Source organism: Niastella populi (assembly GCF_002078015.1).
Lineage (GTDB): Bacteria > Bacteroidota > Bacteroidia > Chitinophagales > Chitinophagaceae > Niastella > Niastella populi.
Genome location: NZ_LWBP01000089.1, coordinates 1 through 57,671 on the forward strand (window position 1 = coordinate 1; position 57,671 = coordinate 57,671).

General features: G+C 46.2%; 39 protein-coding genes (1 of these 39 running past the window's edge). 17 read left to right on the top strand and 22 right to left on the bottom strand.

Annotated elements, in window-relative coordinates; translation table 11 throughout:
• A partial coding sequence (locus tag A4R26_RS09200; protein ID WP_081163490.1) for a hypothetical protein occupies nt 1-272 on the top strand: 272 nt, incomplete at its 5' end.
• 175 nt (nt 273-447) lie between these two features.
• Here A4R26_RS09200 and A4R26_RS09205 read toward each other — a convergent pair.
• The 4 genes from A4R26_RS09205 to A4R26_RS09220 form a co-directional block, all read right to left on the bottom strand.
• Complete coding sequence (locus A4R26_RS09205; protein ID WP_081163491.1) at nt 448-1,749, bottom strand: radical SAM family protein; 1,302 nt, start codon at nt 1,747-1,749, stop codon at nt 448-450.
• A gap of 176 nt (nt 1,750-1,925) precedes the next feature.
• Nucleotides 1,926-2,528, bottom strand: a complete 603-nt coding sequence (locus A4R26_RS09210; RefSeq protein ID WP_133054605.1) for a hypothetical protein — start codon at nt 2,526-2,528, stop codon at nt 1,926-1,928.
• A gap of 284 nt (nt 2,529-2,812) precedes the next feature.
• On the bottom strand, nt 2,813-3,286 hold the full coding sequence (locus A4R26_RS09215; RefSeq protein WP_081163493.1) for a hypothetical protein: 474 nt from the start codon (nt 3,284-3,286) through the stop codon (nt 2,813-2,815).
• On the bottom strand, nt 3,283-4,254 hold the full coding sequence (locus A4R26_RS09220; RefSeq protein WP_081163494.1) for a cytochrome P460 family protein: 972 nt from the start codon (nt 4,252-4,254) through the stop codon (nt 3,283-3,285). Before A4R26_RS09220 ends, A4R26_RS09215 begins: the two co-directional genes overlap by 4 nt.
• A 197-nt stretch (nt 4,255-4,451) precedes the next feature.
• Between A4R26_RS09220 and A4R26_RS09225 the strand changes: the two genes are divergently transcribed.
• From A4R26_RS09225 to A4R26_RS09240, 4 genes are all read left to right on the top strand, one after another.
• On the top strand, nt 4,452-5,576 hold the full coding sequence (locus A4R26_RS09225) for a LytTR family transcriptional regulator (protein WP_242674869.1): 1,125 nt from the start codon (nt 4,452-4,454) through the stop codon (nt 5,574-5,576).
• A gap of 252 nt (nt 5,577-5,828) precedes the next feature.
• Nucleotides 5,829-9,038 carry a golvesin C-terminal-like domain-containing protein gene (locus A4R26_RS09230; protein WP_081163496.1) on the top strand — a complete coding sequence of 1,070 codons (3,210 nt, stop codon included), beginning with the start codon at nt 5,829-5,831 and terminating at the stop codon, nt 9,036-9,038.
• A gap of 86 nt (nt 9,039-9,124) precedes the next feature.
• Nucleotides 9,125-9,817 (top strand): sulfite oxidase-like oxidoreductase, encoded by a 693-nt coding sequence (locus tag A4R26_RS09235; RefSeq protein ID WP_081163497.1) that lies wholly within the window; start codon nt 9,125-9,127, stop codon nt 9,815-9,817.
• A gap of 266 nt (nt 9,818-10,083) precedes the next feature.
• A complete protein-coding gene (locus A4R26_RS09240) occupies nt 10,084-11,472 on the top strand; it encodes a Gfo/Idh/MocA family protein (RefSeq protein WP_207625720.1) in 1,389 nt (462 codons plus the stop codon).
• 188 nt (nt 11,473-11,660) lie between these two features.
• Here A4R26_RS09240 and A4R26_RS09245 read toward each other — a convergent pair whose 3' ends face one another.
• Nucleotides 11,661-14,606: a DUF4982 domain-containing protein gene (locus A4R26_RS09245; RefSeq protein ID WP_081163633.1), complete on the bottom strand. Its 2,946-nt coding sequence runs from the start codon at nt 14,604-14,606 to the stop codon at nt 11,661-11,663.
• Nucleotides 14,607-14,661: 55 nt separating this feature from the next.
• Nucleotides 14,662-15,915 (bottom strand): glucuronyl esterase domain-containing protein, encoded by a 1,254-nt coding sequence (locus A4R26_RS09250; protein ID WP_081163634.1) that lies wholly within the window; start codon nt 15,913-15,915, stop codon nt 14,662-14,664.
• Nucleotides 15,916-16,058: 143 nt separating this feature from the next.
• Between A4R26_RS09250 and A4R26_RS09255 the strand changes: the two genes are divergently transcribed.
• Nucleotides 16,059-16,781 (top strand): YqjF family protein, encoded by a 723-nt coding sequence (locus A4R26_RS09255; RefSeq protein ID WP_081163499.1) that lies wholly within the window; start codon nt 16,059-16,061, stop codon nt 16,779-16,781.
• Between the two features lie 245 nt (nt 16,782-17,026).
• Here A4R26_RS09255 and A4R26_RS09260 read toward each other — a convergent pair whose 3' ends face one another.
• Nucleotides 17,027-17,533, bottom strand: a complete 507-nt coding sequence (locus tag A4R26_RS09260) for a HEAT-like fold family protein (RefSeq protein WP_081163500.1) — start codon at nt 17,531-17,533, stop codon at nt 17,027-17,029.
• A gap of 54 nt (nt 17,534-17,587) precedes the next feature.
• Here A4R26_RS09260 and A4R26_RS09265 point away from each other — a divergent pair, with 54 nt between their 5' ends.
• Nucleotides 17,588-18,493 carry an SAM hydrolase/SAM-dependent halogenase family protein gene (locus A4R26_RS09265; RefSeq protein WP_081163501.1) on the top strand — a complete coding sequence of 302 codons (906 nt, stop codon included), beginning with the start codon at nt 17,588-17,590 and terminating at the stop codon, nt 18,491-18,493.
• 765 nt (nt 18,494-19,258) lie between these two features.
• On the opposite strand, the gene A4R26_RS09270 is transcribed toward A4R26_RS09265, so the two are convergent.
• Complete coding sequence (locus A4R26_RS09270) at nt 19,259-19,450, bottom strand: hypothetical protein (RefSeq protein ID WP_081163502.1); 192 nt, start codon at nt 19,448-19,450, stop codon at nt 19,259-19,261.
• Nucleotides 19,451-19,578: 128 nt separating this feature from the next.
• Between A4R26_RS09270 and glk the strand changes: the two genes are divergently transcribed.
• A complete protein-coding gene (gene glk, locus A4R26_RS09275; protein WP_081163503.1) occupies nt 19,579-20,619 on the top strand; it encodes a glucokinase in 1,041 nt (346 codons plus the stop codon).
• Between the two features lie 72 nt (nt 20,620-20,691).
• On the opposite strand, the gene A4R26_RS09280 is transcribed toward glk, so the two are convergent.
• Complete coding sequence (locus A4R26_RS09280; protein WP_081163504.1) at nt 20,692-20,892, bottom strand: hypothetical protein; 201 nt, start codon at nt 20,890-20,892, stop codon at nt 20,692-20,694.
• Nucleotides 20,893-21,295: 403 nt separating this feature from the next.
• Here A4R26_RS09280 and A4R26_RS09285 point away from each other — a divergent pair, with 403 nt between their 5' ends.
• Nucleotides 21,296-23,131: an ABC transporter ATP-binding protein gene (locus A4R26_RS09285; protein ID WP_081163505.1), complete on the top strand. Its 1,836-nt coding sequence runs from the start codon at nt 21,296-21,298 to the stop codon at nt 23,129-23,131.
• A 104-nt stretch (nt 23,132-23,235) separates the two neighbouring features.
• Here A4R26_RS09285 and A4R26_RS09290 read toward each other — a convergent pair whose 3' ends face one another.
• Complete coding sequence (locus tag A4R26_RS09290; RefSeq protein WP_081163506.1) at nt 23,236-23,418, bottom strand: GNAT family N-acetyltransferase; 183 nt, start codon at nt 23,416-23,418, stop codon at nt 23,236-23,238.
• 302 nt (nt 23,419-23,720) lie between these two features.
• On the opposite strand from A4R26_RS09290, the gene A4R26_RS09295 reads away from it, so the two are divergent.
• A complete protein-coding gene (locus A4R26_RS09295) occupies nt 23,721-26,252 on the top strand; it encodes a TonB-dependent receptor (RefSeq protein WP_081163507.1) in 2,532 nt (843 codons plus the stop codon).
• Nucleotides 26,253-26,334: 82 nt separating this feature from the next.
• Here the strand turns inward: A4R26_RS09295 and A4R26_RS09300 are convergent, their stop codons facing one another.
• Nucleotides 26,335-27,603: a retropepsin-like aspartic protease gene (locus A4R26_RS09300; RefSeq protein WP_081163508.1), complete on the bottom strand. Its 1,269-nt coding sequence runs from the start codon at nt 27,601-27,603 to the stop codon at nt 26,335-26,337.
• A gap of 95 nt (nt 27,604-27,698) precedes the next feature.
• On the opposite strand from A4R26_RS09300, the gene A4R26_RS09305 reads away from it, so the two are divergent.
• On the top strand, nt 27,699-28,280 hold the full coding sequence (locus A4R26_RS09305; protein ID WP_081163509.1) for a nitroreductase family protein: 582 nt from the start codon (nt 27,699-27,701) through the stop codon (nt 28,278-28,280).
• A 510-nt stretch (nt 28,281-28,790) separates the two neighbouring features.
• On the opposite strand, the gene A4R26_RS09310 is transcribed toward A4R26_RS09305, so the two are convergent.
• From A4R26_RS09310 to A4R26_RS09325, 4 genes are all read right to left on the bottom strand, one after another.
• Nucleotides 28,791-30,086: a 2-oxo acid dehydrogenase subunit E2 gene (locus A4R26_RS09310; protein ID WP_081163510.1), complete on the bottom strand. Its 1,296-nt coding sequence runs from the start codon at nt 30,084-30,086 to the stop codon at nt 28,791-28,793.
• A 37-nt stretch (nt 30,087-30,123) separates the two neighbouring features.
• Nucleotides 30,124-32,808 (bottom strand): pyruvate dehydrogenase (acetyl-transferring), homodimeric type, encoded by a 2,685-nt coding sequence (aceE, locus tag A4R26_RS09315; protein ID WP_081163511.1) that lies wholly within the window; start codon nt 32,806-32,808, stop codon nt 30,124-30,126.
• A gap of 346 nt (nt 32,809-33,154) precedes the next feature.
• Nucleotides 33,155-34,834, bottom strand: coding sequence for a hypothetical protein (locus tag A4R26_RS09320; RefSeq protein WP_133054606.1), 1,680 nt, complete (start codon nt 34,832-34,834; stop codon nt 33,155-33,157).
• A 101-nt stretch (nt 34,835-34,935) separates the two neighbouring features.
• Nucleotides 34,936-35,403, bottom strand: coding sequence for a hypothetical protein (locus A4R26_RS09325; protein WP_081163513.1), 468 nt, complete (start codon nt 35,401-35,403; stop codon nt 34,936-34,938).
• Between the two features lie 1,137 nt (nt 35,404-36,540).
• On the opposite strand from A4R26_RS09325, the gene A4R26_RS09330 reads away from it, so the two are divergent.
• Complete coding sequence (locus A4R26_RS09330; RefSeq protein ID WP_081163514.1) at nt 36,541-37,731, top strand: autotransporter outer membrane beta-barrel domain-containing protein; 1,191 nt, start codon at nt 36,541-36,543, stop codon at nt 37,729-37,731.
• Nucleotides 37,673-43,231 (top strand): T9SS type A sorting domain-containing protein, encoded by a 5,559-nt coding sequence (locus A4R26_RS09335; protein WP_081163515.1) that lies wholly within the window; start codon nt 37,673-37,675, stop codon nt 43,229-43,231. Before A4R26_RS09330 ends, A4R26_RS09335 begins: the two co-directional genes overlap by 59 nt.
• 501 nt (nt 43,232-43,732) lie before the next feature.
• On the opposite strand, the gene A4R26_RS09345 is transcribed toward A4R26_RS09335, so the two are convergent.
• Together A4R26_RS09345 and gyrA are read right to left on the bottom strand one after the other, a co-directional pair.
• Entirely contained in the window at nt 43,733-45,112 is a 1,380-nt protein-coding gene (locus A4R26_RS09345; protein ID WP_081163517.1) for a hypothetical protein, read from the bottom strand.
• 50 nt (nt 45,113-45,162) lie between these two features.
• The gene (gene gyrA / locus A4R26_RS09350; protein ID WP_081163518.1) at nt 45,163-47,814 is read right to left on the bottom strand and encodes a DNA gyrase subunit A; all 2,652 of its coding nucleotides are present in this window, start codon (nt 47,812-47,814) and stop codon (nt 45,163-45,165) included.
• 123 nt (nt 47,815-47,937) lie between these two features.
• Here gyrA and A4R26_RS34845 point away from each other — a divergent pair, with 123 nt between their 5' ends.
• Nucleotides 47,938-48,075: a hypothetical protein gene (locus tag A4R26_RS34845; protein ID WP_165760208.1), complete on the top strand. Its 138-nt coding sequence runs from the start codon at nt 47,938-47,940 to the stop codon at nt 48,073-48,075.
• Between the two features lie 17 nt (nt 48,076-48,092).
• Here A4R26_RS34845 and A4R26_RS09355 read toward each other — a convergent pair whose 3' ends face one another.
• Nucleotides 48,093-49,271, bottom strand: a complete 1,179-nt coding sequence (locus tag A4R26_RS09355; RefSeq protein WP_165760209.1) for a GAF domain-containing sensor histidine kinase — start codon at nt 49,269-49,271, stop codon at nt 48,093-48,095.
• A gap of 388 nt (nt 49,272-49,659) precedes the next feature.
• Here A4R26_RS09355 and A4R26_RS09360 point away from each other — a divergent pair, with 388 nt between their 5' ends.
• From A4R26_RS09360 to A4R26_RS09370, 3 genes are all read left to right on the top strand, one after another.
• Complete coding sequence (locus A4R26_RS09360) at nt 49,660-51,186, top strand: DUF4339 domain-containing protein (protein WP_081163520.1); 1,527 nt, start codon at nt 49,660-49,662, stop codon at nt 51,184-51,186.
• Nucleotides 51,187-51,330: 144 nt separating this feature from the next.
• The gene (locus A4R26_RS09365) at nt 51,331-51,636 is read left to right on the top strand and encodes a hypothetical protein (RefSeq protein ID WP_081163521.1); all 306 of its coding nucleotides are present in this window, start codon (nt 51,331-51,333) and stop codon (nt 51,634-51,636) included.
• A 221-nt stretch (nt 51,637-51,857) separates the two neighbouring features.
• Entirely contained in the window at nt 51,858-53,363 is a 1,506-nt protein-coding gene (locus A4R26_RS09370; RefSeq protein ID WP_081163522.1) for a saccharopine dehydrogenase C-terminal domain-containing protein, read from the top strand.
• A gap of 93 nt (nt 53,364-53,456) precedes the next feature.
• Here A4R26_RS09370 and A4R26_RS09375 read toward each other — a convergent pair whose 3' ends face one another.
• The 4 genes from A4R26_RS09375 to A4R26_RS09390 all read right to left on the bottom strand — a co-directional run.
• Entirely contained in the window at nt 53,457-54,737 is a 1,281-nt protein-coding gene (locus A4R26_RS09375; protein ID WP_081163523.1) for a DUF1501 domain-containing protein, read from the bottom strand.
• Nucleotides 54,738-54,746: 9 nt separating this feature from the next.
• A complete protein-coding gene (locus tag A4R26_RS09380; protein ID WP_081163524.1) occupies nt 54,747-56,363 on the bottom strand; it encodes a DUF1800 domain-containing protein in 1,617 nt (538 codons plus the stop codon).
• Between the two features lie 189 nt (nt 56,364-56,552).
• Nucleotides 56,553-57,251 carry an SIR2 family NAD-dependent protein deacylase gene (locus tag A4R26_RS09385; protein ID WP_081163525.1) on the bottom strand — a complete coding sequence of 233 codons (699 nt, stop codon included), beginning with the start codon at nt 57,249-57,251 and terminating at the stop codon, nt 56,553-56,555.
• Nucleotides 57,252-57,435: 184 nt separating this feature from the next.
• Nucleotides 57,436-57,671 carry the final stretch of a YfbK domain-containing protein gene (locus A4R26_RS09390; protein WP_081163526.1) on the bottom strand. Its footprint extends 448 nt past the window's final position, so the window shows 236 of its 684 coding nt (coding positions 449-684); the start codon falls outside the window, past its right edge; it ends in the stop codon at nt 57,436-57,438.

The window sequence follows — 57,671 nt, forward strand, 5'->3', positions numbered from 1 at the left end:
TGGAAAACCAACCGGTGTTCGAACTGAACCTCGCAAACAACGAAGAAGACGAGTATACCGTAACTTTCCGCGATGAATTCGGTAACGTACTATATAGCGATAAATTCAAAGGCGCCGGCTTAACCAAAAAATTCATGTTGAAATCTGATGATTTCGGTGATACAGCCCTGAACGTAACGGTAAAATCTAAGAAAGGCAACACTACTGAAGTGTATTCGATCAACAGAAGCCACAGCTATGTTGAACAAACACAAGTGAACAAGATCAAATAATTCGCAGTTCAGTCAACTATCATAGAGTGTTTTATAAGAGCGTCGTACCGTTATAAACCGGGACGGCGCTTTTTTATTGGGGAATGGTCAATGGTGAATAGCTCGCGATTTTCGGGATTTCAGAACCATGGAAACTCCGCATTGCGAAACTTCATTGACCATTGACCATTCACCATCAATGCGCGAAATCTTCTTCGTAATTTCCCGTAATACGTTCCATCGACGGGTTGAAGTAACCGAATTTCACCTGTGGAAATTCTTCATGGATCAGTTCCTGCAATTGTTTTACGCCCAGCATGTCGCCGGTTTCATAGGCGCCGATCCTGCCCATATACCAGTCGGGATCGATATTGAAATTACGCCACTGGATCATGTTCAGCCCGGTATCGATGATCAGCTTCCGCAATGCCTCGTATTCTTCCTCACAGTCTGTCATACCCGGAAATACAAAATAGTTGATGCTCGTCCACCCGTTAAAACTGCGCACCACTTTCAGACTTTCCACAATATCTTCAAACTGGTAGTTATTGGGGCGGTAATATGCTTCGTAAATATGTTTGCGGGCCGAGTTCATGCTCACGCGAATAGAGTTCAGTCCTGCTTCACACAAGGCTTGTACCGCGGCGGGTTTTGAACCGTTGGTATTGATATTGATGCTTCCCTTACTGGTATGCCTGCGCATTTCAATGATCGACTCGCGAATGGTTTCCCACATCAGCAGCGGTTCGCCTTCGCAACCCTGGCCAAAACTCACAATGGGGTAGGGCGCGGTTTCGAGGTGCGGAACGGTAAACTCCACGATCTCTTCGGCTGTAGGTTTGAAAGTGAGGCGGTCCTGCGTTGAAACGATCTCTTCTTCCTGGGGTTGAAATGATATACAGCCGATACAATTGGCATTACAGGCCGGCGATGAAGGCACCGGGCACTCCCAGCGGCCCATGAAATAGTTGCGGGCGGCCGGACAATTATACGTGAGACAGCAATTTTCGGCGAGGTGTTTTACCAGCCGGTTATGCGGATATGCTTTCAGGTAGGTGCTTACGCCCGATTCAATTTTTTCGGTATCGAAACCAGCGCATTCCTGGCGAATGTCCTGCTCAATGCGAACTGCCGGAACATAGAACTGGTCGTTATGCCAGCCAACAGCGGTATAACAGAACAGTGGCAGGGTAGGCGCATCAGGCGCGGTTTCGTAGGCGGCCAGAAATAAACCGGTGTGTGCAGGCGGAATAAAAGCGGCCACCGCCCAGCCTTTATCGCACAGACGCATTTCACCGGTGTTTACATCGATACCGATGCCCCGGCGGCCAGGTAATTCGTACAAAGAACCACCTTCGGGTAAAGCGATCCAATCCTCAACCGGCACTTCAAAAGCATCCCAACCGGCGCGGCCGGTGGCATACAGCGTCATATCTTCAAAAATGTTCCCTTTCCCGTCGGAATACAACAAATACGGAGAGCTCCTCAATACAGACATCTTTACTCTTTTTTTGCTAAACGCTTAACGCTCAATGCAAAACGCCTATTCTGGAACAAGCGTTCAGCTTTTGGCGTCCGGTGCTAAGCCTGATTTATTTGCTAAAAGCTTAACGCCGAAGGCTTAACGTAAACTCCTTTTTGGGGTGTTAAGCGTTCAGCGTTTTGCGTTCAGCTTTAAGCTTGTTTCAAATAATGTCTGCAAAATTCGTGAATTTGATCGAGTTCTTCGAATTGAAGATTGTTCCGCAGGTCAAAATGATATGATTTTTCGCCGGAAGCTGCAATTGTTATGCAATCATATTGAGCCTCAATACGATCTACGTTCGCCCAGATAAGAAAATAACTGTCGGGCAGGGCAGGGATGGTAATGCCGGTATGATGCAGCGCCACATATTCGGTGGTAAGCATTCTTTTCTCGCAGCGGAACAGATAAGCGTATGCCAGCGCCACCAGGATATGACCAACACCTGTATACCACTCACTGCTCAAACAGCAGGCAGTTCCGATCCCGAGAAAAAAAATGATCTCTACCAGGCGGAAGAACAGGTTTACCATTGGCAGTTCGGCGGCGATATTTTTTCCGGCAACGACAAGAATAAAGATGTCGACCGCCATAAATAATAAACAACCCAGGTAAACCGGACTGCTATGCGGTTGGTTGAGGTGCGACAAGGCATGAACAAGGATTAAACCACCGGCGGCCAGATGCAAAAAACGTCCGGCACGTTTCAGTTTCTGAAACGCCGGATGAACGACAGGCAGGGCTAGTGAATCCATATAACAGTAGTTTGTATGTAGATGCATCGGGAGGAAGATTCCATACTGTTGAATAGAAATTTCCTGTAACGGAAGGGAAAAAACATTTGATAATTTATTTTCATATGCATCAAAAGGAGATATAATAAATGCACCAGACAGCATAGAGCAAAGAATACCTGCAGCTTACCGGTAGTGTTTAATTGTGCATTTTGTTCGATTCTACTTTTTTACATTGTTTGATGACTAAAGTAGACGGATGATACCAGTTATGTTCTCATAAAAATTGTAAAGCATCGGTTTTCTCAGGGACTTACAGCCATTTTTTGTCCTAAAATAAAAGCGACTCTCTCCACTTTATTGAGGGGGGCGTACTCCTGATGTGCATCGCCGTGAAAAAGTGTATATCGAGGTGGGTTATCCGCAGAAAATTCAATCCGTTCTATGGTTTTTATGATTTTTGGAATGTTGGCTCCAAACCATTGTTCATCGGTTTGCAGTTGCCAGGCCACCTCATAAAGTACTGCTCCGGCCGGATAATGGCCATCAGCATTTGCAGCAGCATAATTGTAAGCCAAATCATTTCCATACAATACAGCTATTGTGCTGTCTTTGGGATATATTGAGCTCGTTATCGCGTTAAGGAGTAATGGATTTTCAGGTAAAGCACCGGGATTTTGCAACGAAGCCTCTTCGTTTAACCCTAATGTCTTTTTGGAGTGACATGCGCCGCTCAAAAAAACTAATGCGAGGCAGAAGACGTATACAGTATGTCTCATTTTTTATTGTTATTTGGTAAGTGACCCATTAAATACAGGGGTTTGGTAAAGACATAATCATTGTCTTTCATTGGTTTGTGGCAAGAGGTACATTCAGTAATAAAAGCTGCGGTTCCTCCGTAAGGCTTCAGGTCACTGCCCCGCCACCGTGCCCAGCCCCAGCCTTTGGTAGAAGCATATTTACGAGAATCCCTGATCATAAATTCTACCTGCCAAAATTGACCTGTCGAGATGCTTCCGTCTGCATTTGCCTGTTCTTTCCAGGCGGCTTTGGCTAAAATAGCGCCATCTGGCCAGGGGTTGATTTTACGCTCCTTAATTGCTTTAACCGCTACATCATTGGCATAAATTATCCGCATGGTACCGTTATCAAAGCGGTCTGAAATACTGACCGCTTTCCATTTCCGGTAATCCGGAATATATTCAATGCCATTGGGTGAAGGTTGCACCGCTTGTTTGGAAAGAGCCATTTTACCACTGATAAAATTCGAAAATTGCTGATTGACATTACTGATCTGTGCGCTTTCGGCAGATTTACGGGGAGTTCGGGTAAGCAGGAAATTTTTTAGTGTTTGGATGGCGTTATCCGTCAATTTCGCATCCGGATGCACAGCATTATAGGAAGCTAAAGGCATTTCTCCTTCCAAAATTTTATTCAGCGAATAGTAAAGTATGCCATTCTGTGCCTGGGGGGTCAATGAATCCCATTTTGAAAAATCCAATGCTTTACGACCTTTCAACACGTGGTCATAAACCAGGTAATTTGCCGGTGTCAATTTATCATACCATCGCAAATTGATTTGTGTGGAATGGCAATTGAAACAAGAATTACGAATAATGCTATTGACCTCCCCGGGGAGCCCGGCCAGGTCATTGACCGGTGCATATTCTGGTTCTTCCGGACCGAAAAATTGTAATAGTCCCAAGACAGTAGCAAGAATGACGATGACTAGGCCTGCTTTTTTCATAATGCGCTTACGATTTGTTTCTTCGACACAAAACTATTGATAAGCAAAGAGTTGTCTAGCGTATCACCTGGTAAAAGGGAGAAAATAAAAATTAAAAAGGAAAAAAGAAGGGGTGAAAGGGAATTGTGATTTGTAGTAAAACAACTCAAAAAGCATCGAAAGTTAAAAGTTTTCATACCTGCCTTAAAAAACTAATTTTGCTCACCGAATTAGACAGGATGAAGAAAACAAAACTTTATATCCTCACTTTTGCCGCAATAAGTTTGGTGACGATATTGGCAGGTTTGGGAGCGCTGCGATATTATTATTCCAATGCCCGGGAAACCCTTTGGGCTCATAAAACGCAATCCGGGCAAAGAGAAATTCGTGAATTAGGCATATTGCTCGAACAGCAACTCAGGGCCGGTATTCCTTCTGCCGATGCAATTGAACACCTGCAGCAAAGCATTCTCAATACAGATGTGCAGAGTGAATTTGTATGCATGTACAATACCGACGGAATAGAACTGTGCCATCCCGATCCTGCATTAGTGGGAACGAAAATAGTTGCAGGTAATTCCCGCTTTACAGATTCCGCCAGCTCGAAGAATTTTGACGAGATACTCAGGAATGGTAAACAGGCCTCTGGTATCCGAACATTTCCCGGGTCGGTAAGTCGCAGTTCAGAAATTGTAAGTGTCTTTCCTGTAAAGGGCACAAACTGGATGCTGGCCAGCCACGCAAATCTGGCAGTTTTACAGCTTCAGATGGACTATCTATATCAAAAATTTATGTTCGGTACCCTGCTCCTTGTCGTTGTGATTTCCGGTAGTTGCTTTTGGCTTATCAGGCTTATATACCGTAAATACGAACGGGACATGAATTTGCAGATTGCCGGGCTCAATGAAGAGATCAATGAACTGAGTATGTTTAATCGTTCATTGGAACTAAAACAGCAAAACGCTGTAGCTGATACAAATAAAACCATACCAAGCGGAGAAACCACGAGGAGACGCATAATCACCTATCAAAAAGATGAGATCAATACTATTGATGTGGGAGATATTTCGTATATCTTTCTCGCAGACAATATTGTTTCGGTTCAGACATTTCAAAAACAGATGTACACCATAAATAACAGCCTGGACGATTTGATGAAACAGTTGGACAATGACACATTTTACCGGGCCAACCGCCAATACATTGTCAATATCAACGCCATTGAAACCATATTGGTATATGGACAAAATCAATTGCAGCTAAATACAAGACCCAAAAGCCCCGAACCTGTTATCATCAGTAAAAACAAAGTTTCAGAGTTCAAAAAATGGTTAGACCGGTAAACGGGATAGTGAGTTAGTTAAAGCGTTTGGTTTTGATCAACGTATTATGAATGGCGCTTTTAAAGGGCCCTCCTCAAAATCAATGCGCAGACCGTAACCAGATTTGATGCCAGTTACAGGGGTTCCCTTATCAATTTGTTAACCCGTCAACATTTCAACTTTCCCTAATGCGTGTTTCTGCGCTATAGATTTTTTACCTCGCAATCATTTTTTCAGTAGGTTTATTTCTCACACCAAATACCAACCAACCTAATGAGAAAATTCTACCTGCTCCTGCTTTGCATGCTCAGCAGCGCATCTATTTCATTTGCGCAAAATGATACCAGCATTGTAACCCATCTGAACCAGCTCATCAGTCAGGAACCGTCTATTCATTTACGGGTCGACAGTGTTATAAAACGCAACGGCGACCTGCATGTTTTCTTCAATACCGATGCCGCATTTGCACCCGGCGACATCTCCGAAACCGAATCGGAAGTGGTGACCGAGCTCCTGCTGCACCTGATCACCGATACCGACAGCCGAAACGTCTTACCGTTCGCAAAAGACAAAACAAACGGCGAATGGAGAACGCTTGACTGGTTCGTGCTTTCGGCCCCCATAGAAAAATATGAACCGGTAAAGAATAACGATCCCTATCCCGATAAGCCCGGGGCCGCCGGAACGGAAGGAGCGCGCATTTTTCCCGGCCAGGGCCAACCCGCAGGCCCAGGTGCATTGAGCGGAAAAACTGTTTGGTTAAGTGCGGGCCATGGCTGGCAGAATACCGGCACCGGGCTGGGTTTTCTTACCCAGCGGGGCAATTCAAACCAGTTGGTAGAAGATTTCACCACCGCAGAAACGGTCGATCACTATTTGCTGAACTATCTTATCAATGCCGGGGCCAATGTATGGAGTGTACGCGAACGTGATATGAACCCGGCGGAGATCATCGTGAACAACGACGACGGCGCACCGGCCTATACTGAAACCGGTACCTGGAGCGATGGCACCATCGCCGGTTATGGCGGCACCTATCGTACCCATGTTGCCGGCGCTGCGGAAAAAGCAAAAGCTGTTTTTAGACCTGCCGTTACCACCAGCGGGCTGTACTGGGTTTCCGTCAGGTATATCAGCGGCGTCAATCGCGCCACAGACGTCAAATACGCCGTTACCCACGCCGGCGGCGCCACCACATTCACCGTTAACCAGGAAATACATGGCGATACCTGGGTATACCTGGGACAATTTTATTTTTTCGCGGGCGGCAATTATACAATCACCATCAGCAACCAGTCGGCCGACAGCACCCAGGCCATTGTTGCCGATGCCATTCGCCTTGGGGGTGGTATTGGGCAAACACCCGACTGCCTTAACGGCGGCACAGCCAGCGGCAGACCGCGGTTCGAAGAATCGGCGCGGCAGTTCGCCCGCTTCCAGGGACATCCGCCCTGCCGGGAAGATGTAACGGTTCGCCCCATATATACCGAATGGGAATTGAGCAAAGGCCTCGCCGGTGAAATAAGCAATGCCGTTTTTGTTTCCTTTCATACCAACGCCGGCGGCGGTACCGGTACCGAAAGTTACCGGTATAACGGACTGGGTTCCTCGCAACCGAACATAACGGCAGGCAGCACGCAGTTGCGCGACAGCATCCACCGCCAGTTGGTGGCCGATATTCGCGCCGGCTGGCGCAGTACCTGGACCGACAGGGGAGTTAAAACGGCTAACCTTGGCGAATTGAGGGAGTTGCGCACCATTCCCGGAACGCTGATAGAATTAGGTTTTCACGATCATACCGGCGATGCGGCCGCTATGCGGGAACCGGAATTCCGCCGCCTTGCAGCCCGCGCCATTTATAAAGGCATTCTGAAATTCTTTACGTACCGCGACAGCATTCCCGTTACCTTTTTACCCGAAGAACCGCGGCTGCTGGCTGCACGCAATACCGGTTACGGAAAGATCCGCCTGAGCTGGGCGCCGCCGGTAAGCGGTGGCATTTATGGCGATGCCGCTACCGGTTATCGCGTATATGTAAGCGATAACGGCCGCGGTTTTACCGATGCGGTTAATGTAACCGATACCAGCTTTCTCTTCAAAGCCAAACCCAATAAAACGTACTTCTTCAAAGTAACTGCCGTAAATGCCGGCGGTGAATCATTTGCTTCCGGCGTAGTGGCGGCACGTACGGCCAGGCATTCAATGTCGCACAAACATAAACCGGTGAAATACCTGCTTGTCGATGGGTTCGACCGGCTCGATGCATCGGCCATGCTGTTGAAGTTTGAAAGCAGCGCCCTTGGCAATGTACGCCGCATGGTATTGAACAGCATGAACAATTACAGTTATATGGTAGAACATGGCAACGGACTTGCCGCCTGCGATGTGGCATTCGATGGGGTGCAAAATGAAGTGATCGGTTCCTGTACCATTGACCTGTCGGCATATTTCGCCATCGACTGGTTTGCAGGTGAAGAAAGCACGGCAGGCAAATCGCTCGATTCAACCGAAAGATCACAATTGAAAAAATACCTCGATCGTGGCGGCCGCCTGCTGATCTCGGGCGCCGAAATAGGGTGGGACCTTGGCCGGGCGGCATCCGCCAATGCAGACACCGGTTTTTACAACGATTACTTAAAAGCAGTATACGTAAGCGATGGCGCTGGTACTTATAACTTTAATGGCACTACCGGTTTTTTTAATGGAGGAACCGGCTCGTATGGCAATGGGGTGAACGGGGCGTACAATGTAGATTTTCCCGATGTGCTCGATACCACCGGCGGTTCTGAACTGGTTTTGCATTATACTGGCGGCACAGGTGCAGGTATTGGTTACAAAGGCCGGTTCAGGGTACTGTATTTTGGTTTTCCGATTGAAGCAATAGTTGATGAAAACGTACGTAACAGTATTATTTGTCAGTCTGTTGACTATTTATCGAACCCCTACCGGCATTGTGGTTTCGTATTACATGGCCATCATGGCCGCCACGGCAATCATTTGCAATGGACAACCGGCCCCGAAACCAATACCGCCTATTACCGGCTGGAAAAAAGCAGGGATGGAAAACATTTTGAAACGGTAAATGGCCGCATCGATCCCATGGGCTCGGCATCGGAAGGATATGAATATGAGTTTGACGACAGCGATGATAACAGCACGGTTTATTATCGCGTGGTAACGATCGATAAGAACAATAAGCAAATAGTGTCGAACCTCGCTATTATTCAGCACGACAAACCCGCCCAGTTGTTTGTACTGAACAATCCGGCGCGCGGCGATATCCGGTTGAAAATAATTGGCAGCGGCGCGTTTAAATTAACGTTGATGAATGAGACCGGGCAAACGGTTTACCAAACCACTGTAAATGCATTCAACAGCCGCCTGGTGACGTTGCCCGCCGCCCGGCTGGCAAAAGGAATGTACTGGCTATCTGCCGCTGTTGATGGCCGGAAGGTGGAAACGGTTAAAATTTTGATGCAATAGGTAACAGGCTGGTGGTTAGTGCGAAATGGCTGGTGGGAATATTTTAGATTTTTGCAGTAACGAGCATATGCTGTAAATTCATAACAATGGAACAAAATGATAAACTCAGCAGAATAGTAGAGGCCCGCATGAAACTGAAGAACCGGTTCGGGGAAAAAATAAAACAAACCCCATCCGTGGCCGATGAACGCCCCATGGGAAAAGGCAAACCCAACCGGCATGGCATGCCTGAAATACCGGTGGGACAAACGGAAACCCGCAAATGGCCGGTGCTCGATCTGGGTATTCAACCCGAGATCCCCCTCGCAGAATGGCAACTGATCATCGATGGCGAAGTAGAACACCCGGTTACCCTGAACTGGGATGATTTTATGGCGCTGCCGCAAACAGAAGACACGTCCGATTTTCATTGTGTTACCACCTGGTCGAAATTGAATATGAACTGGAAAGGGGTGCGCCTGCTCGACCTGGCGGCCCTGGTTCAGCCCAAAGAAACTGCCACTCATATCCTTTGTTACGGGTACGATGATTATACCACCAATGTATCGCTTGAAGAAGCGTTGAAACCCGATGTGTTACTGGTGCATACATACGAAGGAGCGCCGTTACCGCCCGAACACGGCGGCCCGGTTCGCATGATAACGCCGCAGCTCTATGCCTGGAAAGGCAGTAAATGGATAAACAGAATAAAATTCCTGAAAGAAAATGTGTTGGGTTTTTGGGAAGAAAGGGGATATTCGAATACTGCATATCCGTGGAGGAATGACAGGTATAGCTGAAAGGAAATACAGCTGCAGGCTGTAAGCTACATGCGAATACAGGCGAAAGTCCGAAGCCTAAAGTCGAAAGGGAATACTGCTTAAAAGCGAGGCGTTGAGGCATAAAGGCAACGAGGCAACGAGGAATACAGCTTAAAAGCAAGGCGTTGAGGCATAAAGGCAACGAGGCAACGAGGAATACAGCATACCGGCTAAAACTGAAAGCGAGACTTGAAAATAGTCGCGAGACCCGAATTAAATGAACCATAAACAATAAACAATAAACCGTGAATAGAAGAAGTGTTTTAAAACAACTCAGTCTAAGCGTAGGAGCTACGGTATTAGGCTCAAAAACAATGGCCCGGCTTACCAATGACACGATCGAGTATGAAATTCCGGAAAACCCGTTGTACAAAAAGCTCGACAAACCCGTTACCGCCATTACCCTTGGCGCAGGTAACCGCGGTAATGTGTACGGCAATTTCGCCCTCAAATTTCCCAACCTGTTGAAGATCGTTGGCGTTGCCGAACCCGTTGCCCTTCGTAACGAACGCTATGCCACCAAACACCAGGTCGACGACAAAAACCGTTTCGATACCTGGGAGCGAGTTTTTGAACGCCCCAAATTCGCAGACGCCATCATCATCACCACGCCCGATGCATTGCATTATGCGCCCTGTATGAAAGCGCTGCAAATGGGTTACGATATTTTGCTTGAAAAACCCATTGCCCCCACTGAAAAAGAATGCCGCGATATTCTGGCCCTCGCCAAAAAGACGGGCCGCATTGTAGCCGTATGCCACGTATTGCGTTATGCACCCTATTTTGTAAAAATGAAAGAACTGCTGGCAAAGAACACCATCGGCAATATTATCAGCATCCAACACCTGGAGCCCATAGAACACCTGCACATGGCGCATTCTTACGTTCGCGGCAACTGGCATAACTCAAAAAAGACCACACCTATCATCCTGGCCAAATCGTGCCATGATCTCGATATCATAAAATGGATCATCAACCAACCGGCGAAACAAATTTCAGCCATGGGCGATCTGAAATGGTTTAGAAAAGAAAATGCACCGGAAGGCAGCACCGCACGTTGTACCGATGGCTGCAAAGTAGAACGCAGTTGTCCATACTCGGCCATCAATGCTTATTACGACAAACGGCTTCGCCTGTCGGTGTTCGATCTGCCTGAAGACAAGGCCAAACACCCTGAGGCCATCATGGAGAAATTAAAGACAACCGATTACGGCCGTTGCGTGTACCGGATGGACAATGACCAGCCCGATCATTACATTACCAACATCCGGTTTGGTGATAATATCACGGCCAGTTTTTCAATGGAAGCATTCACCTCCTATGCCGGCCGCCGTACCCGCGTAATGGGTTCGCACGGCGATATGGTAGGGGATATGACCGAACTGGTTGTCACCGATTTTCTTACCGAAAAACAAACCAAACTGGTTCCCAAGGCCGAAGATGTGGAAGGATACCGCAACAGCGGCCACGGAGGGGGCGACTGGTTGCTGGCGCATGATTTTGTGCAGGCCGTAGCTCAGCAAAATCCCAAACTGCTCACCTCAACTATCGATGAATCTATTGAAAGCCATGTAATGGGCTTCAAGGCTGAAGAAAGCCGGAAAAGCAATAAGGTGGTGTCAATAGTTATGTAGTTGCTGAAGGCTTAACGCTGAACGCTAAAGGCTGAACGCTTGCTCGCGAATTTCAGAAATTGTCAGGTAGACGGCATTCGGCATTTATCGTTCAGTGTTTTTGCTAAAGGTTCTATACCCCTGCTTTATGCGTTTTGTTTTGAACCTCAAAATTGCGGCATTAGCCTTCAGCTTTTAGCCATGGGCCTTCAGCGGTCTTCGTATATTTCAGCTTCAATTATGCTCAGCGTTCCCTTTGCTTTTGAATCGTCGCGCACCACGCCATCATCGAGCTTTTTGCCCGATACTTCAACCATTGCATTACCACCTTCATCTTTTGTTACAGTGGCCAGTTGAATTTTTACTTTTCTGCCTTTTTGCGCTTTGCAGAAAATGGTATAATAACCAAGCGTTGGCTTTGTTGTTCCGGAGAAAATTTCTTTGCCGTCAACCGAAATGATCAGCGGATAAGCGCGGCTTCTGAAGTTGTTTAACTTGAACGTTACTTCGCTAATGGTAGCTTCGCGCTCCAGCTCATATTCTATCCAGGCCGTGCCCAGGTTGCCATCGTTCACCCAATCGCTCAGTTCATTATCATCGTAACTGGCAAAAGCGCTGTCGCTATGGGCGCCGGCGGTCGCTTTTGTAATGGCAACGGGCGTGCGTGTAATAGTATAAGAAGGTGTTAACGGGGTTGGGCCTCTTTCAAGCCTCGATGGTAACGAAGCCGATGGCAGCATGGTTGATAATCCATCTTTTTCAATAAACGGGGTAGAAGTAAGCGTTATAACAGCCGGCTGCAATCCATCGGCGGCAGCCTTAATGGTTATTTTCCCCGTGGTGGTGGTTGACCGCACCAGTACGCGGTTCACGCCATTTTCAACAGGCAGGCTTTTCGCAAGAATATAATTACCGGGCCCCTGCGCCATACCGCCGCGCCATTCTGCCGGGCCATCCAAAGTAAAATTGATCATGTTCAATGCGGTTGGGCACCGGTTGCCTTTTGCATCTATCACTTCCACTTCAACAAGCGACAGGTCGTGCCCGTTTGCTATAAAGGAAGTAGGCCGCGCAACATTGGTCAACCGGAGTGCAACGGGTTCGCCCACGGTATTGATCTGTGTTGTGCAAAGCTGTTTTCCTTTTTCATCGAAGCCAATGGCGGTAATAGTTCCCGGTTGCCAGGTTACATCTTTGAATGTGAACAGGAAGCCATCGCTTTTCTGCCCATAACCCAGCGATTTATTATTTACCCGTAATTCAACTTTCGCCGCCGATGAAATAACGTAGATATCTTTTTTTACACCGGTTGCGTAGTTCCAATGGCCTATGATGTGCACGCGGTATTTTTCGGGGTTCACCCAACCATCCCACATTACCTGGTGCGCATAGAAGTTTTGCTTTTTGATGCGCATTGCATCCACTTCACCGCTGCGGCGATAATTTTCAGCGCCGCGATGGTGGGTATTGGTTTCAGAAAATACAATATTCACCCCGCCTGCACTTACGCGTTTGCCGGTACCGGGCCGTTCATTCCAGAATTCATACCAGCGTTTTACATTTTCAATGGCATGCGATTCCATATTGCGGTTGTATACTGCTGCGTTTTGCCCGTTGTGCAGCGGCCCGTCGCCATCTTTGTGATAGGGTGGGGTATAGTCGTCCCAAAACTTACGTGCGCCCTCATCGCGTGAATATTCCATGGCCCACATGGGAATGTGCGCGCTTTTGTTCGTGTACAACATTTCACCGCCATATTCGGCCACCTTGCTGTCGAGCATTTCACGCGAACCGATGGCCCTTCCCCCATGCGGATCATACTGATCGCGGATGGCTTTCATTTCCTGCATATGTTCTTCGCTGATAGACTCATTGCCCGATTCGTAAAATATGATGCTGGGATTATTCCTGTTGTAAATGATCGCGTCGCGCATAGCTGCTTTGCGCTGCTCCCACCGAACGCCGGTCACGTCTTTTTCGGCATCGCCCGCCGGCATGCTTTGCAGCAGGCCAACGCGATCGCAGCTTTCGATGTCCTGTTTCCATGGGGTAATGTGCATCCAGCGAACGAGATTGCCATTGCTTTCGACCATTAAATGATTGCTGTAATCACTGAGCCAGGCCGGAACGCTCATGCCGATGGCCGGCCATTCGTTGCTGGTACGCTGCGCATAGCCATGTACCATCATCACCCGGTCGTTCAGGTAGATCATCCCGTTTTTAAATTCCGTTTTCCGGAAACCGGTTCTGGTGCTTACCATATCAACCGGTTTGCCATTCACTTTTACCGTGGTTTGCACAGTATATAAATATCCATAACCCCAGCTCCAGAAGTTAAGGTTATTTACCATTGAAGCGGCTTTTACGATCTTCACTTCGCCCGGCGCCAGCGTTGTTTTATCGCCGGCAAATGTTTTTACCGGTTTGCCCTGCAGGTTATTGATGGTTACTTCAAACTGTATTGCCTGTGGCGTATTGTCTTCATTCTTTACTTCCGCTTCGGCATGAATGGTGGCAGTGCGGCCTTTTATATTGAACTGATCGGCGTAAACATATACGCCCGTTGTGCCCAAGGTTGTATATAAGGGAAGCGTTTGATATACCCTGTTGGTTATATGCAGGAAAACGTTCTTACAAATGCCGCCATAATTGGCGTTGAAGTTTTTGTCTTCCCACTGGTATTTTGTTTTGGTGGCGCGTTCATGGTAATCCCAGCTGTTATCGATGCGAACAGCCAGCACATTTTCGCCGTCATAATTAACAAGACCGGAAAGATCGAAACCAAAAGCGGTAACGCCATTCTCATGCAGCCCGATGTATTTTCCATTTAAATAAAAATCACCGGCCTGCCTGATGCCTTCAAACTCTACAAATACTTTTTTTCCTTTGGCGGTGGCAGGCAGTCTGAAATGTTTACGGTACCAGGCAATACCGGTAGTGAGGTCGCGGATATCTTTTTTAAACGCATCGTCTTCGTTCCAGGCCCGGGGCAGGGTCACTGTTTTCCACGAGGCATCATTGAAAGCGGTTTCCTTTGCGGTGGAATCGTCGCCCACAAACACTTTCCAGTTGCTGTTGAAGTTATAGGTTGATCGTTGGGCATGGGTAGGCAGACAAGCTATGGCAAGTAAGATCGTTAATGTTCTTTTCAGCATGCTCAAATTTATACCCGGGGGGTGTTGGAACTGTCCTGTTACATCCTGAAACGGGTTATTTCCCAAACTCCCTGGAAGCAAACTCCAGGTATTGTTGCCAGTCATATACCGTAACCGCATGCCGTCCCGTTCTGAGATGATAGCGAACGGTTTCTCCAACGGGCTGGTTGGGTTCAGGCATTTTATCTGTTTCAATACCTTGTTTGCCGAATAAGGCATAGACTTTACCGGCTTCGAAGGCGCTTAAAAATTCTCCTTTCGGATCGCTCCATTTATCGTCTTCCGCACTTGCCACATACAGCGGACGCGGCGCTATCAACGACAGCAGCATATGCGCATCGACCGGCAGGGTGTTTACGCTATCGCCATAGGTCCTATACTTCGCCCCAAACCAGTGCGGGAAATTGTTGTTGATGATCTTCACCGTTTCGCCATACCATCTTCTTGAAATGGCAGCGCCGCCTTCGCCCGATTCGTTTGAAATAACCAATGCAATGCGTTGATCGGAAGCGCCTGCCCACAGGGCAGCCTTGCCAAGGCGTGAATGGCCTATCAAAGCAATTTTACGGGCATCGACGGCTTTATCCTGTTGCAGGTAGTCGACGATGCGGCTCAACCCCCAGGCCCAGGCGCCCATAGCGCCCCATTCATTGGGTTGAATATTCAGAATATCCTTCATGGTGGTGCGGATGCCTGTCTGGTAACCGGTAACGGTATCGGTTTCCCAATCGCCGCAGTAGGCGGTGGCCAGCGCAAAGCCTTTTTGAAGCAGGGTATGCAGTTGCCAGCTGGCGGTATCGGCGCCCCGCGACGCTTCCGTGGCACGGTTATTTACCCCGCCTTTTGCTCTTGATGACACCCATCTTGTTGAAAGCGCAATATGCTTATCGGTAGAAACTGTATGGTTGCCGCTAAAGTTCAGTGCTATAAATACCGGCGGCTTTTTTACATTATTCGGGATATATAACAATACATCTGCATAAACGGTGCTGTCTGAAGGGTGCAACCAGATGCGCACCTGTTTTCGCGTGGCAATTCCATCCAATGCATTTCTATCAGACTCCATAACGCGGAAGCGAATGGCGGTTTTGGTTGCCGGGAACCGGCCAAACTGGTTTTCTTCAAATAAACGGTATATATAAGGGCGTTGCTTTAGCTGCCACTCCCTGCTGTTTGTCACCCGTTTACCATCGGGCATTTTCAGTACATCGGGCAGGGTATATGGCTGCACTTTCGATTCGTCTGTATTGCTTTGTGCAAGGCACTGGCAGGCGATAAAGGAAAACAGGAAGGCAAGGGCAATCTTCATATTACGAGACAGGTTGATAGGTAGATAAGTAAATTGGTTAACAGGCGAACCCGCGTTCTGCATTCAGCGTTTTGCGTTAAGCATTCTGCGTTAAGCGTAAGCGTTCTGCGTTCTGCGTAATTTAATTAATTTTGCCTCATCAAATGAAACAAAAGAAGTTCCTTACTGCCCAATGGCTCCGGCTCATCATGGCCAACTATGAAATTGACCCGGAAAAGTTGAGACCGTTTGTTCCTGCCCACACCGAACCGGATACCTTCAACAACCGCACTTATGTAAGCCTTGTTGGCTTTTTGTTTTATGATACCCGGGTTATGGGTATTCGTTTTCCCTTTCATGTTACTTTCCCTGAAGTGAACCTGCGTTTTTATGTGCGGTACAAAGAAAACGGGGAAATTAAAAGGGGGGTGGTGTTTATAAAGGAGATTGTGCCCAAACAGGCCATTACGTTTATTGCCAATACGCTGTTTAAAGAAAGGTATGTGACCCTGCCGATGAAGACCTTTGTTCATACTACGGAAAAAGAGCAGCATGTTGGTTATTCCTGGAAGTATAAAAATCACTGGAACAAGCTGGAGGTTAAAACGGGTTTGGAAAAATTTCCCATTCAACCCGGCAGTGAGGAGGAATTCATCACTGAACACTACTGGGGTTATACCGCGGTCAATGCAGCAAGTTGCGGCGAATACCAGGTGGCACATCCGGGCTGGGATATTTACCCGGTTGAAGAGTTTACGATCGATTGCGATTTTGAGCAGTTATATGGAAAAGCGTTTGCGGAATTGAAAGACAAAAAGCCGGCATCGGTGTTTCTGGCGGAAGGGTCGGAGATCTGTGTGTATCCGAAGAGGATAAAATACAGCTGAAAGCGGGAATATAGCTGTAAGCCGTAAGCTGTAAGCCGCAAGCAAATACAGGAATACAACTGAAGACAAAAGCCAAAAGCGAATACAGCTGCAAGCTGCAAGCCGTAAGCTGTAAGCAAATACAGGAATACAACTGAAGACAAAAGCCCAAAGCGAATACAGAATACAGCCGTAAGCCGTAAGCCGCAAGCAAAGCGAATACCGAACTGACCAACTGAATAACTGAACAACTGAATAACTATGAACTATGAACTAAGTATTCGCCTCGCCCGCATCTTAAACGCCGGACTTTCATGCTCCCACCTTTCTTCAATGATCAACTTTAGCTCGGGCCTGATATCGGGGTAAAGAGCGCACAGGTTTTCGAGAATGGTAAGCGAAGAGGCTTTTATAGCCGGGGCCGTATCCACACTGGCAATAAATTCGAAACAGGTATTCATTATCATCCCGTGATACCGCCTGGGTATGGCAACAAACTGCAGCAGGCGCACTATATTTCGCACAACGGCGCCATGCACGCCCGGCTTTTGCAACAACGGCACTATCTGTTTATAATAAGGGGCAATGAGGGCCGGGTGCTTCTCCACACAAATACTCATGGGCCAGGCCGCCCGCTGGGTAACCCGGTACCCGCCGTTCAGGAATAACTGCATCAGTTCGGCAAACCGTTCTTTATCGCCGCCCACATACCTGACTATCTTTTCACACTGTGCTTTTGAATGCTCCTTTTCGATCGCTTTTAATAAATCCATATAAATTTGAAAATTAGCCAAACTACAATTTAAACCAGACTCCATTTTCAAAAAATGAAAAAGATCTACGTAATAGCAGCATGCATAATCTTTATCGCCGCCGGGTGTACCCGTAGCAAAGGCACCGTTGTTTTTCAAACCGATTTTGGGGTAAAGGATGGCGCGGTGAGCGCCATGAAGGGGGTAGCCACCGGGGTTGACCCCGACCTGAAATTGTTCGACCTCACTCATGAGATCCCCGCCTATAATATCTGGGAGGCAGCCTACCGGCTTGAACAAACGGCGCCGTACTGGCCGGCCGGGACTGTTTTTGTATCGGTGGTTGACCCCGGCGTTGGCACGGAACGGAAATCGGTAGTGCTGAAGACCAAAACAGGGCATTACTTTGTTACGCCTGATAATGGCACGCTTACTCTGATCTCTCAATCTCTTGGCATTGAATCGGTACGCGAAATTGACGAGGAATTAAATAGAAGGAAAAACTCGCAGGCTTCCTATACCTTTCATGGCCGCGATGTATATGCCTATACCGGGGCGCGACTGGCAGCGGGAGTGATCGGCTTTGAACAGGTGGGCAGGGAATTGCCATCGAAAGTAGTGACCATTCCATACCAGAAAGCTGTGGTTCAGGGCGATTCGATCATGGGCAACATACCCATTTTAGACGTGCAATATGGCAACGTTTGGACCAATATTAACGATTCGATTTTCAAAGTGTTACACGTGGAACCTAAAGCAAAAGTTGAGGTATTTATAAACAGAAATGGCACCCCGGTGTTTCACCAGGATGTTGAATTTGTGCATACTTTCGGCGAGGTGCCGGAAGGCAGGATGTTGGCTTATATGAACAGCCTTATGAATTTTTCGCTGGCCATCAACATGGGCAATATGGCCGATTCTTTTCATATTAACAGCGGACCGGAGTGGAATATTGTAGTTCGAAAGAAAAAACCAAATTAATTTTTACACATTTTTCCACAAACAGTGGATAACCAAAGAGATAGGGTAGAAAGTTTTTTAAGGGATTCTACGATGAAACCAATATACAGGTAATGATTACCATGAACGTTGATTACCAAATCAAAACAAAGACTAAATACATTTTAAGATCAAATAATGTCACGTTTTGAGTTCTAAATCTACGCTTATTTGATACAAAACATACGTAGTAAAGGCCCATCGGGGCCTTTTACCTTTAGTTTAATTGTAGAAAAGTTATTAAAGACATTGACAAATAGATCATTACTGAATTTATGTAACATTCGGAAGTGGAGTTTGAAGGTTATTAGATAGGGATTTACAGTCGCTACCTTTATCTGAGCTGACACTGGTTATTGAACAAGCTCTTTTATAGTTTGTAGCGGTACGATTTAACGTGGAAACACCTCATTTTTACTTTAAAACGATACGCTGCAAACTTTTAAGATCCCATATATAGTTGGAAACAGTACGCCATAAAACAATTAGCACCCCATATTTAGCTACAAACTCCCCCTAAAACATATAAACACCCCATTTACTCATTAAAATGGTACGTTTTAAACTTTTACTGCCCATTTTAGCGTAAAAACGGTACGCCAAAAACTATCAGTACCGCGCCAAAACTCCTGGAGGCCCGTTAAGAACTATTAACAGCACGCCAAAAACTCATAGCGCCCTGTTTATACCTATTACTGATACGCTCCAAACGCTTAACCCCCTTTTTCAGCCACAAAACACCAACCGCTATTTCGAAATGCCGGTGCATAACACCTTCTCGATCAGCAAGTTCATCGAATTACGCTCGATCCCACCGGGCAATGAGGCCTCAATCTCCGGGTCACCATATACAATATTGGAACCGGCGCCGTTATGCGCAAAGGCGGTTGCGGGAGCGCTGGCGTAAAATTTCCTGTATTTACTCCGGTAAAAGGTCATAACGGCCCTTGCGAACCCCGACTAAATCGAGGCAAACTCTGTCAACCCGTTAACTTGTCAACTTACGATCATATCCTTATTATTGCAAAAGGAAGGAATTATACACGTAAAAATCAGAACCATTAATTATGAGTATAAAAAATCTGTATATCCCACGACGTTCAAAACCCGGAGAAAAAGGGATAACGGTGCTTGCCGGCGATATAGGGGGAACCAAAACCAACCTGGCGATATACCACGCTACAGAAAACGGGTTGAAGGTATTGCAAACCGGAAAATATGCCTCAGCGGAATACGATTCATGCGTTGCCATTTTGCAGCAATTTTTAACAGACACGAACAGTCCCCGGCCCGACAGGATCTGCCTCGGTGTTGCAGGCCCGGTATTGAATGGAAAAGTAAACCTTACCAACCTGAGCTGGGACATCGACATCAATGTAGTGAAAAATGCAATGGGGGTAGAAGCGGTGTTCCTGCTGAACGATCTTGAATCGATGGCGTACGGCCTGGCAGGTTTATCGGAAGAAGATTTCATTACCATTCATAAAGGCAATGAGAACAGCACCGGCAATATGGCCATCAATGCACCGGGCACTGGTTTGGGCCAGGCAGGTTTATACTGGAATGGCCATAACCATTTTCCCTTCCCAACGGAAGGCGGCCATGCAGATTTTGCACCACGTACCGATGTGGATTTTGCATTGTTGAAATTCCTGCAAAAAGAATATGGTGTTGTAAGCTGGGAAAAAGTAGTGGCAGGACCGGCCATAACAGATATCTATCGATTTTTACGCGATGAGCAGCATATGGAAGAGCCAGCCTGGCTGAAAGATGCGCTGGAACAATCGAATCTCGATTCGGCGGTGATCAGTGGCGCAGCCATAGATAAAAAATCGGCGATCTGTGTAGAGACCATGGCGCTGTTTGTAAGATACCTGGCGCGTGAATCATGCAACCTGGTATTGAAAATGAAAGCAACCGGTGGTTTGTTCCTCGGTGGCGGCATTCCGCCAAAGATCGCACCTTTGTTATTACAGAAGGAATTTATGGAACACTTTATGGATTGCGATCGCATGCAACACCTGCTGGAGCATATTCCTATAAGAATAATTAAAAATGATAAAACCGGGTTGATAGGCGCAGCAAACTATGGCGCATATTTAATATGATCATCTCCGTTATACGATACTATAAAAATAAAACGTGCCACACTTTCAAGGTGTGGCACGTTTCATATAAATTTAGTTTTGTGATGTAGAAGTAGACACGTTCAATTGCATCGTATCAGGCTTCTTCGTCGTGGTATCTTTTTTCTTTGGCGTAGTATCCTGCTCAATGTAATTACCATTATACACTTCTGCCTGAACCGGATGGTTAGATACTACCATTGTAACTGCGAAAATGCAAAGACCAATGCCTGCCGCTAAAAAGCTTCTTTTCATAACTTTGAGTTTTTAATATGTAAAAAATGTAAATAACTACTCGAGGGGGCGGTCGGTCTACAAAATCAGGTTAAGCAATCGTAGTTTAGAATTGTTAGGATACCAATACTTTAATAAGAATCATGCCAAAAAATTATATTGCATGGAAAGAAGAAAGAAGATTTGTATACTTAACACTTGAAAAATCATAACCTTTGCTTTAATAAAACGCTATTATTTATTGATACTCCAAATGATATATTTCAACAAACAATATTCGTCCCGTCAATCCGTCTACCAATAAAAAATACCTTATCTCCCGTACGAACCGGCTGGTGATTCTATTAATGACCGAAAGAGTTGGCATATTTTATCACTCTTTGCAACATTGATTTATAAACATTAATACTGTTAAAGGCATTTTATGGCTCGAGGCAACAGACAGGATAACGGTACACGTAAACCGGATATGCCTAAAGCAAAACTGACTAAGGAAAATCTGAAAGAAGCCTTCCTTATTTTCAATTATCTTAAACCCTTTCGCCGGACGTTTGTTACCGGTTTACTTTTTATAGCGCTTTCAAGTGGCACTACCATGGCGTTTCCATATTTTTTGAAGAAGCTGATCGATAGTGCGCACTCGCTTAGTTTAGGCAAAGACGCCGTTGCACCCGGCACCATTGCATTATGGATGCTGGGAATTTTAACATTGCAGATGATCTTTTCATTTATGCGGGTTTACCTGTTCACCTATGTAGGCGAGCATGCGCTGTCGGATATGCGAAAAGACGTATACCGAAAAATGATCATGATGCCCATGAATTTCTTTGCACAAAGAAGGGTAGGGGAACTCTCGAGCCGGATCAGCGCCGATCTTTCACAGATCCAGGACGCCGTAACCGGCATGCTGGCAGAAATTTTGCGTGGATTGCTTACCCTTGTCATTGGCATGGTGCTGATATTTGTATTATCACCTGCGCTGGCTACTGTTATGTTATCGGTGGTGCCGGTAATAGTTATCATTGGTGTTGTGTTTGGCAAGCGTATAAGAAAACTCTCACGCAATACCCAGGATCAGCTGGCCGATTCCAATACCATTGTACAGGAAACCCTGCAGGGCATCAGTAACGTAAAATCGTTTACCAATGAGTGGTATGAGATCGGCAGGTATACGCGCAGCCTGCAGCAGGTGGTAAAACTGGCGGTAAGCAATGGCCGGTTCAGGGGCATGTTCGTGTCGTTTATATTATTAAGCATCTTCGGAACTATAATACTGGTTGTATGGTATGGCACTACCCTTGTACAGGCCGGCACGCTTTCCTTTGGCGGACTGACCGCGTTTGTCGTGTATACCGCTTTTGTTGGCGGCAGCATGGCGGGATTTGCCGATCTGTTCAGCCAGTTTCAAAAAACACTGGGCGCTACGCAACGCGTACGGGAAATTCTGCGCGATGAAACGGAACCCGTAGCTGTTACCGATGAACCGGTACAGGAAAAAAATAAACTACAAGGCGCTGTTAGTTTCGAACACGTGGCCTTCAGCTATCCATCCCGTAAGGAGTTGCATATACTAAAAGACGTAAGCATTAATGCCGCGCCGGGCGAACAAATTGCCATCGTAGGCCCCAGCGGCGCCGGCAAATCAACCATAGCCGCCCTGTTATTGCAGTTTTATCATCCCGATGAAGGCAGGTTATTATTCGATGGAAAACCGGCCAACAGCATTCCGCTTTCACAGCTTCGCAAACAAATGGCCCTGGTACCGCAGGATGTGTTGTTGTTTGGCGGAACCATAAATGAAAATATTGCCTATGGTAAACACGATGCCACCCAGGCGGAAATTGAAGAAGCGGCCCGCAAAGCCAATGCGCATGATTTTATCACCGGCTTTCCTGAAGGGTACGAAACAGTGGTGGGGGAGCGGGGTGTTAAATTATCGGGCGGTCAACGCCAGCGCATAGCCATTGCACGCGCCATATTGAAAGACCCGGTTATACTGGTGCTCGATGAAGCTACCAGTTCGCTCGACTCGGCTTCAGAATCGATCGTTCAGGAGGCGCTCGACAACCTGATGAAGAACCGTACCTCCTTTGTGATCGCCCACCGGTTATCGACCATTCGCAATGCCGATAAAATTATCGTTCTCGACAAAGGTCATGTAGTTGAAAGCGGAACCCACCAGGAATTACTGGGTATGGATGATGGGTTATATAAGAGTTTAAATAAACTGCAGTTGGAATTTAAATCTGAAGACATATAAGAGCCAGTTTGTTGTTTGTTGTTTGTGGTTTGTGGTTTGTGGTTCTTCAATTCGGAACTCGCTACCAATGGCAGGCATCATGAAATAGAAAGTACTGTATTCGCTTACAGCTTAAGACTGTATTTCTGTTCAATTACGGGTTTTCCGAAAGAAGAAGAGGGTATTTCTTCAGTAACGACAAACCCATACCGGCGGTATAAGGCTGCAGCGGCGGGCAGTTCGCTGGTTGTCCATAAATAAGATGCCGTATACCCACGTTCCGCCAGGAAGTCCATATACAGGGTCATCAGCTTTTTATCAAGCCCAATGTAAGGTGGTTCTCACGATAATATCGGTTAAAGAAATGCTCATAATGGTATAATTGGTTATTTGATTACACGAATGACTGTTAGCTAAACTACAGAATTTCTTACAGGCTTAAGCGGGTGGCTGGCTGGTAAGTTTCTGCAAAACAATATATAGCAACCGATTAAATTCACATTAATTTACTTCTAAAGCGAACGAACGCACCTTTTTTCTCGTCTAATATCGCGGCCCGGTTTTGTTGCATATATAAACCGGGGCAATACAAACAACTTTAAACTGTATAATGAAATCTGTATTTACACTGTTATTAGTGACATTTTTTTCAATATCCTTATGTGCGCAGGAGGAGAGCTTTTTACGCGATAAACCAGCTGTAGCAGGAGTTGGTAAACTGTTTGGAAGAATTGTGGATGCCAAAAACAACAAAGGCATCGATGCCGCTTCTGTACAATTATTTCATAAGAACACAAATGCCCTGGCCGGCGGCATGCTTACCAAACCGAACGGCGATTTCGATATTCTCAACCTTTCTACTACCGATACATTCCGGCTGGAGGCTACGGCCATCGGTTATGCAAAACAGGAATTGATCATCTTTTTTGATAAAACCACCAAAGGCGACGTAGTGGAGAAAGATCTTGGAAATATTAAACTCACCGCTGAATCGCAATATCTGGGCTCGGTAACTGTTGTGGCTCAAAAGCCGGCCCTGCAAATGGGCATCGACCGCAAAACATTCGACGTAGAAAAGAACCTTGCATCGGCAGGGGGTACGGGTATCGATGTAATGCGCAATATTCCTTCCGTTACTGTAGATGTCGACGGCAATATATTATTGCGGAACAATTCGCCCCAGATCTTCGTTGATGGCCGTCCTACCATACTTACCCTCGATCAGATCCCGGCCGATAACATTGAAAGGGTAGAACTGATCACCAATCCATCTGCGAAATTCGATGCAGCCAGCACCGGCGGTATCATTAATGTTGTGCTGAAAAAAAATAAAAAACTTGGCCTGAATGGTCTTGTAAGCGCAGGCATCGGGTCGCCTGAAATTTACAATGGCAATGCGGCGCTCAACTTACGCCAGGGCAAATTCAATTTTTTTGTGAGCGGAAATTACAATCAATCGGGCGGGCGGCCGAAATCGGAAACGTATCGCATCAATAAACAAAATGGCATTGTAGAGAACTACTTCAACCAGTTTGCGTTCAGCGACCGCACCCGCCGTTTTTATTCCGTTCGTTTTGGGATGGATTTCTTTTTAGATAACCGCAATACGTTTACGCTTACCCAAAACTTTGGCGCCGGCCGAAATGCCAACTATGAAGAACAAAACCAGGAATATCTCGACATTAACCAACAGGCAGAACATTTTGGTTTTCGTACATCAGACAACCGCTCGAACAACCAGCGCAGCGGCACGCAGTTAATATTCAAACATAATTTTGTCGAAAGCGGAAAATCGATCAGCGCCGATATCAATTATAACTATGGCAACAATGATGACAATACGAATATCCTGAACACCTATTCGTATCCCGATGGCAGCCAGTATGCCGCCGACAGCCGGGTACGCAACAGCGGAACGGGCAGCAATAACCAGGTCACCATTCAGGTTGATTATGTTGATCCCAACGGCGAGAACGACAAACTCGAAACCGGTGTTCGTACTTATATCAACGACTTCAACAGTATCTTCAATGCGTTTTCGTTAAACAACGGCGGCGAAACCAAATTACCGTTGAGCAATAATTACAAGTATCGCGAAATGGTGAATGCCGCTTATGTAACCTACACCGGTAAAGTGCTGGGAATCGGTTACCAGGCCGGTTTGCGTGCCGAGCATTCAAAGTTTGATGGCGAACTGGTTGACAGCGCCCGCAAATTTGGCTACCAGTTTCCCAAACAACTAAGTAATATATTCGATGCCCTGTTTCCCAGTTTGTATTTGAGTAAAACGGTAGGGGAAGGACAGGAAATACAATTGAATTACAGCCGCCGCATCCGTCGTCCCAATTTCTGGCACCTGAACCCGTTTGTAGATATAAACGACCCGTTGAACATAAGACAGGGTAACCCGGCATTGCGTCCCGAGTTCACTAATTCATTTGAATTCAACTATAATAAAACATATAACTCGGGCAGCTTTTTGGGCGTTATCTACTTCCGCAATACCGAAGGCGATATCACACGTTACAGCGATACTATTACGGCAGCCCAGTACCAGCAACTGAACAATGCAGCCATCGACCCCAGCGCAATCTTAAATACATTCATAAATGCCCAATACCAGAACAGGTGGGGATCAGAGTTGACGTTACAGCAAAAGCTGGGGCAGCACCTTGATATTACGCCAACCATCAATTTGCAATACAAAAAGGTGGTATCGAATGTCAACAATATCGATCTCAGCAATGAAGGGTTTAACATGGAAGCGAAGCTGATCATCAATTACCGCCTTGCGGCCAGATCGGCATTCCTGAACAAATGGAGTTTCCAGACTACCGCCGGTTATGAATCACCGGAAGTTGTTCCGCAGGGAAAACGCAAGGAAATGTATGGAGTAGACCTGGGAATACGGAAAGATTTCATGAAGAACAAAGCGTCGTTTACATTCAATATAAACGACCTGTTCAACTCGAGAAGACGGGGTTTTATAACCGATACCGAAAGTTTTTACCAGGATTCGTACCGCCGCTGGAATGTGCGCAGCTTCAGGGCTACGTTCACGTATAAATTCGGGAAGACCGACTTCCAGTTATTCAAACGCCATGGAGGCAACAACCACGAAGAAAATATGGAAAGGGAATAAATTCCGGCAACAGGTTCCAGGTTACAGGGCGTACATGATATCGATTGTATTTACCTGTATCCTGAAACCTGGTTACCAGTTTTCAGCGAACGAAATCGACATACATATAACGGAAATTGATCACCATCTCATTAAACTGGTTCATGATATCCTGCCCAAAGTTTCCGTAGTATAACTTATCCTTGGGCGTGGTACTGGTTGTTTTAACCGAAACATCTTTTAACACGGCGGTTTGTCCGGCCACGTTGATCTCGATCTGCGGCACCCGGTATGCTTTGGTTTTTGTGACGCCGCCAGCGCCGCCGATCTGCATATCGAATGATTTGGCTGCCGAATCGATCAGTTTTTTATAATCGCGGTAAAATGGTTCGTTCAAAAAAGTGAACTGGGCGCCGGTATCGAAAGTAAATGCCAGCGTATCGGTATTATAAGCCACCGTGATCACCGGTAATAACTCGTCTACGCCAAAATTGCGAATGTTGCGGTCAACCGCGGTTTGCGGAATTACCAGCTTGTTCTTATTGATCCTTATTTCCTGCAATTGTTCGATAATAGGGAACCCGATTATTCCTTTGATGGTATAAACACCACGGCCAAAAGAAAGCGCGCTATCGGGAAACACCATGAATACGGCGTTTTTGATAATGATGTTGCCGAGTTTCAAATCATCGGCGATGGCGAGGTTGGCATTCACCTGCAAACCGGTTATGGCCCGTACTTTAAACTTCACATTCAGCATGCGCAGGTTCGACTTACGTGCATATGATTCCGTTATAACCGACAAGTTTGCGCCTGTATCAAAAACAAAATCAAAAGTGCTGTCGGCAATACGTACGGGAATATTGATCAGTCCGGCCAGGTCGCGGCGATAGGGTATTGTCGTTTCGGTGCTGATGGCGGTAGTTTGGGGCGGAACGTTTTGCAGGCCTTTCCAGATTCGATCTGAATTGCGGGCGTCATCACGTTCATCGGCCGTCAATGCATGTTTGTATTTGCGCAGCAACAACTGTGTGGTTAAATGGGCATCGCGGTATTGGTACAGTTTAACATGGTTATCGATCTTTTTCATCAGCAGGTTGCCGGCCTGGGCATCGGTAAGTTGTTTTTTATGCTTTCCGAGCAAAATGGCAATCTCATCGTTGGAGGTTGTGAGATCGTGAAAAAAATTATGTAAGAAGGCCTGGTAATAGAGTTTTCGCCAGGCGGGTAACTGGTTGTATGTATTGCTTTGCATTTCGCGTTTCAGCGCAAAAAAATGGCGATGCCGCAACAAACTGTCGAGCTTTTTTGTATCTGTAGCGAATACCGCGGTGCTGATAAATAAACAAACAACGAATAAAAATTTGTGCATGGTCTCAAAGTTAAGCGGAAGAGGTATAAGCCCCAAAGCCGCCGTCGCGTTAAAGTCACAACATTATATAAGTCTTAACTATCTTTGCTCCTGTTATGATAAAAAGTGAATTGATCAACGAACTTATACGAACACGCCGGAGTGTGTTTACCCCACAATTTGAGCCGGGAAAAGTTATTCCCGATGAAATTATCTGGCAGGCGCTGGAGAATGCCAACTGGGCGCCCAACCATAAATTCACGGAACCCTGGCGGTTTACGGTTTTTACGGGGAACGGCTTGCAAAAACTGGCCGAACAACAGGCTGAGATCTATAAAAAATACGCCGGCGCCAAATTCAAACAAAACAAATATGAACAGATGCTGGTAACGCCGCAGCAGTGTTCGCATGTTATTGCCATTGGCTGTAAGCGGCATGCCGACCAGTTGCCTGAGATCGAAGAAATTGCGGCGGTGGCCTGTGCGGTGCAGAATATTTACTTAACGGTTTCGGCATATGACGGCCTCGGCGGTTACTGGAGCACCGGCGGAATTACGTTTATTGAAGAAGCCAAAGCGTTATTTGATCTGGGCGCCGATGACAAACTGATGGGTTTCTTTTACCTGGGTTATGTTAAGGTTCCATCTGTTTCGGGCAAACGAAAACCGGTGCAGGAGAAAGTGACATGGGTAATTTGATAATGGGATAATGGGATAATGAAATACAAAGTGGCTCGTGGATGTTAAGCGGGATCTTACTGATTTGTGGCTTTATCGATAACCGAATTTACCAAAAGGGTAGAACTGCGTGGGAATTCCGGCGCTTGCCGATGGCCGGGTTTCAGCCAGCTGTAGTGTTTTTATGGGGTTTCAGGCAGAATCTGCTGCGATGCGGGCGATTTTAAAAACCCTGAAACTGCCAGGATTGTAATAAACCGCATGCGGGAACAATTCAATTGAAATTTTTGAACCGTTTGTTGCTGCGGTAGCTGAGCCAGATAAAAACTACGGGCACTAACAGAATTAAAATCAGGGATATTAAACCAAGCATAGACTGAATTTACCAGGATTTGGATCGATTATTTAACGAAGATAGCCTTAGTTTAGTATAAGTATTTTCCCTAAAGCCGGCTAAATATGAATTTAAACCGGTTTAATTGATCTGCATCATGTTTTTATTGAAAATGCACCCCCATTATTTATTATTCCTCAGTGATACATAAACACGTTTAGCGGGTTTTCAATTACCTCGCAAATCCATCTGAGAAAACGGGCTGCATCGGCGCCATCGATCAAACGGTGATCATAACTAAGAGATAATGGAAGCATTGGTTTTGGTTTAAATTCCCCGTCTTCAAATACAGGCTGTATTTTTGCCCTTGCCACTCCTAAAATCGCAACCTGCGGATGGTAAATAAGTTGGGTAAACTGGGTACCGCCAATGCTGCCTACATTTGAAATAGCAAAGCTTCCGCCGTTCAATTCATCGGCGGATAATTTCCCGTTTCGCGCCTTTTCAGATAATTCCGTCAATTCAACAGAGATATCGATCAGATTTTTTTTATCAACATTGCGAACAACAGGAATAAGCAGCCCTCTTTCAGTATCTACAGCCACGCCAATGTGTATATATTTTTTAAGGATCAGCTCTTCATTTCCGGTATCAATCGACGCATTGAATTTCGGAAACTCTTTTAACGCTTCAGCCAGGATCTTTAATAAAACTCCTGTAATAGTTAACCTGCCGCCTTTCTCTTCAGCTAAATGATTCTTTTGTTTTACCAATTCTTCAACTTTAGCGATCTCCGCCTCATCAAAATGCGTAACATGTGGAATAATTCGCCATGATGCCGCGGTTCTTTTTGCCGTTGCTTTTCGAATACCTTTTAGCCGGCTCTTCTCAATTTCCCCCCATTGCGAAAAATCAGGTAGTCCTTCAGGGCCGGCAGCGCCTTTTAGTTTACCCTGAATTATTTCTCTGGCATATGTTATTACATCTTCTTCTACAATTTTTTCCTGTGGTCCTCGCCCCTTTATGTCATTTATATCAATTCCCAATTCTCTTGCCAGTCTTAACGCATTGGGAATTGCAGCAATGCCTTCCGAAGGTGCTTTTTCTGCCTGTTCTTTCTTTTCCTGTGATCTCTCCTTTTCAATTTCAGGTTTCTTTTCAAGTTCGCCTTCATCTACAGGTTCAGGTTCCTTTATTTCGGACTTTTCATCTTTTTCTTTTATTTCTTTCTGAGGTTGTTCCTGTTTTTCCTGTATTTCGGTATCAAGGATCAATATCACTTCACCCGGTTTTATTTCTGCATCTTTTTGCACTTTAATAGCCTTTACTTTACCTGATTCTTCAGAAGGCACTTCAACAGAAGCCTTATCGCTTTCAACGATAATAACAGACTGTCCTTTTTCAATTTCGCTTCCTTCCTGTACCAATATATCTGTTACAGTAGCCGATTCAACACCTTCTGCCACCTGGGGTAATTTTATTTCTTTCTCCATAAATTAATTTCATTTTTGAATGCCTGCATGCTGCACCTCACAACGGGTCTGCAGGGTTAGTAATTTTTCTGTCAATTCCCAAAACCTCCATTGCTTTCCCTAATTCCTCTTTATCAAACATTCCTTCTTCAAATAATCCGTACAGGGTAACGAAAACAATATGCCTGGCGTCTACTTCAAAAAAGTTGCGCAATGCCGCATTGGTATCGCTTCTGCCGAAACCGTCTGTTCCCAATGCAATAAACTTTCCCGGAAACCATTTGGCAACGGACAGCGGCAATGCTTTCAGGTAATCGCACGCAGCAACAAATATTTTCTTCCCGCTATTTTTCGTTGTATCGGTTGGAAAAAATTTTTCTATATGCGATCTCAAACTGAATTGCCCGTCAGACAGCCTGTTACCATGCTCAACATTATTGGCATTATCGTATAACTGTTTATAGCTCGTAACGCTCCAAACAGCAGCGTGTAAATTGAATTGTGCTTCCAGCATCTGTGCTGCTTTTATTACTTCGGGCAATATAGCTCCGCTACCCAAAAGATTTATAGAAACACTTCCTTCATTTTCTATTGAAGATCTGTTATAACAATACATACCATTTATAATATCCGCATCAATTCCTTCTTCGTTTGGTTTTGGAGGCATTTCGTAGGCATCGTTCATAATAGTAATATAATAGATCCAATCCTTTGCTTCAACAAACATATTCTTTATGCCTTCTCTTATTATCACGGCCAATTCATACGCAAAGGCCGGATCGTACGCTTTAACGTTGGGATATGCCAACGCAAATACATGGCTTTGTCCGTCGCAATGCTGCAATCCTTCGCCTGCAAGTGAAGTTCTGCCCGAAACACCGCCAATCATAAACCCTCTTGCACGCGCATCTGCGGCGGCCCATACAAGATCGCCGATCCGCTGGAACCCAAACATCGAATAGAAGAAAAAAACCGGAATAACAGGCAGGCCGTGATTTGCATAGGCCGTACCCGCCGCTATAAATGTCGCCATTGAACCGGCTTCAGTGATACCTTCTTCAATTATAACCCCATTTTTTTCCTCTTTATAATGAAGCAGATTTTCTTTATCAACAGGTTCATAATTTTGTTCAACGGCTGTATAAATTCCTGCCTGGCTGAATAATGAATCCAAGCCAAATGTGCGCGATTCATCCGGAATAACAGGCACAATGTACTTGCCGGCATTTTTATCTTTAAGCAATGCCGAAAGCAGCTGAATCATTACAATAGTTGTAGGCGCCTTCCTGTTATTAGACCCTTCATTGAACTTTTCAAATATTTTTTCTTCAGGCATTTGTAAAGGCTGGCTTTTGTTTTTCCGTTCAGGTAAAAAACCGCCCAGTTTTTTTCTGCATGCTACCAGGTATTTATATTCTTCACTATTCTCAGGAGGTAAATAGTAAGGAACATTTTGGATATCTTCGTCTTTTACAGGTACGCCAAATCTATCTCTGAAATATTTAAGTTCATCTTCATCAAGTATCTTTTGCTGGTGTGCAATATTGCTTGCTTCGCCCGCTTTTCCCTGGCCGTATCCTTTTACAGTTTGGGCAAGAATAACCGTTGGGCCTTCTTCATTTTCGATGGCCGCTTTATATGCCTGATAAATTTTTACCGGATCGTGACCGCCCGGCCGAAGTTTTTGTAAGTCTTCATCAGACAGTGTCGATGCAAGTTCTTTCAGGTTTTCGTTTTGTTTGAAAAAATGCTCACGAAAATAACCGATGTCTGAGGCCGCATATGTTTGCATTTGGCCGTCTGGTGTTTTATTGAGCGCCTCAATAAGTATTCCGTCCCTGTCTTTTTCAAACAGGGCATCCCATTCTCTTCCCCATAAAACTTTAATTACTTTCCATCCGGCGCCCCTGAAAATGGCTTCCAGTTCCTGAATAATTTTTCCGTTACCACGTACAGGGCCATCGAGCCTTTGAAGGTTGCAGTTTATGACAAAAATGAGATTATTCAATTTTTCTCTTGCTGCCAAAGTAATTGCACCAAGCGATTCAGGTTCGTCCATTTCGCCATCTCCTATAAATGCCCAAATATGCTGTGGGCATTTTTCTTTGAGACCTCTGTTTTCAAGATACCTGCAAAACCGTGCCTGGTAAATGGCCTGTATAGGCGTAAGCCCCATCGATACGGTGGGAAATTGCCAGTAATTACTCATTAACCGTGGGTGCGGATAGGAGGAGAGGGCTTTACCTGATTGCACTTCCAGACGAAAATTATTCAGGGTTTCTTCATCAAATCTTCTTTCTACGAAAGAGCGGGCATAAACCCCGGGTGCAGCATGCCCCTGAAAATAGATCATGTCGGCTTCACCATTGGTAATTTTAAAAAAATGGTTGAAGCCAACTTCAAACAGATCTGCAGTTGAGGAGTAGGTTGAAATATGCCCGCCAATACCTTTATTCTTTTTGTTAGCTTTTACCACCATTGCCATCGCATTCCAGCGAATAATGGCGGAAAGTTTGTATTCAATCTCTTCGTTTCCGGGATATTCCTCTTCGTTGGCCGCCAGTACCGTATTGACATAAGGGGAATGCATTTGTTCTAAACCCGGAATATTGTTTTCTGCCGCGCAGTCTTCGAGTAAACGCAATATTTCCCTGGCTCTTTCTACAGATTCATGCTGTATGATCCATTGAAATGAACTTAACCATTCCTGGTTTTCTAAAGCATACTCCCGGTGAGTTATCATTGGAAATTTTTTTTAACGATAATAATTACAGCTATGTCATGCAATGATCCTGCCATCGAAAACCCGGGAAGGGCCGATACTTCAATGGTATAATTATAGCAGCAATTAGATGCCATTTGGCAGTATTAGCAGTATTATTAATATGGGGATAGTATTACACAGCCAGGAAGCCGGCAGTTAAAGCGTATCCGAAGCAGCATCTTACAAAGGGCGAAGCACCAGAGTTGATAAGGAAAATATAAGTGAACTGATCTCCATACCACAGGCTACCCGCATTTAAAAAAATGGCAGGGGCGTCTGAAGTACCCCTGCCTTAATTAAACAAACAACTGAACGGTTTAAAATATTAATCGAATGCTAAAATATCCGAGGTCTGGCGGGCTATTTGCTCTTTCACATGTTGCTTTAACCCCAAACCGTTAAAGTGAGCATTAATATCCTTAACTGCAGCTTCTGCGGCCTGCATATCACCTGCCCGCTGGTACGATTTGGCCAGCATGTGCATGGCCAGGTGGGTAGTAATGTTATCTAATCCGCGTCCTGATTTGGATTTATCAATTACAGTTCTAAGCAACGCCTGCCCCCATTCGAAGTCGGGCCTACGGATATGAACCCTTTTTTCAGCAGTAATAGTTTTGAATGTACGTTGGGCATTTACACCTTTAATAAACTGTACATATACTGCAAGGGGGTGATCCTTGAATTTGTCGCTAAGTAATATATCCAGCGAATCATTTGCTTTTTGCAGGTAAGGTGCGTCGGACCCCATGAGAGCCAAAAGGTAACCAACATCGTTATTCAACATTATCATGGCTAATTCATTGTCCTCGACAGTGACCGGGTTGTTTACACGTATTGACAGCGTATCGGAAACGATGCGGGAGCCATCCCGGAGATAGTAAACAGCCCGCAATTGGTAATTGCCTGCCTGATCAAAAATAAATCCATTTTTACCGAAGCCAATATAAGAACTTTGATAAATGGCCGGATTTGACCCGTTCAAAACGGTATAACCTGGCTCGGCATCCATTTCAATTATAGGTTCATAAACCAGCGTTTCACCGCCGGGCTTCTTGATCCCAATTGTAATAAACCCGAAATCAGCGTACAGGTTATTGATAACCTGCTGATTCATCATGCTGGTAGTTCTAAGTTGTGTTTCGAGGTAAACCGGTTCGCCCAGCAAAAATGATCGATAGGCTTCCAGCTTCAGAACCAGGCTTGAGTTGTTTTCAACATTATCTTCAAACAGGGCCCCTATGTCAAATGCAGTAATTCTTTGTGAAAAAGGATTTCTGCTTTTTATAAGATTAAGCCTGGCCCCATGACGTAAATGCGTTAGCTCTACGGGATCGAACTGGAACGAGAATGCATTCCAGAAAGCAGATGGCCCGCCCGGATAAAACCGCGGATAGTTCATCCAGGAAAGCGAATCGGAAATATTGGGTTTGGGCGGTGTTGCATAACTTTTTTGCCAGGTATGCTGCAGATTAAAACAATGCCCCAGCTCATGTACGCAGGTGTACAATTGCTGCCTATATTTTTCAGGATCCGCTCCCGCCATATCTTTGTAAAATACGGCACATGCATGTTGTTGCAACCCTGGCCCGTTAAACTTAATACCCTGTAATTTGGGGCCGAAACTATGTTCGTGCGCATGCAGTAACCAAATAGCCCATTCCGGTTTATCTTCGTAAACACTGAAGTGGTTGATCATGGCAGTGTACAGTTCTGCATTTGTCCATTTGGCTTCAGGGCCTTTTAATTCAAGTGGAATAAAGTTGGATATTCCGGAAGAGATCATATCCACGCCGGCTTCCAGATAGGTTGAATTGATCGAAAGCACCCGTTCGGGCCCGCCTGCGGGCAATGAGCCGGTGTTATATGCAGCAAAAGGAGTTACACCTTCAATACAATCCTGCTCCAGTTGAGCTGTGCGAAAAGACCTGCCGGTATTGTTGCAAACATACATGGCGCCTGGTGTATTGGTGCTTATATGATACCATTGCATAATAGCGGGCGACAAAGCCTGAAATACAGGTGTTTGTTTAAGAATGATCCTAAGCCTTGTAAACGATGTTGGCCAGGTAGTTTTTGCCGTTGTAATAATAGTGATCAGTCCATCGGCTATTTTGGTATTGATGCTATCAGCCTGAAAAGAGCCGAAATAGGTTTGGTTTGACCAGAAATCAAAAAATAATCACCGCTTACTTTTAGTAATGGATTAAATCCGTCAATATCAATTCTCAATACAATTTCAAAAGGCCCGAACCGGCCGGTATAACTGCCGAATACTTTATTTTTTTCAATAGGGAGCGGAACTTTTTTTTCAACTACCAACTCAACGGCTTCCACACCTTCTTCCAATTCAATTTCTTCCTCAACTAACGGCGCCATTAAAGTTTCTTCCATTTCACGAAAAGCGGGCCTCTCTTTTTTTTCAGCCAATTCTTTTTTTTCTTTTGCACCAATCTTTACTTTCTTGGTGGCAGGTGTAGAAAATGTTTCGCCAATAGATGCGGCTACCGATGAAAGAGTGGGGGAATTGGGCTCAGCCAACGCATTGGAGTGCCCATTAGTTTGCAAATAGCTCATAAGTAATGTAATTAAATTTAAACAAACATTACACCACTTCGCAGGTGAGGTTTGCGCTTCATTTCAGGAGAATGAAGAACCGCATTAGGAAGATAAGAGGAGGCTTCAGGATTAAAAAAGGAAGAGTACAAATGGGGTGTAAAGGTACTGGCAAAATAAAGTCAAATGCAAAAATACTTTTGTCTTAACTTATAAAATATTTTAGAAAACTTATTCTTCAAATAAAGACCTTTTACGCATCCATCATTCCTATTGTATTATTTTCAATTCAGTAAGAGATACGCTTGAATCATTAATTGAAATGATCAGTTCCAGAAATGTAACACTTGTTACTCAAACCATTTAGTTTACATTCCTGTTATAAGCAATTGGGGCTATTCAAAAAGTCGTTACAAAAATACAATGTGCATAATTTTATAGTATAATAAGGTCTTAACTTCAAAATACTGCATTTGAGTGAAATTAAAACAACAGGCATACCTGATGAAAACTACACTTATATATACATGTGAGACACAGTAAGAAAAAAAAAGACAGTGTTCACCGTTAGTAATTTGGTTCTCATTGCTAAGATTTCGACCGCGGTCATTCCCGAAATTTTACAGCAGACTAATGCCTTGAAAACCGCCTTTTTTTCTATGAAGGATATGTGTATTTTAGTTAATCTTTCTCTGAAGTGCAGAAAACCATGAAAACAAAACAACGCTCAACCTCGTTTTTCTTTTTGGAAAAACATTTGCCTGTTATATAGGCCCTGCTTTGATCTTTTATCAACTTGATTTTATAATTAATATTATGTTAAATAGAATAGCAGGAACAAAAGGCAAAGAATATAAAGTCCTTCCTGCGCCCGGTAAGTAAAAAGTAATGGTTCTGAATAAGTGAATCCGAAACGTAAACCCAAACGGGTTGCATGTTCCTTTTTCGCTATTCATTCCCGGAACCGGAATGTCATCATTGTTCCGCTGTTCAGAGGGAATACTTCCCAACATAATAGTAGTGTACTAACACTGTTCCCCTACTTTAAGCAAGTTAATTACAACCTGATAGTAAGATACTCCTATTTCCCATTATTAGAAATGGGAAAAAAAGCGATTGCCATTCCCTTAACCGTACTTTATCTAGAATTTAACCCTTATGAAAAACATTCATCTGATCTTTATTTTTTTACTATCCGGTATTCTTATTTCAACAGCCTCGCATGGCCAAACCAGTTGGAAAGGCACCGTAAGCAGCTCCTGGAACACGGCAGCCAACTGGACTTCCGGTGTGCCCTCTTCGGGTGTAAATGTGATTATCGGAGATGAAAACTTTACAGGTAGTTATCAACCCTCCATTTCAACGCCTTCAGCCTGTTCGTCGCTTACAGTAGGCGGTGAAAAAGCGGCTACGCTTACGATCGGTAAGAACCTTACCGTAGCAGGCGCACTTACCATAACCAGCAATGGCACGGTTTCGCATGGCAAAGGCTCCGTTACCCTTTCGGGGAATTTAAGCAATAGCGGTACCTATACTACTACCAGTAACAATGCATCGATGAATTTTAGTGGGACTGCTCAAACGATCAGCGGCGCTGTTACTTCAACTTTCAGGAAAATGACCATCAATACGGGCAGCGTTGTAACCTTGGCCGCCAATATAACGGTAAGCGGCAACGGTAGCCAGCTTTTGGTAAACGGTACCCTGCAGCCGGGTGGATCACCCACCTTCCAGGCAACGGTTACCACACTGGTGGTAAATCCCAATGGCGTACTGAAAGTAAATGCCGCCACATTTGCCGCCAACTATTCAGCATCGAATGTTATATTAAATGCAGGCAGCATAGTAGAATACAGCGCTACGGCGGTTAACCAAACCATCAGCCATACGCTTACTTATGCCACCTTAAGGATCAGCGGCTCAGGAATAAAATCATTGAGTGGCAATCTGCCGGCATTGAATTCATCCAACGCTTCGGAAGGAAATATTTATGTAAACGCCGGCACGCTCGACCTGGGCGCCTATACAGCCAATCGGGGCACATCGGTTGCAGGCGGCACAATCAGTGTAGCCAACGGTGCCGTATTGAAGATCGGCGGCACAAACAGTTTTCCGGTAAACTATGCCGGCAATACATTGAGTTTGACAAGTACAGTGGAATATTCCGGCGCCAACCAAACCGTTTCGGCCAAAACCTATGGAAATCTTACATTAAGCAGTTCGGGCGGCACAGCACTAAAAACAATGCCTGCCACCGCGCTTACAATTGCCGGTAACCTTACCAGCACCCTTGGGCACGGGCACTGCGGTAAATTTTACAGCAGCTTCGGCTGTTTCAGTAAGCGGTAATGTGAGGATCGACGCCGGCACCACCTTCAATGGCGGGAGTTATATGCATACCATTACCGGCAACTGGGTAAACAATGGAACCTTTACAGGCAGCACCAGTACCATTACCTTCACAGCCGACGGTGCTGCTATCAGCGGCAACGGAACCAATAGTTTTAATAACCTTGATTTCAATGCGTCAAACATCACCGCGGCTACCGGCCTTAACTTTACCGTTTCAGGTAACTTAAGCACTTCAGGCTCGGGATCATTTACGCATTCCGGTGGCACCATTACCTTTACCGGCACCGGTAAATCCATCGTTGGCACAGGCATTTCATTCGATAATCTTACAGTATCCGGCTCCCTTTCAACAGAATCTTCTTTTGCCATTACCGGTAACCTGGCTGTAAGCAATGCTTTCACCAGCACCGGCGGAACAGTTACCATGCCCGGCAAATCGAAAACGATCAGCGGCAATGGCATCATTTCGTTTACAGGACTGGCCATAACAGGAGCAATTACCACCAACGCCAATATTTCCATTTCCGGGTCAATCGATGTAAGTGGCACGTTTAGCGCATCGGCTGGTACAACAACTTTTACCAACGCCTCCACATTGAACGGTACTGCCAATTTGAACAATGTAACCCTTAACGGTACCTCCTTACAGCTTTCTACCAATGCGGTGCTTGGTATTGCCGGTACCTATTCAGTAGCAGCCGGCTCATTAAATGTAACCAGCACCATTCCCAATACCGTTAACTTTAATGGCTCAGTTGCCCAAAATATCAATGGCGGCACCTACCATCACCTTATATTGTCAGGAGGCAATACCAAAACAGCAACAGGCGCTGTTACCGCCAATGGCGATATTGCCCTTAACAGCGGCACTACGTTTGCTGCGGGCAGTTATACGCATACTGTATATGGCAACTGGAACAATAACGGCAGCTTTACCGCGGGCTCCGGCGCTATTGCTTTTGCAGGATCAGCTGCCAACAACATAAGCGGTAACACTATATTTAATATACTTACTATTAATAAATCATCGGCCACTGCACAGGTTAGGCTGCAAAGCAATATCAGCACACCGGTTTTAAATATGACCAGCGGAATGATGCTTACCGGAATCAACACCGTAACCATTACCGGTTCGCGGACCGGCAATGGCATAATTCTGGGAAATATTCAGCGCACACACAACTTCACCACAGGCACGGCTTATGCTTTTGAAGGGCCGCAGAACACCATCACTTTTTCAGGTGTTTCGGGTGTAAGCAGTATTTCCGTATCGGTCAGAAGCGGCAGTACCGGCGATTTCCCTAATAATGGTTCAATAAACAGGGTATATAATATTTCAATCCCTTCAGGCAGCTATACAGCGGTACTGCGCCTGCATTATGAAGACAATGAACTGAATGGTAATGAAGAAGAGGCGATGATGCTGTGGAATTACAACGCTTCATGGACAGCATCGGGCAAAAGCGCTAACAGTGCCGCGTTCAATTATGTAGAGAAAAGCGATCTTACTTCGTTGAACGGTCGCTGGACGCTGTCAGATAATGCTAACGTAGTCCGGTGGAATGGTTCTGTAAGCAGCGACTGGAATACCGCCGCCAACTGGACATCGACAACAGGCCCGTCGGCCACACCGCCAACCGCTATCGACATAGTCGAAATCGGCACGGCTGCATTTATCAATCAACCGGTGATCAGCACCAATGCAACGGTTAAGAATATAACTTTCGGAAGTGCACAGGCGGTTACCCTCACCCTTGCCCCCGGCGGTTCGCTCATCTCGTCAGGTAATATCAATGGTAGCTGGAACAGTAATGTTACCCATACCATTCAAACAGGCGCGCAATCGCTCACCATCAACGGTGATTTACAACTGGGCGACGGTACAGCAGGTCATGCCATTGACCTGCATATTGGATCAGGATCGGTAAATATCACGGGAACGCTTACACAAACCAGCGGAGCTAATGTGGTGTTTTCAGGCAACGGTACTTTGTATATCGGCAGTGATTTCGATCATAGCAGCGGCACCCTAACGCCCGGGAATGGCACGGTAATATACAATGGCAGTCATACCCAGCACATTGCCGGCATCGGATACAACCACCTGCACATAAATAAAAGCGGCGGTATCGCCAATATCACTACAGGCGTTACCATTGCAGGCAACCTGGCCGTTAACGCGGGTGAGCTGAATGTAGATGCGGCCACTACAGTGACCGGTGATGTAACAATTGCCAGTGACGCCATCATGGATGGCGCTAACGTTACCCTGCTTGTAGGCGGCAATTGGGAAAACAATGGTACGTTCAAAGCTTCGGTTGGCACTATCACTTTTAATGGAACCGGTACCCAATCGATTACTGCTTCCACATTCAATAATTTTACCGTCAATAAACCTTCGGGCGCAGCATCCCTGACCGGTAACATAAGGGTAAACGGAAATACGACAATAACTGCCGGCACTATGGATCTGGCTACATATACCGCAAACCGCAGCTCATCGGGCGGAACACTTACCATTAGCAACGGCGCCATACTGAAGCTGGCGGGCGCCGGCAACTTCCCTGCCGGCTATGCAGTAAATGCGCTTGCAACCAACAGTACCGTACAGTATAATGGTACAACAACCCAAAACATTGCGGGTGTTGCCTATGGCAATCTCTTAATAAACAATGGAGGCTCCAACAATAAAACATTGGCAGCTTCAACAAGCGTAAATGGCGACCTGAACATTGCAGCCGGCGCTGCTCTCAATGCCGGTGCCTATACCCTGTCGCTTTTTGGTAACTGGATCAATAACGGCACTTTCATTCCGTCAACCGGCACGCTCCTGTTGAACGGCGCCGGCAAAACCATTACGGGCAATTCCGTTTTTAACCGGGTAACCGTGTATGGAAGCTATACTGTTGCCAACAGCGATATTACTTTTAATGGGCTCATGTTCATTACAGGCACCGGTTCTTTCTCGTGCGGTAATGGTACAATGACGGTAAACGGCGATCTTACCAACAGTGGCACCTTGACCAGTACAGGTGTTACCACTTTTACAGGTACTACCCTGCAAACCATTCGTTTGTTAGGCGCCATGGTCACCAACTCGTACGGCGTCATCAATTTTAACGGCAACGTATCACCCGTTTTGAACTCAACGAGCGCGCCAACCTATGCCAACCTGAACATCAACAATACCGCCGGTATTAATCCCAGTGTAAACTGGACGGTACTCGTATCCTGCACTGTGGGCAACGGCGCTGCATTCAACGGCGGCGTATCAACGCATACCATGGCCGGCGCCTTTACTAATAATGGTACCGTTACCAGCACGGGCACATTGAATTTTGCGCCTTCTTCGGCAGTTACCGTAAACCTCGGCAGCAATTTCAGCAGCACCGGAACTGTTGTATTCGGCGGGCCCGGCGCTACAACGCTGGCAGGAACACCCACAGCATTAAAAGATGTAGTGATTGCCAACACCAACAGCGCAGGTGTAACCTTCCCTTCCGACTGGACCATAGGCCGTAACCTTACGATCAACAGCAATGCCACATTGAACGGCGGCAACCGCAGCATTACCATAGCAGGTAATATTGAAAGCAACGGAACGCTGAACGGCGGCACTTCTACCTTCATTATGAGTTCAGCCAATGGCCAGGTATCGGGCAGTGCGGCTACGCAGTTCAATCATTTTACAGTAGCAGGAACTACAACCCTGAATTCAGATATACAGGTAGCGGGGAACTTTAGCAATAATGGCGTCTTCGATGCCAGTATAGGTAGTTTGGTAATGAATGGCACCGGAGCAGCTACTATCGGCGGAACTACTAGCCCTTCGCCTATTGGTCAGCTTGCAATAACCAAAAGCGGCAATGCGACAGTGACCCTGGCGAGGAATTTAACCAGCGTTACCAACCTGGATATTTTGAACGGTATGCTGGATGCCGGCGCATATACCATTACACAGGATGCCGGCGGCGGTGCGCTTACCATTAGTAACGGCGGCACGCTCAGGATCGGGGGCACGAACGGTTTGCCTGCTTTTTCTTCGAATACCTTCGATACGTTAAGCACGGTAGATTATGCAGGCAGCACCCAAACCATTGCTGCGGCAACACCTTATGGAAACCTTACCGTTTCGGCAACCGGTACCAAAACACCGGTGGCGGCCTTAACGATATTGAATAATTTTTCATTGACAAATGGCACATTTACCGGCGGCGCATACACGCATACCGTAGGTGGTAACTGGAATATGGCCGGCGGCGTATTTACCAATACCGGCACTACCATATTGATGAATGGAACCGGCACCCAGGACATTTACGCTACCGGTGCCTTCAATAACCTTACATGTAATAAATTAACCGGACAAGTAACCCAAAGCAGCAACGTTGCTGTAAATGGAACCCTGACATTCATCAGTGGTAAAATCTCCATCGGTAATTATAATTTAACTATCGGCAGCGCAGGCTCTATTGCCGGAGCTGCATCAAACACCGGGTATGTTATTGCCAATGGCACCGGTACCCTCATTCAACAGGTAAACAGCGGATCTTCAAAAACTTACCCCGTTGGAACCGCTTCTTATTATTCACCGGCCACCATTGCATTAACAGCATCCTCCACCACCGATAACTTAAGTGTACGGGTAATGAATGCAGTTTATATCAACGGCACGAGCGGCAACCCGGTTACTTCAGGGGTGGTCAACAATACCTGGCTCATCAGCGAAAACACGCCCGGCGGCTCCAATGCCACGGTTACTTTACAATGGCCGCAAAGCCTTGAATTAAGTGGCTTCAGCAGAACAGCATGCAGGCTGGCGCATTTTGTTTCGAATGCATGGGATAACGGGGCGGCCAATCTGTCTGCTTCAGGCGCCAACCCTTATACCGTTAACCGTTCGGCATTCACCAGCTTTTCGCCTTTTATTGTCGCGTCAGACCTTAGTGTATTACCGGTTGTATGGGTATCGGTAAGAGGTCAACGGGAGAACAATGCCAATCAAATTTACTGGACGGTTACCAACGAATACAACAACGCTTATTTTTCGGTAGAAGCCTCAACCGACGGGAATAATTTCCATGAAATTGGAAAAGTTACAGGCCGTAATAACAGGATGGGAACCGAAACGTATCATTTTACAGACAATAATAATACAGCCGTGATGTATTACCGCATTAAACAGGTTGATATAGATGGCAGGCATGAATATTCAAAGATCCTTCGAATCAACAACAGCGCTTCATCGATGCAGGTATCTTACCAAAACCCGGTAAAACAAAACGCCACTTTAACGCTTGAAGTTGACATGAGCAGCCAGGTAATAATGACAGTAATGAACACGGAAGGAAAGCAGTTGCTTAAAAAAGCGGCTTTGCTGCAGGCAGGCAGGAACCAGGTACAGCTCGATCTTTCGCGGTGGCCGGCAGGTGTGTACTACTGCAATATCCACAATACACAATTAGGAGATCAGACTTTAAGGCTCATAAAGGAATAACCTGAACTTTCATCGTTGCCCAAAGGCAACTATCTTCTGAAAATATTTGCCGTCTCTTTGAGAAAGAGTCTCGCCAGCAACGGGACTCTTTTTATTTTCCGGTATCTGGATCTCCTACCGCACGCCACATATTGGCGTTTTTTTATACATGTCTGGCATGATCATGAAGTCATAATGATAACGACTGGCGTTTTTGCTGTATATCTTTCACAGGCACAACCAGGTAAAAGCGATTTTCATAAGATAAAAAAACGCAGCCTGGAAAAGCTGCGTCAAATTGATTGAAAAATTAAACCCTTAAACCCATGCGCACAATTGTTCAGCGCATGAGGTAAAGGTACTTTCCAGTGCTCATTTGGTTAACCCGATCTAATTAAAACAGAATTAAAATACATATTATGCAACCTTCCCATACATGAATGCGTCGCCCGTTGGATATACGGCAAAAAAGAAGTGCCACACCTTGTGGGTGTGGCACTTCTACTATTTCGTGTATGCTTCTTAGTGTTTTCTGTCGATGTTGTTATACTTGTCGGTATACTTGGTTACAGCATCCTGCATTTTTTTGATCTCGGCATCGATGGCTTTAACACCTGCTGCATCTTTCTTTGCTTCAGCCTGGCGTTTCTTTTGTTCCAACTGATTCACTTTTTCTTCATTGATGATGATCAGGAGGTCAAGCGCATTTTTCAGGTTGTCTTTATCTTCCATTTTCAGTTTGCCCTGCGTGTCGAGCAGTTCATCGACCTTCATGAGGTAAGGCAACGCCTGGTCAAACTTCTTTGCGGTTTCAGCGCGTAACTCTTCTTTCTTTTTCAACTGATCAGGTGTCAGTTTTACATTTCCCTGCGGACGAATGTTCTTGTTCTCGTTGTTGATCTCAACGCCCTGGTTGTAATAGATCTGTCCGAGTACCATGCTGGCATTTGCGTAGTCAGGCTTTTTTTCCAGCGTTTTTGTCATTACTTCAATTGCTTTTGCAATGAGCTCTTTGCTGTTGGCCGGGCGTTTGCTGGCATCAGGATCGTAACCGGTCTGGTATAATTCAACACCATAGTTGAACAGGAACAGGTAGTTATCGGGATTTTCCTTGATCACCTGCTCATATTTCTTAAACAGGTCTTCCTTGTTGCCTTTCTCGCGCGCCATGTCAAGTTCAAAACCTGTCCAGAACTGATCCTCGGGATATACTTCGCGGCCCAGTGCAGAGAATTTCGAAGCGTTGGCGATATCATCTTTCCTGCGATAATAGTCGGCCAGCCACTTATAGATCTCTACAAAGCCTTCGCCTTTTGCTTTTGCCTCGGCGATCTTACCATAATAAATGGCTGCATCATCGGGCTTTTGCGCCTTTTCGGCAGAGATACCGGCGTAGAGGGTTGTAGTGGTATCGAGCTTAATGGGGATAATGCCTTTGGAAGACATCAGGTCGAATATGGCCAGTGAATTTTTGAAGTTTACAAACGCGTCGTTGAAGTTGCTGGCATTATAAAAAGAAGCCGCATCTTTTGAATAGCCTGTGTACAGGTCGATCAGCGGAGCGTTGTTATCCAGGGTGAGCTGAATATTTCTTTTTGCCGCATCTTTTTCTTTTGTCTCGAGATCGAGATACGTTTTCATGGCTTCAAAAGCGGTGTTGCGGGCATCGGGTACCGATGATTTCAATGTAGAATCAGCAGCTATAGCACCGTAAACTTTTGCTTTTGTATACCACGCTTCTGAATTTGTTTTGTGCTTTTCCAATGCCAGCACATTATCGATCTCTGTTTTTGCGTCGGTCAGCTTTTTCCTGGACAAGAGGTCCTTCGCCTTTTCGAGTTTCTGGGCCTGTGACAAGAACCCAACTGCAGCAAGCAATGCTGTCAGAAACATTTTTTTCATGTGTTAATATTAATTTGTTTAGCCTATGTGCTTAATAAAACGCACGTCAATTATTCTTTAACCGGCTCATCTTCCGTTCCGGTATCATTACCTTCGCCGGAAGCATCGTCGGCATTCATTTCACTCTCATCAGATGCAATCTCATTGCCATCGGTTGCCTCTGCAATTACATTGCCATCTGCCAGTGCTTCCACTTCGCCATTTTCGCCATTCTCTTCTTCCTCACTATCATCGAGTTTTGTGATGGCGGCGATCTCATCGCCGTCATCGAGGCGAATTAATTTAACACCTTGTGTGTTACGGCCCAGCTCGCTGATACCTCCTGCCGGCATCCGGATGGTCATGCCGCTTTTACAGGTGATCATCAGGTCTTCTTTCTCTGCAACATCGAGCATACCTACCAGCGAACCCGTTTTTTCGGTAACGTTGAGGGTTTTCACTCCTTTTCCGCCCCGGTTGGTGATGGGATATTCTTCCAGTTGCGTTCTTTTTCCGTAACCTTTTTCACTCACAACCAGCACACTACGAGAGTTGTCTTCTTTTGAGACACATATCATGCCAATAACTGCATCATTATCATCATCTACATCGATACCCGATACGCCAATGGCGCCGCGGCCGGTTGCCCGTACTTTTTCTTCGGGGAAGCGAATAGCGCGACCGCTTTTTACGGCCATCATGATCTCGCTGTTGCCGGTTGTTAACCTAGCCACCAGCAGTTCATCGCCTTCCACTATGGTAATGGCATTTACGCCGGTCTTGCGCGGATTGCTGAAATCTTCCAGCACGGTTTTCTTGATGATGCCTTTTTTAGTACACAATACAATATTGTGTTCTTTTACAAAGGTTTCATCTTCGAGGTCTTTGATATCGATGATCGCCCTGATCTTATCATCGGGCGGTAACTGTATCAGGTTCTGGATAGCGCGGCCTTTGGCGGTTTTGTCGCCCTCGGGGATCTCATACACGTTCAGCCAGAAACAGCGGCCTTTTTCGGTAAAGAACAACATGGTGTGGTGCGAAGAGGCCACGAACAGGTGCTCGATATAATCTTCCTCGCGGGTGCGGCCGCCTTTGGCGCCCCGGCCGCCACGGCGCTGGGCGCGGTATTCCGTAGCCGAGGTACGTTTAATATAACCAAGGTGAGAAATGGTGATCACCACATCTTCTTCCTTGATGAGGTCTTTAATACGTACTTCGTTATCGAGGTAAGTGATCTCGGTTTTGCGTACATCGCCGAATTTATCTTTTACCTCGGCCAGTTCTGTTTTGATGATATCGTATCGCATACCTTCATTTCCTAATACTTCACGCAGGTGACCGATCAGTCGCATGAGCTCTTCGAACTCTTCCCTGATCTTATCGCGTTCCATGCCGGTCAACCTTTGCAAACGTAATTCCAGGATGGCGCGGGCCTGAATTTCATCGAGCCCCCAGCCTGCATTGATCAAACTTTCGCGGGCGATCTCCGGTGTGGCCGAAGCGCGGATCATGGCGATCACTTCGTCGAGATGATCGAGAGCGATGAGGTAACCCTGTAACAGATGGGCTTTCTTTTCCGCTTCGCGCAATTCGAATTGCGTGCGGCGAACCACTACTTCATGACGGAACTCCACAAACTCACTGATCATATCTTTTACGTTCAGTGTTTTGGGACGGCCTTTTGAGAGGGCCACGTTGTTGATACCGTATGAAGTTTGTAATTCGGTGAATTTATACAGCTGGTTGATCACCACATTGGCAATAGCATCACGTTTAAGATCTATTACGATACGGGTGCCTTCCTTTGCGTTCGATTCGTTATTGATATGCGCAATGCCTTCGATCACTTTCTCATTTACGAGCTGGCCGATCTTATCGCACAACGCATCGCGGTTCACCTGGTAGGGCACTTCGGTTACGATAATGGTTTCGCGACCGCTGGGTTTGGTGTCGATGGTAAGTTTACCACGCAGCACTACCCTGCCTCTTCCGAAATGCATACCGGCCCGAACGCCTTCCATACCGTAAATGATACCACCGGTTGGGAAGTCGGGGGCTTTGATGTGTAACATCAGTTCATCGATGGTGATCTCGCGGTTATCGATATAGGCAATGCAACCGTCGATCACTTCACTCAGGTTATGCGGCATCATGTTGGTGGCCATACCAACGGCAATTCCACTTGAACCGTTTACCAGCAGGTTGGGAACACGGGCGGGCAAAATGGTTGGTTCCTTTTCCGAGTCGTCGAAGTTGGGTTGAAAGTCGACGGTATCCTTATCGATATCCATCAACATGAATTCAGCCAGCCGGTCGAGCCGGGCCTCGGTATAACGCATGGCCGCGGGGCCATCGCCATCCTGGTTACCATAGTTACCCTGGCCATCTACAAGGGTATACCGCATGCTCCACTCCTGGGCCATACGCACCATGGCGTCGTACACCGATGAGTCGCCATGCGGGTGATATTTACCCAACACCTCTCCTACTACACGCGCCGATTTTTTGTACGCCCTGTTATAGTTCAAACCCAGTTCGTTCATGGCGTACAGGATACGCCGGTGAACCGGTTTCAAACCATCGCGTACATCGGGCAAGGCACGGCTTACGATCACTGACATAGAGTAATCGATGTACGCCGTTTTCATTTGCTCTTCGATATTTACAGGGATAATACGATTCTGATCGTTTGTTTCCTGTGGTGTGAAGTTTTCTTCCATACTTGTTTACAGATATGATTTACATCCGTTTAAAAGTGCTTTGGATGGGGGGCAAAAATACCCTATTTAAGCGTGAAAACCCGGTAATTGAAGGGGTTTTTTAGGCTTAAATTTTATCAACAAATGTTAAGAAATACAGCAGAAGATCACCGGTTACCGGTTACCGGATACGGGGAAAACCAGTTGCAGGTTACAGGGCATACCTACATGACCCGCGCAACCAGGAATGGTACCTGGCAACAGGTAACCAATAGCCGTTAAGAAGAAAGAGAAATCGTTTAAAGTGGCAATTCTATTATGAAGCTGCTCCCCTGCCCTTCGGTACTTTGTACCTGAATGGAGCCATTGGCCTTTTCAACAAATTCTTTGATAAGCACCAGCCCAAGCCCGCTCCCCGACTCATTCTGCGTACCGCGGCGGCTGTATTTTTCCTTGCTGAGGAACAGGCGTTCGCTCATACGGGGCGGCATGCCTATACCGGTATCAGCAACACGTATCACTACCTTTTTGCCGAAGTTGAAGCCATCGACGGTAATACTGCCTTTTTCGGTGAATTTATTGGCATTGGTGAGCAGGTTACGGAGTATGAAGCGTAAGATGTTCTCATCCATATTGAGCTTTACCGCTGCATGTACCTGGTTCACGAGGCGGTTCTCTTTCATGCTGGCCTGAACGGTAACTTCGGTAAACACCTTTTCAACCGCATCTTTCAGCGAGAACATTTCGGACACCAATGACGCCGGCTGCAATTGAATATTCCCCCACTCTACAAGGTTCTCGAGTAAAGCCATGGTGCTGTGAAGCTGGGCACTGCTTACATGTAAAAAATTATTAAAACGATCAGGGTCTATCATTTTATTCTGGTATAACTGGAACAGGCTGACGATCGATGCCAGCGGGCTTCTTACATCATGCGCTATGATGCTGATCATCCGGCGCTGGGTTTCGGTTATGCGTTCCAGCTCCTGGTTCTTCAACCGCAGTTCCATTTGTTTTACCACCTGCTGTCCTATTACCATCAACGCCTGCTGTTGCTCGCTGGTGAGGCTACGGGGAACAGTATCTTTCACACACAGCATACCGAGGTTATTGCCGGCCCCGGTCGTGAGCGGTACGCCGGCATAGAACCGTATTCCCTGTTTTCCGGTAACCATGGGGTTTTGGGCAAAACGGTTATCATTAGTGGCATCAGGTACTATGAAAATATCGCCATTGAGTATCCCATGGCTGCAAAAGGAGGTGTCCCTGGAGGTTTCAGTTAAGTCGATACCCACCCGGGCTTTGAACCATTGCCTTTCGGCATCGATGAGGCTTATAAGCGAAATAGGAGCGTTACATATGGCGGAAGCCAGCTGCACAAGATCGTTGAACTCCTTTTCTTCGGTCGTATCCAGTAGGTTGTACTGGTAAAGGTCGGCCAATCTTAAGTTTTCATTAACAGGTATATCAGCTTTCATTATGCGTTGTTGTGAACGGGTTGGATTATCGGGCATAAAAATGGCATATTGATGTCTTATAAACAATCGTTATATATCCGCTTTGCCCTAATTACAGAAAGGTTTTAAAAGGCGTTACTGGTTACTACCTATGGCAATCAGGTAGTGAATGCGTTATGGTGGAAAACTACTTGCATTTTTAACGTCTCTTTTTATAACTTTCCGGTATGAGTATTTGGTACAATTACTGCCACTTGTTAACTTGCATTATACTGTAATCTGCCTCCCGGTATCCTATTCAAAATCCCAATTAACCATCTGAGCCCGCGACCCGCTGAATAAATTTCGGTTACGAAGTAGCTTAACTACAGCTACCTGCCTGCAATTTTTTTACTGAGTTTTTATAGTTATGAATCAATACCTATTATTACGCGATAACAAGCAAACAGGGCCGTACACAGCGCAACAGCTGGCGGAAAAAGGGTTGAAACCTTATGACCTGGTATGGTTGGAAGGCAAAAGCGCAGCCTGGCGTTATCCCGGTGAGTTGGAAGAACTGAAAGCTTTTGCTCCGGTTGTTGAAGAACAGCCGTACGATCGTTTCTATAAAAAACCGGGTGAGCAGCCAACCCACCAGTCAGCCACAGTACAACAAACCCAACAGGCCAATACCGTGCAGGAAAGCCGGCCTGTAAACAAACAGGTTGAGCAAACCGCCAAACACATCTACGTTACTATGCCCGGCGGCTCAGGCGCTGCTACTGCAGCTACCGCCAAAAAGGAAGAAACAGCCAAACCGGTGGCACAGCAGAACGACAAGAACGCCTCTACTGCTAAAAACACCGAAAAGAAGGCTGCCGCTGCTTCCTATATCATTTCTGAAGAAGACGATGAACTGAACAGCAGCATGCTGAAAGGTTATCAAAGCCGGAAAAAAGAGGATGACGTGATCAATAACGAATTCATGTCGGATTACGAATCCCGGAAGGCGGCTTATTCAAAACATAGATCAACCGGTTCAGCCATACCGGAAACCATTGCCGAAAAACCGGCAGCTTCCAAAAAAGAAAGCCGGGCAACCCCGGCCAGAAAGCAAGAGCAGATCGATTTCAGGGCGTTGGTGGCCGGTTCGGGCAAATACCTGCAGGATAATAAAAACCTTACCCGCGTACTGGTTGCCGTCGTGCTTATCCTCGGCGGGGTAGTCATTGGCCTGGTAATAAACAAAGGCAGCCGCCAGCCCGATACGCAGGCGCTGGAAAGCCTGGTGAAAGAGATCAGGGAACAACAGAGTGGGAAAGCCGGCTCAGGCGCTCCGGCCGTTGAAACCGCCCAAAAGGAAAAAGCGCGCGTTGAAGAGGGCAACGGCAGTAGTGAGTATGATAATAATAACAGTATAGCCGATCCGGCGCCTCAACCGTCCGAGGCTTCGGTAAACAATGATCAAACCCAGCAGGCGCAACGTTCCGTGATCAAAAAGGACAATAATGTAGTTCCGCCGCCACCAAATAATAACCGGTCGATATCCGTATCGGTTTCCAACCCTTCGCAACAGGTAGAAGCAACAACGGCTGTTTTGGAAACCAGAGAAAAGCCCATTAACCACGAAGTGATTGAAAAGGCCCGCAAAAACATTTACGAACAGGTTCGGGCAGAAGCCAGCGCCTTTAAAGTAGGCGTGTTCGGCGGGGTGAGCGATCTCGACATTACTTTGGTGAACAGCAGTCTGTATACGCTCGACCAGGTAGCTGTTGAGGTGAAGTACTTTGGTATGGAAAAGAAGCTGGTAAAAACGCAAACGATCATCTTCAATAATGTTCCACCCGGTAAACGAAGAACACTGGAAGTACCAAAGACCAATCGCGGTATAACCATCGATTACACTGTTACCAGTATTAACTCAAAAGCGCTGGGACTCGCACAGGCCGGGTTCTGAGGAAGATTCTACAGTTATAAAACGTTTTTCCACATTTATTACGTCTGGCATAGTTTTTAGACCTTATAAAGTGTTGGCACAGTTTTTTTAAATGTTATGTGCTTCAAATAACTGATGCAATAACGGGGATTTAAAATCTTGCTTATGGATAAAACTGTTGCCACGTTTATCGGTGTGGTAAGTGTGGTTGTAGGTCTTCATGCCTCGCGCGCCATGCACCAATCAAACATCACGGGTAAAGTATTTTCAGAGAAGGATTCAGTTTGGGTTGTTGCAGTGAACGGAAAAGATTCTTTAAAAACAATGGTGAATAATGGCAGGTTCCGGTTTACGGTAAAGCCAGGGAGTTGGAAGGTAACAGTGGCGCCGCACCATAAAAACGTAGAAGGGAAGATAGTGGAAGCGGTGGAAGGCAGCACCCTCGATATGGGAACGATAATTCTGAATTAAAAATATTAAATAAGGGACGGTTCAAAACCAAAAGAGCTGGTGTTTATCACCGGCTTTTTTTATGCCTACTGGTGAATCGTGAATGGCCGATGAAGGCCGCGCTGAAGTGCCGTTTGCCGGCTAGGCCACGTTGAGGTGGCCGATTGCCGCCCCAGGAACACAGTTAATATCATGAAACTTGTAGCTTCATTCTATGTACCTTTAAAGTATATTTTTTCTTCATGAAGCATATTGCCGTGCTGGGAGCAGCCTCCTCTTCATCAACGCTGACCGGGTACCTCGCAAAAGAGGCTGCCGCCAATAACTGGCAAATAACCATTGCCGGTTTATCATCTGCACCAGCGCCTCATATCGATGCTTCCTTTATTCAAACCCAACTGTTTCAACCGGAAAACGAAACCGAACGACGCCGGCTTATCGCTTCCGCCGACCTGGTTATTTCCCTGCTGTCCCCTGCCCTGCACACACTGGCAGCCACCGAATGTGTGCATTATAAAAAGCATTTACTTACGCCATCGGAGATCGACGAGCCCGTTTCCGACCTGCACGCTTCCATAAAAAAGGAAAACCTGTTGTTCCTGCACGAAATGGGGCTCAATCCCGGTATCGACCACATGAGTGCCATGCAACGCATTCACCGCATCAAAGCCAATGGCGGTTCCATCACTTCTTTCAGATCACATTGCGGCGGGCTCATCTCGCCCGAAAGCGATAACAATCCCTGGCATTATAAAGTAACCGGCGCAAACCATAACATGGTTCAGGCCGATATCAATGGAGCCGTTTTTAAAGAGAACGGGCTGGTTATACAATGGCCATATGAAAAATTATTCGATCCCAACCGGGTAATACATATTCCCGGCATCGGCTACCTGGCCTGGTATCCCAACCGCAACTCCTTACATTATATGTCACTCTACGGTTTGCATAATGCCAATACCTTTATGCGCACCACCCTGCGCTATCCCGAGTTTTGTTTTGGCTGGAAGAATGTGATCGATCTTAAACTTACCGATGCCACCAGGCGGTACCAGACCGATGGACTTACCCTGCAGGAATTCTTCCAGGAACATTTTGCCAGTCATGGTTTTAGTGAATGGATAGAAAGACAGTTGACATCGCGTTTTGCGCAAACCAGGCAACTGCTCGAAAAACTACAGCAACTGCTCGACGCCGAACAGGAAGCCAATGAAGAGGAAAGAAAAGCGCTGCAGGATTTTATGATGGTCGATTATAACGGACAACTCATGGATGTAAATCTCGATTCCATCAAAACCCAGGCAGCGGCCACGGTGGCCGGACAAATGCATGAAGCCAACCTTTCGATGAAACAGCTTTTTTACCTCGGGATGGACGACAATGAAACCTGCATCAACAAAGGAGCCTGTAGTGCCGCGGATGTATTACAGTTTGCCATGGAGCAAAAATTATTGCTGCAACCGGCCGATAAAGACATGGTGGTGCTGCAACATGAGATCGGGTATGAACTTGACGGCAATGAGCATATAGCCACCAGCAGCCTGGTAGTAAAAGGCGAAGACCATCTCAACACCGCTATGAATAAAACAGTGGGGCTGCCGCTGGGTATTGCCGCCAAACACATCATGCAGGGCACGATCAAGGAAACCGGTTTGCACATTCCGGTTATGTCGGCCATTTATGCCCCCGTTTTACAGGAGCTGGAAAAGAACGGGATCCGTTTTGAGGAAAGCGATACGGTTATATAGGCAATAAGCAAAAGACAAATTTGAACTCGCAAATAATAGCGACATCCGACAACCGGCAACGTTTGCAATTGCCAGTTATCCATTGCCAATTGACTACACGATTGGCAGCATCGGATAATTTCCCATCAATATCTGCTGCACTTCTTCTGCAGGCATCTTCAACCAGTGCTGCAGCACCGTAGCATACAACGACCTGAAGTCATGCTGCATGGGCACATTATCATTTACCGTTGCATTTTCAGGAATTATGGGGTTGGAACCGATAACACCGGCCTTCACATTATTGCCGAAATAAAACACCGGCGCCGCAACGCCATGATCGGTACCGCCGCTGGCGTTGCTTTTTATTCTGCGGCCAAACTCCGAAAACGTCATTCCCATTACACGGTCCCCGATCTGCAGGAACTGCAGATCGTTTACAAAAGCGCCAATGGCTTCTGATACACGCGCCAGCAATTTAGCATGTGTACCTGTAGTGGTATCGGCTTCGGTTTGTTTGGCATGCGTATCGAAACTGCCGGTGCTTACCATGTACACCTTTGTTTTTAAACCGCCGGCAATTAAACGGGCTACGATCTTTAACTGATCGGCCAGCGGATTTTTACCCGTGGCCGGATAAGCAGGTGATTGCGCAGGCACTTTTTTCGCGGCCGTTTTTATAACCGTAGCGTACTGATCGGTTTTCTGGCTCATGAGCTCAATATAATCGAGCTGTTCGCCCCAGCGCGAATTGGCGTTCACATTCACTTTCCCCTCAACCAGTTTATAAAAACCGGCGGGGTTGGTAATGGCCATTCCCATCGTAAATAGAGGTCCCTGCAAAGTGGTTGACACAACTGAGCCCACCTGAATGGCCAGCGGATCGGGCATGGCGTCATTGGGATAATTATCGGGAAACTGCGGATATACATCATTTAAAAAACGGCCCGCCCAGCCGCTGCTCAGTACCTTATCACTGTCAGACCCCGTCATCCAGATATCGGTTGCCCTGAAATGTGAGAAGTTGGGTTTGGGATAACTCACCGCCTGCACCACGCCCAGTTTACCTTCATTAAATAACTGATGCATATTCGTCATGGCGGGGTTAAAAGCCGATGCATCAAAACCATTCAACCGCAATACTTTCTCCTGCGGAAGATAAATGTTCGGCCGTGCTGCCGTATAAGCGCTATATTGATCAAAAGGGATCACCGTGTTTATACCATCGTTTCCACCAGCCAGTTGAATAAGCACCAGTACCCGGTCGTCGGTCTGTGCTGCATGACGCGCATGCACGCCCGGCAAACCTGCCAGTGCTTTCAGCGAAATGCCCTGCAAAAACGAGGGCAGTACAACGCCCGTAATGGTATCCCTTAAAAATCTTCTTCTTTTCATAGTTGTGGTTTACATTAACTGGTACTGGGGAAGGCTCATCATGTATTTCAACAGGTTCTTCAGTTTATTGGTAACGTTCTTTGTATTGGCCGCATCATCGGGTTTATCCTGCAATTTCTTCCAGGCATCGGTCCAGTAATGATCGCTGGCCATACCCTGTAACCCCTGCAACAAAATACCGGTTTTCATATACTGTTTTTCTTCGGCGGGAAGATCTACGGCGTACAGCAAAGCAGCCAGGTCATCGATCAGTTTATTGGGATCACCGGGCGCCGGTAATTGTTTTACGTATTGAACGGGATCTATCAGCAATTTCTTTCCATTGCGCGCAAAACCATTTGTCACCATGCGATCGGTAAAAGCCGTACGTTTGGGCAGCGTGTCGGAACTGATCCATGATTTATCGAACAACGGTTCCTGGTACCAGGCAGGCCAGCCGGCCACATTGGGCGGGTCGCCGATGTTTTGCTGCATTTGCGATGCGGTTGCCTGTATATTGCTCCATAAGCCATACTGTTCAACAAAACTGTCTTCGCCGGGAAAAGGAATTTTATATTCACGTACGAGGCCAACCGAAAAATCGACCGGGCTTTTTATGATGCCGCCGCGATTGCCCGCATCAAAAAAATGCCGGCTGCTGAACAATCTTTCCAGTACCGGTTTTATTTCATAATGGTTTTCGCGAAATGTGCGGGCGAGGGGTTCTATGATCGTTCTCTCGGTATCTTCATCTATCTGGTGATACACAAAAAAGCGGTATAGTTTCCGGCAGATAAAACGCGCCACTTCGGGTTGCTGGAAAATAAGATCGAGCAATTCATCCAGCTCGCTCTCCCCTTCTTTTCCCTTACGGCCTTTGATCACTTTGTTATTGTAAAATGCGCTGAATTGTTTATCGCTTTCATCGTGACGGCCGGCATCGAAGATGCCGTGCACCCCGGGCAGCACTTTATTATTTATGCGAAAACCGGTAAGAACGCGGGCGGCGGCCTTCACATCAGCCTCGGTATATTGCGAACCGGGCCCCTTTCCTACTGTAAATAATTCCTGCAGCTCGCGGCCGTAATTTTCATCGGGCGCTTTTTTGGTATTCGCATTTCCATTCAGGTATTTTAGCATGGCGGCATCAACCGTAACGGCCCGCACCATGGCTTTAAAATTGCCCAATGCATATTGGCGCAGGAGAACATTATGTTTGTAGATCATAAACGGATTGTCGACCATATTCATTTCCGTAGCGAAATGATTATGCCAGAACAACACCATTTTTTCGCGCAGTGTGCGCTGCTGGTTGATCATACAACCCATCCACCAGGCCTTAAAGGAATTGCGCCGGCGGCCGCTGTTCTTCCCGCTCAGTTTGGTAGCGGTAATCCAGGTAGCGCCGGGTTGAATTTCTTCATCCGTATATTTCTCGTCGTTATAATTGTTTACGGGTGGTGCCGGCGCAGGTTCTTCGGTGTGGAGCAACTGCTGAATGGCATGTTTAAGCGATTTCGAAGCAAAATGATCCAGGTCTTCTTTGCCTGCTCCGAACAGGGTGCGCTTCAGCAAATGTTTTGCTTCGGCACGGCCCCATTTGCCTTTGTATTTTTTCAGGGATGAAGTAACGGAAGGTACTACCATTGCATGAATTTAAGAGAAGCCCGGTTACACAATGCAAATTGCCTACCACTCCTTACAAAAATATGTGAACGGAATGTTATGTGCAAAATAGTTCTGAGTTCTACGTTGTTAGTTCTTAGTTTTGGCAGGATTTGCGTCAGAAATAATTTTTACCTGTATTTCATTTGCGAAATGACCTCCGCCGCACCATTACTTAACACCCGCATCCCGTAAAATTGTAATTAAATCCTTCACACCAAGGGTAGCCGGTTTTTCGATGTTTGTAACATTCATAACATCGGGGGTGCCGGGGATCTTTTTGTCGATCACGTATTTGGGAATATCCATGGGTGCATAATTCACCAGTCCGGCCGCGGGATAAACCACCAGCGAAGTTCCCACAACCACAAATACATCGGCGCTGAGTACTACCGGTACAGCCAGTGCGATCATGGGCACCGGTTCTTCGAACCAAACAATGTGCGGCCGCAACTGGGCGCCGTCTTCGGCTGTATCGCCCAGTTTTATATCGTCACGAATTTCGTATACCAGCGATTCATCATGTTCGCTGCGCATTTCAAAAATAGAACCGTGCAGGTGTAATACTTTTTTTGAACCTGCGCGTTCGTGCAGGTCATCGATATTTTGGGTAATGATGGTAACGTCAAAATCATCCTGCAGGCTGGCCAAACCAAAGTGGGCCGCATTGGGCTCGGCTTCGAGCGCGCTTTTACGGCGCTGGTTGTAAAAATCCAGCACCAGTGCAGGGTTCTTTTTCCAGGCGCGGGGTGTTGCCACATCTCTTACGTCATATCCTTCCCATAAACCATCGCTGTCGCGAAAGGTTTTCAACCCGCTTTCTGCACTTATTCCTGCGCCGGTCAATACTACGATCTTCTTTTTGCTCATAGGTCAAATATACAAAAGCCAGTGGTTAGTAGCGAGTGGCTGGCAGGGCTTTTATTGTGTATTGGATTTCCTACCTGCTCATAAAAAGGTGAGCCTTTCAGAGAAAGACCCACCGGATAAAAAATGAACCCTATTTAGAACACTACTGTTATGAATGGTATTCCCACTTACCACTTATCACCAGCTATTTCTTTACGGTTAATGAACCTGCTGCACGTACCAGGCTGATAAACTCCTGCCGATAGCCGTTTGTATCGGCTCCTTTGGACCCTTTGGCCAAATCAAGCACCTGTTGAAAGGAAGCATTCTGTTTAAATTCAGAATCGCGCAGCAACATACCGAAGGAAGCTACTGCAGCCGAGAACCGGAAATTATCGGAAGCGGCGGCTAAAGCCAGACGCGAGTCGGTAACCGGATGAA

Coding starts and splice junctions, on each gene's coding strand:
- A4R26_RS09330 (WP_081163514.1), top strand. CDS start 36,541: ATGAAAAACATTCATCTGATCTTTATTTTTTTACTATCCGGTATTCTT.
- A4R26_RS09210 (WP_133054605.1), bottom strand. CDS start 2,528: ATGGATTCACTAGCCCTGCCTGTCGTTCATCCGGCGTTTCAGAAACTG.
- A4R26_RS09255 (WP_081163499.1), top strand. CDS start 16,059: ATGAAACAAAAGAAGTTCCTTACTGCCCAATGGCTCCGGCTCATCATG.
- A4R26_RS09205 (WP_081163491.1), bottom strand. CDS start 1,749: ATGTCTGTATTGAGGAGCTCTCCGTATTTGTTGTATTCCGACGGGAAA.
- A4R26_RS09345 (WP_081163517.1), bottom strand. CDS start 45,112: ATGAAAAAAATGTTTCTGACAGCATTGCTTGCTGCAGTTGGGTTCTTG.
- A4R26_RS09295 (WP_081163507.1), top strand. CDS start 23,721: ATGAAATCTGTATTTACACTGTTATTAGTGACATTTTTTTCAATATCC.
- A4R26_RS09270 (WP_081163502.1), bottom strand. CDS start 19,450: ATGACCTTTTACCGGAGTAAATACAGGAAATTTTACGCCAGCGCTCCC.
- A4R26_RS09285 (WP_081163505.1), top strand. CDS start 21,296: ATGGCTCGAGGCAACAGACAGGATAACGGTACACGTAAACCGGATATG.
- A4R26_RS09325 (WP_081163513.1), bottom strand. CDS start 35,403: ATGAGCTATTTGCAAACTAATGGGCACTCCAATGCGTTGGCTGAGCCC.
- A4R26_RS09355 (WP_165760209.1), bottom strand. CDS start 49,271: ATGAAAGCTGATATACCTGTTAATGAAAACTTAAGATTGGCCGACCTT.
- A4R26_RS09250 (WP_081163634.1), bottom strand. CDS start 15,915: ATGAAGATTGCCCTTGCCTTCCTGTTTTCCTTTATCGCCTGCCAGTGC.
- A4R26_RS09235 (WP_081163497.1), top strand. CDS start 9,125: ATGGAACAAAATGATAAACTCAGCAGAATAGTAGAGGCCCGCATGAAA.
- A4R26_RS09365 (WP_081163521.1), top strand. CDS start 51,331: ATGGATAAAACTGTTGCCACGTTTATCGGTGTGGTAAGTGTGGTTGTA.
- A4R26_RS09220 (WP_081163494.1), bottom strand. CDS start 4,254: ATGAAAAAAGCAGGCCTAGTCATCGTCATTCTTGCTACTGTCTTGGGA.
- A4R26_RS09280 (WP_081163504.1), bottom strand. CDS start 20,892: ATGAAAAGAAGCTTTTTAGCGGCAGGCATTGGTCTTTGCATTTTCGCA.
- A4R26_RS09370 (WP_081163522.1), top strand. CDS start 51,858: ATGAAGCATATTGCCGTGCTGGGAGCAGCCTCCTCTTCATCAACGCTG.
- A4R26_RS09245 (WP_081163633.1), bottom strand. CDS start 14,606: ATGCTGAAAAGAACATTAACGATCTTACTTGCCATAGCTTGTCTGCCT.
- A4R26_RS09300 (WP_081163508.1), bottom strand. CDS start 27,603: ATGCACAAATTTTTATTCGTTGTTTGTTTATTTATCAGCACCGCGGTA.
- A4R26_RS09260 (WP_081163500.1), bottom strand. CDS start 17,533: ATGGATTTATTAAAAGCGATCGAAAAGGAGCATTCAAAAGCACAGTGT.
- A4R26_RS09380 (WP_081163524.1), bottom strand. CDS start 56,363: ATGGTAGTACCTTCCGTTACTTCATCCCTGAAAAAATACAAAGGCAAA.
- A4R26_RS34845 (WP_165760208.1), top strand. CDS start 47,938: ATGTTAAGAAATACAGCAGAAGATCACCGGTTACCGGTTACCGGATAC.
- A4R26_RS09230 (WP_081163496.1), top strand. CDS start 5,829: ATGAGAAAATTCTACCTGCTCCTGCTTTGCATGCTCAGCAGCGCATCT.
- A4R26_RS09290 (WP_081163506.1), bottom strand. CDS start 23,418: ATGACCCTGTATATGGACTTCCTGGCGGAACGTGGGTATACGGCATCT.
- A4R26_RS09375 (WP_081163523.1), bottom strand. CDS start 54,737: ATGAAAAGAAGAAGATTTTTAAGGGATACCATTACGGGCGTTGTACTG.
- A4R26_RS09385 (WP_081163525.1), bottom strand. CDS start 57,251: ATGAGCAAAAAGAAGATCGTAGTATTGACCGGCGCAGGAATAAGTGCA.
- aceE (WP_081163511.1), bottom strand. CDS start 32,808: ATGATAACTCACCGGGAGTATGCTTTAGAAAACCAGGAATGGTTAAGT.
- A4R26_RS09265 (WP_081163501.1), top strand. CDS start 17,588: ATGAAAAAGATCTACGTAATAGCAGCATGCATAATCTTTATCGCCGCC.
- gyrA (WP_081163518.1), bottom strand. CDS start 47,814: ATGGAAGAAAACTTCACACCACAGGAAACAAACGATCAGAATCGTATT.
- A4R26_RS09310 (WP_081163510.1), bottom strand. CDS start 30,086: ATGGAGAAAGAAATAAAATTACCCCAGGTGGCAGAAGGTGTTGAATCG.
- glk (WP_081163503.1), top strand. CDS start 19,579: ATGAGTATAAAAAATCTGTATATCCCACGACGTTCAAAACCCGGAGAA.
- A4R26_RS09215 (WP_081163493.1), bottom strand. CDS start 3,286: ATGAGACATACTGTATACGTCTTCTGCCTCGCATTAGTTTTTTTGAGC.
- A4R26_RS09305 (WP_081163509.1), top strand. CDS start 27,699: ATGATAAAAAGTGAATTGATCAACGAACTTATACGAACACGCCGGAGT.
- A4R26_RS09360 (WP_081163520.1), top strand. CDS start 49,660: ATGAATCAATACCTATTATTACGCGATAACAAGCAAACAGGGCCGTAC.